The organism is Phycisphaerae bacterium, from assembly GCA_012729815.1.
Taxonomy (GTDB): Bacteria; Planctomycetota; Phycisphaerae; order JAAYCJ01; family JAAYCJ01; genus JAAYCJ01.
Map to the genome: position 1 here is coordinate 1 of JAAYCJ010000334.1, position 41,161 is coordinate 41,161.

Sequence of the window (41,161 nt, forward strand, 5' to 3'; positions counted from 1 at the left end):
GTTTCAATCCACGCTCCCGCGAGGGGAGCGACGAGCGTGCAGAAGTTCGTCGCGCCAACGAACTCTGGTTTCAATCCACGCTCCCGCGAGGGGAGCGACCGCGTCGTCCTCGTCGCACCAAGCCGCTTCGTCGTCGTTTCAATCCACGCTCCCGCGAGGGGAGCGACCCCCGGCCCGGCCAGTCCCAGCACAGCCCCGGCCAGTTTCAATCCACGCTCCCGCGAGGGGAGCGACGTCTCCGCACCCGCCGCTTCATCACCCTCACCCTCGTTTCAATCCACGCTCCCGCGAGGGGAGCGACGGGGTGGCCTCTGGTTCATTCAGGTAACGTGGTCGGTTTCAATCCACGCTCCCGCGAGGGGAGCGACTTTACGATCGACGGCGACAGTACGGGCGACGAACTGTTTCAATCCACGCTCCCGCGAGGGGAGCGACGGTGATGGTATCGCCCTGCCGCGGCTCCACCGTCGTTTCAATCCACGCTCCCGCGAGGGGAGCGACGGACCGACACCATCACTCCCGACGCGGTGCCGACTGTTTCAATCCACGCTCCCGCGAGGGGAGCGACGACGGCGAAGGTGATCGAGTCGCCGGCAACCTTGTGTTTCAATCCACGCTCCCGCGAGGGGAGCGACGTAAGGTCTACCACGTTTAGGAACGTAGGCGCGAGTTTCAATCCACGCTCCCGCGAGGGGAGCGACAAAACGCGGACTTCGCCGGTGGCGTTATGCCGGAAGTTTCAATCCACGCTCCCGCGAGGGGAGCGACTCGATCACCTTCGCCGTCGGCGATCCGGTGTTCTGGTTTCAATCCACGCTCCCGCGAGGGGAGCGACGTCAAGGCCAACAAAGGGTTGATCGTGGGGATCGCGTTTCAATCCACGCTCCCGCGAGGGGAGCGACGCTGGTGAACGAGAATGAGGAACGGCGCCGCCGCGTTTCAATCCACGCTCCCGCGAGGGGAGCGACCCGCAGTTCGAGGCCGCCGGGCGTCAGGATGAGGTTTCAATCCACGCTCCCGCGAGGGGAGCGACCAGGGGAGCGGACGAGTGGCGAAGGGTGAGGGTGATGTTTCAATCCACGCTCCCGCGAGGGGAGCGACCTTCGTGCGACCGGCCCACAGATGAGGGGTTGTCAAGTTTCAATCCACGCTCCCGCGAGGGGAGCGACCGCGTCAATGATGCCGGGCCTGGGTTCGGGGTTCGCGTTTCAATCCACGCTCCCGCGAGGGGAGCGACCCTTCAAGACCGACTGCCATTGATCGCCTGCGCAGTTTCAATCCACGCTCCCGCGAGGGGAGCGACCCCTGCGTCAACCTGACGCCGCTGTCCGCCACATGGGTTTCAATCCACGCTCCCGCGAGGGGAGCGACCCGGATCAGGTGCGGGACGTAGGCAACGCCGTTGTGTTTCAATCCACGCTCCCGCGAGGGGAGCGACGTCTCAACGTCCGATAACCTGACCCGGCCCCGACGGTTTCAATCCACGCTCCCGCGAGGGGAGCGACCCCTTCCAACCGGCTACCGTGCGCTGCGCCTGCGGTTTCAATCCACGCTCCCGCGAGGGGAGCGACCCACGGAGATTCGCAACGCCGCACCCGACGGCCACGTTTCAATCCACGCTCCCGCGAGGGGAGCGACCCCGATGGCCTGGGGCATGGACACTACGACATCTACGTTTCAATCCACGCTCCCGCGAGGGGAGCGACGAAGCAAGCCACGTTGAAATACTGGCTGAAGGTTGAGTTTCAATCCACGCTCCCGCGAGGGGAGCGACGCTGGCCCGACTATGCCCTCTCCCAGCTCTGGGCGGTTTCAATCCACGCTCCCGCGAGGGGAGCGACCGATTGTGGGACGCGGTTACTCCGCCAATCGAGCCGGTTTCAATCCACGCTCCCGCGAGGGGAGCGACCCCGCCACACGACTTCCGTGACCACATCCTCGAACGTTTCAATCCACGCTCCCGCGAGGGGAGCGACCTGCGAAGGTCGAGGTGGTCATGGTGGGATCGAGGTTTCAATCCACGCTCCCGCGAGGGGAGCGACTTTTGAGGGCTTCGAGGGCCAGCCGCGTGCCCCCACGTTTCAATCCACGCTCCCGCGAGGGGAGCGACCTTAGAGACCCCACCGCCCAACTGGAGCCTGAACTGTTTCAATCCACGCTCCCGCGAGGGGAGCGACCGCGTCGTCCTCGTCGCACCAAGCCGCGTCGTCGTCGTTTCAATCCACGCTCCCGCGAGGGGAGCGACCTGACGCCCACGTCCGCCTCGTGGTCGCCGTACAGCGTTTCAATCCACGCTCCCGCGAGGGGAGCGACACCACCCCTCCAGTACATCCGGCAACCACGAGGCGTTTCAATCCACGCTCCCGCGAGGGGAGCGACTGCCATTCGCTGCGGGCGTCCGACCAGGTGACTTGTTTCAATCCACGCTCCCGCGAGGGGAGCGACTGCCGCTTCGGTTTCTACCTCGGTAAAGCCCTGCGGGTTTCAATCCACGCTCCCGCGAGGGGAGCGACCCGCCAGCCGGCGTCAGCCCGGAACTTGACTCCCCAGTTTCAATCCACGCTCCCGCGAGGGGAGCGACTCATGCAACCGGCCCGCAGATGAGGGGTTGTCAACGTTTCAATCCACGCTCCCGCGAGGGGAGCGACATCTGATCGGCGACCGTGTGGCTGAGACGGTGCGTTTCAATCCACGCTCCCGCGAGGGGAGCGACCTTTCGACAATGACCATTGCACTCAGCAACAACTGTTTCAATCCACGCTCCCGCGAGGGGAGCGACCGGGCCGTCGGTGATCCCCCGCCCCATCCAGTAGTCGTTTCAATCCACGCTCCCGCGAGGGGAGCGACCGCACGTGCCCAGACGAGTTGGCCGGCGGCGCACGGGTTTCAATCCACGCTCCCGCGAGGGGAGCGACGATGTGGTCACGGAAATCACGTGGCGGGCGGTCGGTTTCAATCCACGCTCCCGCGAGGGGAGCGACTCAATACGCCCACGACCGCCGCCAGACCGCCACGTTTCAATCCACGCTCCCGCGAGGGGAGCGACCCTCTGACCGTGACCGCTCACCTCTCTCTTTTGAGTTTCAATCCACGCTCCCGCGAGGGGAGCGACGCCTGGTGGCGGGCGTCGATGAGAAACAGCTTGAGTTTCAATCCACGCTCCCGCGAGGGGAGCGACCTCAGCCGTCCCTTGGCCGCCGATGTCGCTGTTTTCGTTTCAATCCACGCTCCCGCGAGGGGAGCGACCTCGATGGCGGCGTTGAAATAATCGAGGTCTGAGGTTTCAATCCACGCTCCCGCGAGGGGAGCGACCCCTTCAAGACCGACTGCCATTGATCGCCTGCGCGGTTTCAATCCACGCTCCCGCGAGGGGAGCGACTACGTGCTTCGGCTGACGAATACCAACGCGATCCGTTTCAATCCACGCTCCCGCGAGGGGAGCGACCGCCGCGATTGTGGGACGCGGTGACGCCACCGATGGTTTCAATCCACGCTCCCGCGAGGGGAGCGACCCGCTGACCGTGACGCCCGCCTTCCGGTCTCTCGTTTCAATCCACGCTCCCGCGAGGGGAGCGACAAGGCAAAGGTACTTGGTACTTGGTACATAAGGCGTTTCAATCCACGCTCCCGCGAGGGGAGCGACTAGGCATGCTAGCATGAGGCGTAGGACATAGGCCGTTTCAATCCACGCTCCCGCGAGGGGAGCGACCTTATGCAAGCCGCCCCTGACCTGTTAGCCGCCTGCGTTTCAATCCACGCTCCCGCGAGGGGAGCGACCCGGGTCCGCCTGCGTGGCCCGCCAGACGTTGGCCAGTTTCAATCCACGCTCCCGCGAGGGGAGCGACGGCGTCGATCCGCCCGGCCATGGCGGTAAAGATCATGTTTCAATCCACGCTCCCGCGAGGGGAGCGACCCAGTAGTCGGCCTCCTTCTCAAACCGCATCGTCGGGTTTCAATCCACGCTCCCGCGAGGGGAGCGACGGCGTTTGCCACATGGCCGTCTGCTGAGTTAGGCCGTTTCAATCCACGCTCCCGCGAGGGGAGCGACATCGGGCCGGTAAACTTCAGCGGGGCGGCGGCCAGGTTTCAATCCACGCTCCCGCGAGGGGAGCGACCGACGGCAACGCGACGTTGCTGGGGACCATTGACGGTTTCAATCCACGCTCCCGCGAGGGGAGCGACAAAGGAGTTATGCGACGATGGGAGCGACCAGGATTGTTTCAATCCACGCTCCCGCGAGGGGAGCGACGGAGATCTCGGCGGACCATGCGGGCATGCTGCGGGGTTTCAATCCACGCTCCCGCGAGGGGAGCGACGGCGTATGCGTTCATGGCTCTCTGGGCGGCTTTGAGTTTCAATCCACGCTCCCGCGAGGGGAGCGACAACAAGCGGGTCGAGACGGTCAAGGAGTTCCGCAAGTTTCAATCCACGCTCCCGCGAGGGGAGCGACGGATGACCCCGTTATGACAGAATGCCAGATCCTCCCGTTTCAATCCACGCTCCCGCGAGGGGAGCGACAAGGATGAAACGTGGATTCTCCATGACAAACTTCAGTTTCAATCCACGCTCCCGCGAGGGGAGCGACGTTGGGTGGCGATCACATTCTCCATCGGTCATGTGTTTCAATCCACGCTCCCGCGAGGGGAGCGACCATGCTTGGCGTACCACGCCTCTCCCAGGATAGCCGTTTCAATCCACGCTCCCGCGAGGGGAGCGACCAAACATCGCTTAGGTTTCCAATCCCATTGGATGGTTTCAATCCACGCTCCCGCGAGGGGAGCGACAATGGACCCGGCAGGATTGTGGCTCAAGTGGATGAGTTTCAATCCACGCTCCCGCGAGGGGAGCGACATCGGAGATTTTGTGCCCGTTGACACGACGAGCCAGTTTCAATCCACGCTCCCGCGAGGGGAGCGACTCGCTCGCCGGTGCCGTGGGTGAAGGGTTCGCCACGGTTTCAATCCACGCTCCCGCGAGGGGAGCGACGTAGTTTTTGGCAATACCGTCGATACCACACGTTGTTTCAATCCACGCTCCCGCGAGGGGAGCGACTGTTCTGGCAAGGCGCGTTTCCTGGTTTGTCGTTGGTTTCAATCCACGCTCCCGCGAGGGGAGCGACGCGCGTGGCTCAATAACGTCGGCGGCGACGAGACGTTTCAATCCACGCTCCCGCGAGGGGAGCGACTCCGGACGGACGGTCGTGTGTCCGTCCGGAACCGTCGTTTCAATCCACGCTCCCGCGAGGGGAGCGACTGGATGACCCCGTTATGACAGAATGCCAGATCATCCCGTTTCAATCCACGCTCCCGCGAGGGGAGCGACCTGGAAGCGGACGCACGGCTTGTAGTTGTAGGCACGTTTCAATCCACGCTCCCGCGAGGGGAGCGACGGCGATGACGCTGCCTTGGAACAACGATGGGTCACGTTTCAATCCACGCTCCCGCGAGGGGAGCGACGCTGATCTGCCGACCTCTGGGATACCCGTAGAATGTTTCAATCCACGCTCCCGCGAGGGGAGCGACCCCTTCTATACATAAAGTGGCAATCCGCCAAGACTTACGGAGGTTATTCCGCGAACGTATTCGCCTTAGCCCTCCGCTTTGCGGCTATTAGTGAGGAGTATAGTCGGTAAACGTAGGGATCGCAATATGATGTGAGTATCGCGAACCCCCCTGGAATCTGGCGGGCGCTTGAGGTTCGCGGAACCCCCTGGCAAAGGGCATGCGACTTGGGTGCAATGCCTTCCGAAGGACTGAATACGGGACGTCAGACAATGAGGGGTCCCTCCGGATCATAGGCGGGCTTGGCGCCGACGTGCTCAAGGCGTTGCCGCCAGTTGGCCCCGAGGTAGTAGAATCGCAGGCTGTCCTTTCTCGGGTCGATTTCGTCGATTAGCCTCTGCTTGAGGGCCGCCCATTGCCCCGGGTCGACCAGGCACTCGAAGACAGAGTATTGAACGCGCTGGCCGTGGCTCTGGCACTCCTTAGCCACACGTCGCAGTCGACGTTGACCTTCAGGAGTCTCGGTGCTAACATCGTAGGTAACGAGAACCAGCATGGCTTGCTCCTCGTGGTCGATATTGAGTTGTCAAAGAACGCATATTATTTCCAGAAGAACGGCGGGTAGCCGTCCAGGTCGCCGCGAAGATGTCTGGCCAGGAGCATGGCCTGAACGTGAGGGAGCAGGCCAACGGCCACCTTTTCGCCGATGAAAGGATGCAGGATTTCTTCCTGCTTTCGTTTCTGGTAGCTGATGAGCAGCTGCTTCCGAGTCTCGTCATCCATAACGACGGCCCCGGATTCAGTCTTGCGAAACCCGGAGTCACGTATCTGCTGCCGGTTGATCAAAGCCAAGGCGAGCCGATCGGCGAGGAAAGGTCGAAACTCCTCCATGACATCCAGGGCCAGTCCCATGCGACCGGGCCGATCGCGATGGAAGAATCCGACGGCAGGGTCCAGGCCGACGCCTTCCAAGGCCGAGGCCACATCGTTTGTCAAAAGAGTGTAAAGGAATGAAAGGAGGGCGTTGACGTTATCGGTGGGTGGTCGGCGGGTCCGCTGGCGGAAGAAGAACGCACCTTTTTGTGCGGTGACCAGATGATCGAACACACCGAAATAACCCTTGGCGGCCTCGCCCTCAATCCCTCTGACGATATCTGGAGGCAGAGAATTTCGTAGTTCCTCGAGCAGTCCGGCCAACCGGCGTGCGGCGTGCCCGATAGCCCCGTTGTTCGGATCGTCTGGCCTATCGCGTATGGCACGGAGCAAGACGTTACGGGCATTCGCGATCTTGGCGGAGACGACGGCCCGGGCCATGGCCGAGGCGGACGTTTCCTTGTCGGCACAACGATATTGTTCCCGGCGAAGCAGGACGTTGCCGGAAACCGGCCCGCAGACCCGGGCGAGAAAGCGTCCGTAGGGACTGAAGAAGGACACGGCCACTTTGTGCCTACCGCAGAGCCTCATGAGGGGCGGGCTCATCCCGACCCGTCCGAAACAGGCAATCCCGCCGAGGGTGTGGAGGGGCACGCGGAGCCGCGTCTCCTTGGCTACCCGAACGATGACGGCCTGACCTTCGTGGCCGAGATAAGCCCCGTCGGTTGTGACGAACAGCGTGTTGAGCAAATGCTTCATGTCACGGGCCCTTTGGTGCCAGCGATGACGTCGTTGATTGAACGAAGAAGATAATCATGGACACTGCGCCCGCGTTGGATCGTCTCTGGCAGACACAGATCAACAAGGGAGCAGTTCTTGCACTTTGGACCGTACACTGGGAGGGGAGTCTTTCCCGCTCGGGTCAGTTCGTGCAGCCGATGAATGGCCGAGAGAGTCTCCCGCCGCAGGTCGGCGTCGAGATTGACGTCCGACCGTCGGCGAGGTTTCCCATAGAAGATAGCACCCCGATTGATTGTGATACTAAGCATTTCTTCGAGGCAGAGAGCTTGGGCGCAGAGCTGGACTTCGTCGCAACGGTCGATCTTAGGGCGACCGCGCTTGTACTCCACCGGCACGGGGTGCCAGAGCCCGCGGGCGCCATCGAGCATCACGCCCGCGGGCTCGTCGGCGGTGCTATCGGGGCTATCGCCCGTGGTCGAAACCCGGTGAAACTCAACCACGTCGAGCTTTCCGATCAGCCCAAGTTCCAGCGATCGGACCATCAGACCTCGAACAACCCGGGTTCCGCATCGCGATTCCGTCTCCATTTCGTGAACCTTCTCGTGCAGTCCCTTGCCCTCGACGGTCAGCCGGTTTTCGGCCCAGAGCTGCTCGAGATGGATCAGCCCCCACTGCCGCTCGCAGAACACCAAGTGCTGCAATGCGGAAATGGGCGATAAGTCTTCTTCGGAAAAGGTCATGACCATAGCAATTTGTGAACAGTTACACCCTTGGGCATCTCCGACTCATCGAGGGTCACCACATAGTCGGTGTAGGCACGGGCAGGCTTGTCCTTGGCCCCGGCCCGCTCGACTTTCAGCCGGCCCAGGAGCAGATGGGCCGGAGCATTGCCCAGGACGTTGTCGTGTTGAAATGCTACGAGTACGCGGGCGGCCATCTTGCCCCTGGCTGCGGACCGGTCGTGGTCGAACATGTTGATCAGGGCCCGCCACAATAGGCCAAGGTCATCCTCATTGAAGCCAGTCTGCCGGGCCAGATGGGCGGAGATGTACCCCTCCGCGCGGTAGAGCCCATAAGGAAGGATGTTCTTCCTGCCCATCGTTCTGTTGTCACCTTCCTGGCTCTTGGCCTCCTTCTCCGTGGCGACCGCCATGCGGGTGATCGTCACCTCCAGCGGCACGACCGGCTCGACACTGCGGGCAAAGTTCATCTGGACCGGGCCGCGCACCTGGCCGCAATTGTTCTCCTTGAGGGCCATCACCGCGCCGAACGTCCGGATGTCGAAGAAGTTTTTGCACATCCAGTCGCGGGCTTTTGCGATCTTGTCGCCGCCTTCGGCCTTCTGTACCTCTTCGGCGGCGTAGGCCTCACCCTGTTTTTCCGTGAGGATGGCCTTCTCCTGGACGTAGATGTCGTAGGGTTTCCGGCGACCGTTGACTATTTCGACAAAGTTGCGGATCTTGCGCTTCAGACACACGTCGGTGACGATCCCGAAGTTCGTTTCCGGGTCAATCCGGGGCAGATTGCCGGCGTCCGGGTCTCCGTTGGGATTGCCGTTCTCGACGTCGAACAGGTACGCAAACTCGTAACGGTTTTCAAGCACACTAGCCATGATTGATGCTCCTTATGATTACTTAGGTTATTGGTTGCTGCTTTTCTTGAAGAAGTCCTGCCGCTGATGGTAATAGCCGATCGCGAACATTCCCTGCTGATCGAGCCCCAGATGTGCTGGGAACTCGCTGATCTCGCAGACGATCTCTCCGATCTGCTTGTCTCGGAACCTGCCGTAGTCGGACTTCTCGATGTGATGTTGGGCGAGTCGCAGAAGCTGGGGAAACACCACACGGGGCGTGGCCGAGGCCGAGCCATAGAACCTGTCCTTGATGGTCGTGTTCGCCCCCGGAATCGCGTCCTGCTGAGTCCTCTCCAGCACGGCAAAGAGTCTGCCAAGTAGATAGGCGACGTTTCGGTTCTCCGTGTCAAGCGACATAGACACCTCCATTCCTTGATTGAGTATCCTTTTCTTTCGAGTGAGGACGGCTTTGATGATGGCCGCCCGTAGATAACTTATGCTTTGTTCCGCACGTATCCGGCCGATCACCGCCGAGAGAAGCTCCTGCGGATAAAGCGTTCCCTTGAGCACCGCCTGCATCACCGTCCCGGCCAGAAGTGGGGCTGGTCCGTCATCCGACTTCCGGTTGCAGGTTTCCCGCAACAGATGCCACATGCCCGGATAGGCCGGATCGCTGTCAAATGACCGAACCAGGGCCAGATCGCGGAAGTGCCGGCCAAGCTGCTCGCTGATGTCCTTGACCGTGCTGACGTGCCAGAAGCGAACGCTCAGGCGCGCCGCGTTCGGCGAGAGCCCGAGAACAAAGAACCGAACGTCCGGCTCGTACTGCGCCGGCCACTTGCCCTCCCGCACCGCCTTCAGGAAGACCGCCAGCTCCTGGTCGTCGCCCGCTGCGTCGCGCGGGTCGAGCACTAGTCCAAAGAAGCCCTCGACCGGCGAGTCGCGTTCGGTCCAGAAGACGGTGGTGGCGTCGCCGATCTGGATGCGATTGGCCGAAGAGGCCAGCAGGTGGTTCAGTGCCTTGGTGTAGGCGGCGGCTTTGGACTCGCAGATCGGGGCGTTGAGGTTCTGTTCCTTACCGTAGGAGCAGAATGCGCGCAGGTTGGAGGACACTAGATTAGCACCACTCGGTTGAGCATTATAGACCCCTTTAATCGCTGGATGAGTTGCGGCGATCGGGCCCTTTTCGCCGCTGATCAGGCAGATACCCTCCTGCCCCTGCTCGCCGGATGCCAGGCTCGCCAGCCACGCCTTCCGGATTTCGGGCCGCTCATGAATGAACTCGCAATCGCCGTCGAGTTGGAAGACGAGGTTGCCCGTGAGCATCTCGGACCAATCGGGCAAGGCTGCGGAATCAGCCGGGTTCCACTGGGCCAGAAACGCCAGTACCGCCTTGGCCCCAGGGTCCGCGGATCGGCCAAGCAGCCTGCGATGCAGATCGGCGAAGGCCTCATGACAGGCGGCGGTCCGCTCGGGTTTGCCCTTCTCATCGGCTCCGAGCACGTAGTTGGTGCTACCCCACATGAAGCTGGCGGCGATATTCACGCTCTTTTTCGGCCCCTGCGGGACGATGGCGATCCGAGGCAGCTTCTTCTTTCCCTTGACCTCTCGCAGGTCCAAGACCTGAGCCAACCGGCCGTTTTCGTCGATGACTAGGGTAAAGTGGACTTTCTCGCTGCTGAAGCCTTCGCCGGCCATCGAGGAATCATCCGCCTCCGCCAGCCTGTCGTAGTACGATGCGAGCGACTGAAGTATCATCCTTCGACCTCCTTTCCCGGAAACGGCGGGACCGCGATCACCCCGTCGACCATCTCCGCCCGGAAAAACCGGGCCTCCATGTCGTTGGCGAAGTCGATGTCGTGGAGCATCCAGCCGAGGTCCTGGCGACCCTCAAGCGGCGACGGCGGAAACTCGCCCTCGACCAACTCAAAGGCGGCCGAGAACTCCCGGCAGCCCAGATACGGCTGGGTAAAGCACTGCCCGTCCCTGGCCCGGCGACTGAACGTATCGAGATGCTTGCCGTCGTTTAGGTCGGCGTCGCCCGTGTACTCGAAGTGGGCCTCAATGCCGTAGCAGACGTCCCGCAGGATCATCGCCGCCCGCTGCTGGCGATCGTCCTCGATGAACTGCGCCAACGGCGAGGCAGGGTTCTTCATCGCGGCGGTGACGTTCTTGAGCGGGATCTTGCCGGCCACCTCGTTCCGCCTGATGTTCATGAAGCGGATCGGGCGGAGCACGTGGATCCGGTCGATGACCCACCGGATCGACGGTTTCCAATAGATCGCCTCCACGACGGCCCGCGCCGCCGACGGGGTCATCACGTCGTAGCTGACCCGTTCGACCTTCATCTCCGGCCGGGTAAAGCAGGCGTAATCGCCCCAGACTTTCAGCTTCACTCCGTAAGGCATAGCAATTCCTTTCACACGTAGAACGTTTCGGGGTCCGCTTGGTGTAGGTCGCTGCCAAGAAGTCCCAGGTTGTCGTCGTAGTAAGGCTTCGTGCCGATCAGGACGGGGAACATGCCGGCCCTAAGCTCGATAGCGCCCGAGGCGAGCAGTCTGTTCCACTCGTTCGGATAGACACTGACTGTATACCTTTGGAGCTTGCGGGCCAGCGAGGCCGGGTGCTTGCAGTAATCCAAGGCCCATATCTGGGAAACGGCTTCTTCGTCATAGGGGATGATGACCGGCTTGGCCTCGTTTTCGATGAAGCGGAAGGCTTCGGCCACGGTCTTGAAGGGGAAGTCGCCTTTTCCACAGCCTTCGTGGAGCATGCGAAGTATCCCCTTCTCGTCAAGGCCATCGCCCTTGACCCAGTAGTAAAGCCGGAAGTACTTCTCGATGGCCTCCAGGGACAGCACATCATCGGGATGTCGTCCAATCACGGACTCGGCGGCCTGCGCCGTCTGACGGAAATGACCGGCTGGGATGCCGTTTTCGGGGGTGAAGACAAACACGTCTCCCTTGTTACGCCGACCTTCCCGGTTGCAGCGTCCTGCCGCCTGGGCGATCGAATCGATGCCGGTCATGGACCGGAAGACCACCGGGAAATCGATGTCCACGCCCGCCTCGATCAGTTGAGTGCTGACCACCCGGCAGGGCCGGCCTTGTTCCAGACATCGGCGAATCTCCGCCAGCCTGCGGCTGCGATGCACTGGACACATCAGGGCGCTCAGATGGTAGAGGCCCTCGACGCCCTGCATGGCTGTATAGAGGTCCCTGGCGTGCCGTCGGGTATTCACCACGCACAAAACCTGCGGATAGGCCTTGAGGCTCTCGGCGAGTTCCGCATCGGGAATCCGCGGCAGGACGGTCACCTGCGTTCGCTTCAGGACCGTCGCCAACCGCTGAGGATCGTCGACAATCTCCCGCACGCCTTCCAGGCCCCGGGCGAAGTCGTGGCGTTTCTGGATTGCCGGCTGGGTTGCGCTGCACAGGACGATCGTCGTCTTGTAGGTGGCGGCCAATTCCTTGAGGGCCTCGATGCAAGGCAGCAGCAGCGGCGGAGGAAGGGTCTGGACCTCATCGAGGATCACCACGCTTTGAGCGATGTTGTGAAGTTTGCGGCACCGACTCGATCGGTTGGCGAAGAGGCTTTCGAAAAACTGCACGTTGGTGGTGACGATGATCGGGGCGTCCCAGTTCTCAGCGGTCAGGCGCGAGCGATGATCCTCCTCGTCCGGCTCAAAATTGCTGTGATGCTCAAGGACGGCGTCCGAACCGAGCATTTCGCGGAAGACCTTGGCGTTTTGCTCGATGATGCTGGTGAAGGGAATCACGTAGATGACCCGCCGCAGACCGTGCCGCAGGGCGTGTTTGAGAGCGAATGCCATGGATGAGAGGGTCTTGCCGCCGCCGGTCGGAACGGTCAGCGAGAATACGCCCATCGGACCGTTCGCCGCTTTGAGGCACTGAGCCAGGATTGCTTCCCGGTGGCTATCGACCGGCGAAGGGCAGACCCGTTTTTGCTCCCGCAGGCGGCTCAAGTTCGCAAAAAAGACGGGTTCCAGTTCGGCCAACTCCTTGTACCCCTGCCTGGCCTCCGACCGCTGACCATCGACGAACGTCTCGGTATCGAGAAAGTCGGCATCCACCAGCGTCGAATAGAGCATGCGAATGAACAGGCTGATCTGCACCCCGGCCCGTTTCGCGTCAGGGACAAACGGCAGTCGCAGCGGCGTTTCAGAAACGGCATTGAGAATCCCACCAGGACAGGCGCTGTAGTCGGGAATCTGCTTTTCAAGCCGACTTCGCAAACAGGAATCGGTGGAGTTGCCGTCGGGCAGTCCTCCGTGATGGCCGGCGATCACATAGGCAAGTGCTTTGCCGAACCCCTTTTCCTGGATTCTCGATGCCGCGTGTTGGGCTCCGGCGGTGGAGTGATCCACTTTCCCAGCCGCCTCGACGTGCGCATCCTCTCCCTGGCTCGCGTTAATCCGCTGCTGAAATTCGTATGAGTACTTACCGATGTCGTGCCACAGGCCAGCGAGCCGCCCCCATTCTCCGGAAGAGAACGCTTCAGCAAAAGGGGCAGATCGGCTCGCCACCCCGTGCAGATGATCCTCAAGCCTCTGCCAGTGATCCAGATTTGAATCATTTTCGCGACTATGAGCGTAGAATTCCATATTTTACGTGCCCTCCGCGGCCATGCTGATCCGAAGGCGATGTGATCTGTACGCGTGGATATGAGGACGTCTGGATCATTTACCTCAGGACCCGTTAGGACCTGAGGTGCGGTCCTGCTATCACCGCATACGGTTCGGACAGTATTTATTAATTATAACCCTTATCTAGCCCAATGCAAAGCCTTTCGCTACGACCGATTCTGGTAGAGAGCTTCAGGTTGCTGGTGACCGAACATCATTCTCCCTTACCCCTCCGCCGGTACGACGGTGGCATGATCCGCAGAGGGGGCCCACTCTCCGCTGGCAAAGTCGGCCGAGCGGTAGTCCCAGCGCCCCTGCTCGACGCAAGAGACCGGAATGACCACCTTGGCCCCGGGGGGCACAAGCACGGAGGTGTTCAGGATGCGGTTCTGCTTGGCCCCCACCAGTTCCTCCCCGTCGAGCAATAGCACCGCCTCAGTGCTGTCGTTGACCACCGCCAGTTCTGGCACATGGCCGCCTTCGCTGACCTCGCTGACCCGCAGCGTCCCGGCCGCCAGGGCTTCCCCGGCCAGCCGGCAGGGAAGCTGCCCAGCCCTGCCTCCGGCTAGCGGCACCAGCGTCAGGTGCTGATGCCCCACCGGTTCCCCGACCTCCAGATCAGCCACGAACGGTTCCAGACGATACGACTTTTCCCGGCTCGCCATCGGATGCCTCCTTCTCAGAAACCCATGACCTTGCCTTGCTGAAGGTATTATGCCACAGGGGTCTGACGGGGCTGGTCATGCCGAATTTCCGTTAGCGCCGGCCAAGGGTCTGACAGGGGTGGTCAGACCCCCAAGATCTGGGGGATGTCTCTACTGAGAAAGGCAGTACTGGGGGCCTGAGCGTAGAACGTTTTTCTGATTCGTTTCAGAGATTGTTTTTGACAGGCCCCGTGGGGCAGGGATCTGGAGATTGGCGGACAGAGGCCGTCAAAGAGACGGACGGCATGTCGAGAACAGCGACAGGCATCCGTACTTGCGGTTGTTGCTGCTTTCAGGTAGTATGCACCCGGCGGCAGTCACCGGCTGCGAGCAGGTACTCCTCTTCGAGAAGGGAAGGCATGGCGAGAAGATTCACCGGATGGATGAACTGGACCAACCGAGGCAGCCTGCCCGGCCTGTCCTACCCGGGCGTCTACGTCCTGGCGATCAGTTCCACCGACCTTGCGGGAGCTTGCTTCTCATGGCGGCCTGAGATCGTCTACATCGGTATGACCAACGCCAAGGGAGGACTCAAGGGCCGGCTTGGCCAGTTCGACAATACGATCAAGGGTAAAGACGGGCACGGCGGGGCCCAGCGTGTCCGCGTCAGACATCCGGACTACGCGAGACTGGTCCGGAGGCTGTACGTTGCGGTCGACGCCTTTCCGTGTGAGGTGGCCTCGGAGAACCCCGGCGACCTTCGGATCATGGGGCAGGTGGCACAGCATGAGTACGAGTGCCTGGCGATGTTTGCGGAGAGGTTCTCCGGGCTTCCGGAGTTCAACGACAAGCGGCGGTCGCCGAAAGGCAGAAGATCGGGGATAGAAACTTGAGCAGCTATAGCGCAGATGCTATCGGTAGCGAAGGCAAACCCCAGCTTTGGTGAGAACATGAAGATCGTAAAGAGCACAAGACATCATAAGATCATCGGCGACTTCGGGGAGGCCCTGGTGTGCAACTGGTTTTCCCGGTCCGGGTTCGAGGTCATTGCGGTGGACCATACCGGCATTGATGTGGTTGCCTTCAACCCCAGCACCAAGCAGCGCCTTGGTGTCCGGTGAAATCAAGGACACGAGGCAAGGGAACCGAAGCCTCCTCCGTGAATATCTTCTCCTATCAGCGAGGGAAGGACGATCGCCAGAGAGTTCTTGAGGCCTGCAAGGCGTTTGCCTGCGATCCCTGGATAGCGATCTACGTCGAGTGCATCGAATGTGCGGATCTCTTTGTGCTGAGCCTGGACCACTACGACCGTGCGTACCGGCATAACACCAACCGGGCTATCGATGACTGGAAGATGGGAGAGAAGCACAGGGCGAGATACGATGCCGACCCTGATGTGAAGCACATTCGCATCGTTTTTATGGCAAACCCCTGGAACTGGGAGCTGACCGGTTCCTCCACTCGACGTTCAACCAAGTCCAGCCGACTCATCCGATCTTAGGGGATTGGTATGTCCGGGCGTGGCGGTTTCAGGTACCGGAGGAGATCGTCACCGTCTGCGCTGGCTTTCCAGCCGCACGATGTTGGGCAGGGCTTTCGTCTCGGTAGGCTCTCGATGCGGCCGTCAGTTCCTCGGCCACCTCGCGGGCCAGGCCCGCAGGGGTCAGGACGACCGCGTGGCGGCCGAAGCCCAGGACCCAGCGTTTGAACTCGACGGTGTTGGCCAGCTCGAACTGGGCAACCAACTGGTTCCCGTCGTCCTCGACGATCCGCTGGCTGGGATGCCAGCGCAGCTCGCGGACGGTCCGGGCCGCCCAGCCGCCACAGCGGACCCGGATCCGCCGGGACGTCCCGGAGGCAAAGATCCCGAAGCTGCCCCGCAGGTGCTCCTCCAGGGAGAAGTCCCCCGGTCGATCGAAGCTCCGACCGGTCAGCTCCAGGCCCTCCAGGCGGCTGATCTTGAGGGTCCGGATATCCCCGTCGGCCTCCAGGAACCCGATGCAGTAGAGGCTGACCCCCAGCACGACCAAACCGTAAGGGCAAAAGTCGCCGGCGATCGGCTCGGGCCGGTCGGCCGGGCGGTAGCGGATCGAGACGATCTTGCCCTCAGCGATCGCCTGGTTGAGGATGCCGATCTGCTTGCCGCAGGCGGTGTAGTCGGGCCGGGCGATCATTTTAACGAGCAGTGTCTCCTTGAGCTCGGCAAAGTGCTCCAGGGCGTCGGCGGGCAGCAGGGCCTGGATCTTCTCCAGCGCGGTCCCCAGGCCCAGGCCAAACGGCGTGCCAGCCAGGGGCGTAAGGAACTGCTGGCCCAGGTAGAGGCTGAGCATCTCGGTGACCGAGAGGATCAGCGGCTCGCGGCCGAAGTCCGCCGGCAGCTTCCAGAACCGCTTGCCGAAGTCCCGCGTCTCGTGACTGATCGGAAACCCGGTTTCCTGCAGGACGGCCAGGTCGCGCAGGACCTGCCGCTTGCTGCAGCCGACCCGGGCCGCCAGCTGGTCGCTGGGGATCCCGAAGCGGTGAGCCTGCAGGACCTTCAGTACATTCCACTGCCGTACCAGCGACTCGCCCCGAGCCATCGGCCGCTCCCGAGAGGTTGGTGAACCCGGTTTGCCACAGGACAGAAGACCATTCTACGTCATGGGGCACCGGAGAGCAACACCTTGGCACGGAATACCACAAGTGGCTGCGGAAGCCCAGAATCTGCAAGGACAGAAACGCCAGGTGATGTTCACCTCGGGGTCGTCAGAGCCCCAATCTTCCGGCATCAGCGATCGCGGTCATAGGCTTGCCACGATCTTCTCCAGCCGCGGATACCGGCGGATGATACCGTCGAACCAACGGCGCTGCCGCGCCCAGTCTAGCTTCTCAAACTGCCAGCAGATATCCCACCACTTTCTGGCCACTGACGTGCGCAGTTCCTTGCGTTGCTCCTCAGTGAAGAACCGGTCGGTCTTGGCCATGGCGTAGGCAACCGGCAGGTTGTTGTACCGCTCGACCATGGCCCGGATGACGGCCTTGAAAAGCCGGTTGAACTCCGGGGGCCGAGAGCGGGGAGGCATGGAAGGCCAGCGTTCGGCGTCCTCTGACTCCACATCGAGGTCCCAAACGCCAGCCTCGGCTTCGCTTTCGACAGCCAGCTCTGCTGCCTCCTCGACGGCCTCTTCCTCATCCCGATATGCCTCAGCACGGCTGCCCATTCGCCAGCCGCGATCCAGGTAGGAGCGAATCCACATCGGTATTTCGGCCATGGGCACCTCATTGGTGATGCACGTCTGGGCCAGGAACAGCTGGCGGTCCACGTCCCAAGTCAACTCGTCGAGCCGCAGACCCGCCGGTCCGGGCGCTTCGTCAATGGACTTGCCACAGAGGGCCACCTCCGGAACCGGCAAGAAGGGCAGATCAAGGGTGCGGGTCAGTGTGATACCTTGCCCGTACTCTACCATTGGTGGCACAAAGTAAAGCACCAGGTCCAGTTCAAGTGTGAACGTCTGCTTCTCCATCATTTTGGTCCTTTGCCGGGTATCCATCGTGGGGCAGAAACAAGGCTGCCATCGCTTGCATAGTAATGGTAGGCCACGCGGCAGCAAGTCCCTTCCGCCTGAGACATTCGGGGGTAGCGCAGTTTCAGGTAGATCCGGCAACGGCAGTCATTCACCTCGGCGGTCGAGACTTCTTGTCACAGAGGCGGGACGCTCGGCACAAGCGAGGGAAACACCCGCGCTCTCGTGCAACCATGGGGAGCCAGGCGCCAAGCTTGAGGGGGAACCCCGAGGCCGTTAGAATGAAACTGGAGGGCAATCCATGGTGATCCGCTTGGCCTGTCCGCTGTGCGATGAGCCGATCGAGGTCGACGTGGCGGAGCTCGATGAGCCGCTGGTCTGTCCGGAGTGCGGAGAGGAGTTCGAGCTTCCCGAGGAGTACCGGGACCGCCTGGAGCGGGAGCGGTACAACGACGATCTGGGCACGATCGACTTCCTGGCCGACGGCCAGATCGACGGGGACTTCTGGCCGTTCTTCTAGCGAGGCCAGGGCGACTTGCAGTCTGGCCCAGTCGACCCCCAACGCCTGGGCGTCCGGGTCCGACCCAGTCCACCCCGACCGTCACCTTTCCGAACTGTTTCCTTCTGTAACCTCTGCCGCGCCTGCACCTCCTCCCAGGACTTGAGGATGACGATCCGCAGGGGCCCGCACGATGGGCCGGCCATCTGCTCCCGGTACGTCAGCCAATCCCGGGTGTCCTCGGGCAACCGGCGTTCCTCGGGCGAGGGCTCATGCGCCTGGAACACGATCACCATGATCGTCCGAGATTCATCCAGACCCAGGGCCTTCTCGGCCCTCCCGATCCGTCCGGCGATACCGTTCATGCCGTATCTCTCCTTGAAAAGGATCCGTTCTTACCCCCGGTCCCGGCGAGCCAACGCCTCCTCAATCGCCGCCAGCCGGCTCTCGAGTTCCCGGCCCCTCTGATACTCAAAGAAGTGCGCAATCAGGTCGTTGCAGACCGCCCGTTTGAGCTTCTCATCCTCCGTCTCCAGTAACCCCGCCAGGGCCTCGACCGCTCGCGTTATGTTCTGCTCGAGAATGTCCAGGGCCGCTTCGGCGACCTGCCGCCGCTGTTCGGCCAGCGCTTGCCGGAACTCAGGGATCTTCATCCATGCGTAGAACGTCTTGCGGCTGACTCGGGCCTGCCGCAGCCCCTCGGTGTACGTCGGGGCCGCGACGATGAAGGGGATCGCCTTGAGTTGCCGTTCGGTCAGACTCGCCATGGCCGGCCCTCCATCATTGTCCACCAATTTGCGCCGCCGTCGCCCGGGCCTTGAGCTCATCGCTGGCGCTGACGACGATAAACCGCATCCCGTTGATCACCGGGTTGTCCAACTGGGCCCGGTAGGTCAGCCACCGCTCGACCGGCTCGGGCGGCTCTGGCTCGGGGTGCCCAAAGTCGTGGTCGAACTTTACCACCCGGACCACCTTGATCTGGACCTTACTCAGCTCTAACTTCCGTTCGATGGCCCCGATCCGCTTGTCCAATGTGCCGCTCATCGAATACCCTCCTTGATATCAAACATCAGCGTCTGTGGAAATCGGCCTCACATCCGTGTGACCTTCAGCCATGCAACCCACCGGCTTCGTCGCGTGGGCGCGGCCGCAAATCCAGACGGCGGGCAGAAGGTGGCCAAGAGTTGTGCAACAAGTTGTGCACAGACCAGTCCGAAAACAGTCTGAAAACAGTCCGGCGCCAGTTCGAACACAGTGACATAAGTCCTTATATGTCAAAATGTAACGCATTGTCGTCACTGGGTTTACGCTCCTCTTGTTCCGTCTTCCCAAGCTGGACGTCGTCGGTTCGAATCCGATCGCCCGCTTTTATCCTAACCCACCTTTGCGTCTGCACTTACGGAAACTCCCGCCGCCAGATCCAGTGGGTGATTTGCCCCAAAATGCCCCTCTGGCGTCATTCCGGCGTCACTTTCGAGTCGGTCGCCGGTTCGAAAGCAGCCCGAGGTGAGTAGGAATCTGGTCGGCCACACCCCTCAACAAGGAAACCTGATCGGGAACCATCATCAGCGGGAAGCGCTCAGAGCTTGACATATTTCGCCAGTGTTTATAGTGTACTATTGTGAACTATTATTGCCCGTATAAACTCTAAGGGTAGAGGTCTCGGGTGGCCAAGTAGATTGCTGCGGATCACGGTGGAGCATACGGCAGAAACTGCCGGTGGCAAGTCGGTAAGAAGGCCCGGAGCGGCCTTGTAACGTGTTGTTCAATCGGAGTTCTGGTAAGGGGAAACAGAGATGAAAAGAACCATCCTCCAGATCGCAGATGCTTGTTGCCGCTCGCACGGTGTCGGCGGGCTTTCGCCTGGTCAACGCCTGACGAAGGCCCTCAGAATCCTTCCACTAACACTCTCGATGTCGCTGTTGGGCTGTTCCATGGCGAGCCAGGAGACCGGCACAACGCTGGCGAACGGCAAGGACAGCGTTGGTTTGGCAATCGTCAAGGCCCGGGGGGCGACGAATGACTATCACATTCAGTTGGCGACCAGCGCGTTGAAAAGAGAGCTGGGCGAACGTGACGTTGGCCTTGCCAGTGACAACCCGATGGCCCTCGCTCCGTCAGAAGCGGCTGACATCGCAGCCATCGTCGCCACCACTGCCGATCAGGAACTGGCCGCTTTGATGATCGTTGATCTGGAAGTGTCCCATCAGATCAAAGCCGTCCGCAAGTCAGGCCTCGGGTTCATACCCCACGTGGGGGTGGGTGTCGGTCCTGTTGGGCTGGGCACATCGGTAGTGCTTCCGAGAGATAAGAACGAATCGAAAAAGCTCTTCTACTGCGTCAACGTCGGTGTCGATCTTTTCGACGGAGAATTGGGCAATCTACTATACTCGACACGAGCGTTTGATCAGAAGCAGACGGAGGATCCGAAAGCCCTCATCGATCATCTGATGGCAACCCTGGCCAAGCGGGTGTGCCGAACCTTGGAGGCACGTCGACTGCCGGCGGGATAGTGGATTGTTCGATCATCGAATCCCAACGGAAAGAGAGGCAGCCGAGGAGCAAAAGACCATTGCCTTTTGGCTGCCCGGTGCTACACTCATGGTGGTGTGACCCCATTCACCGTGGGTCATCTTCGGGCACATGGCGGCCTTGGCATCGCCAGTCGTCTGATGTCCGGCGTTTGCGTCTGTTCTATTTGATGTCGTTCTGAAAGGAGTTTGCGATGAGGATCCTGAGAGGTCTGTTGGCGGTTGTTCTCCTGGCCGTTCTGGTCGTCGGGCTGCCCTCCTGCAAGAGCGAGGGGGAAGGGGAAAAAGCCGGCAAGGCGGTGGATAAGGCACTCAAAGACGCGGGCAAAGCCGCCGAGGACGCCACGAAGTAGTCCAGCTATAACGTGGTTTCCGTGTTCTTCTGTCAGATTTTCTGACGAATCCAAGGGCTGTCGGGCATGCGTCCGACAGCCCTTTTCCATTTCGGCGATGTTGCCCTCCTTCTTCGCCTGCAGGTTGTCCGTCCCGAATGACGAATTGGCAGGGAGGTAGCTTTCCGAGCGACGCATGGCAACCGATTAGTACAGGCGAATCCTCTCCGGCCACGGGGTCTCCATCGAACACCGCCAGGTCTTGTCGATGTACTGATGCGTATAAGCCTGTTCCACCAGATGGAACAGATAGCTGCCCCGCTCCGTCAGCGACCAGCCGTCGTCCGTCCTTCGGACCCAGCCCAAGGTGGTCCCCACGAACAACGCTCCGCCAAAGTCCCCGCCAAGCGACCTGCCAAACAACTCGCCGTAGACGCGCTCCGACACCGCGCCATTGTAGCAGCTCCAGAACAGCCAGTAGAGCCCGCGAGCCCTTGCCCGCATATCCATCCTCAGCGCCGTCGGCACAAACCCCTTCCGTACCGTCTCGACATAGGCGTCTACCGAGAAAACGTTGACCTTAAGAGCGTCCTTCCCCAACGAAACGGCACTCGGACCAAACCCAAGGAAGTTGTCCCTGGTGATGGACGAGTACTGCGGGCTGCCTCGCTTCCCGAACGTCCACACCGAGCTGCGCACGAATCCCGCCTCGTCCGCCGTCTTCAGGAGGCAAGCCAGAAGCCCCTTCTTCCGCCGCCAACCCAGAGGCTTGTGCCGGTTGGAGGCAAACGAAAAATCGATGAACGGATACGTCGAAATCTGGGTGGCCCCTCCTTCGGCGGCGGTCAGAAAGTCGCTGCGCAGGTCTTGTTCCCTCTGTCCCGGAATCCCGAAGATCAGGTCCACGTCCACCGCCTGGAACCGCCCGCCGGCGAAGGCGGACAAAGCGGCGGAAGGGCTCTCGTCGCTTCTTCCCAAGGCTCCGAGCAGTCGGGGCGAAAAGGACTGCACGCCGATGCTGACCATGTCGAACCCCGCATCGCTCAGCATCGTCGGCGTATCGGAGACGACGTCCCTCGGATGGAGTTCGATTCCCGCGTGACCTGCCAGCTTGAAGTGCCCGTCCATGCTCTTCCTGATCCTCGCCAGGTCGCCCGCGAGCAAAGCGGGGCTTCCACCGCCAAAGTACACGCTGGTGATGGCTCGACGTTGCGGGAAGGCTCGTTCCGCGACGATCTGCATTTCGCGCAGAAGCGCATCACAGTACCCCGCGTGCACCGACTCATCATACTGCGTCTTGTAGTATGGACAGAAAGGACAGAGCGACTTGCAGAACGGAACGTGAACGTAGACCCCGAGCCCCGGCACGTCGAGATCGGGCAGGTAGTCGGGCGCCTTCCGCAAAACGAAAGGCTTGAACTGATGTCCAAGCACTATTCGACAGACGTGCGTGAGCATCACAAAGCTTCTCCTGCTTCGCTGCCAAGCCGAGGGAGGTCGTCGCCAACCACGCCGTGCCCTGGCGCAGCGGCACTCCTCCGCCGATACAAAGCCCATTGTACCAGATTCCAGCGCACCGGGACGTGGTTTTCCTTCGAGCAGGCCGAGCCATTCACCGCGGATGATGTAAGGAACAAATCATCGCCATCACCGGAAAAACCACCAACCGAAGAATCAGCTTGCAAAGGACGCAAACAACGGTATGTTCCGGCAACAGCGGCCGGTTTTGAAGCGCCCATGGACCGTATCGTAGGACGCAGCGGGCGAAGCCTGCGTGTCCGTGATGGCGGCGGATACAGAAACAGAGGGATTATCCCATGAAAATCGCACAGCGGGTCATGAAGGAAGCCTGGCAGGACGACGAGTGCTTTCAGGGCATCTGCGACTTTCTCGGCAAATACCGGGACACCGTCGACGAGATTACGCTAATGTCGGGCACCATCGACTACCGCAACTACGAGTCGCTCGAGACGATACGCCACGAGTGCTCCCTTCTGAAGACTCGCATGGACCGGCTGCGCGAGGCCGGCTTTGCGAGCGTGGGGATCAACGTGCTGATCACCCTCGGCCACATCGACGAGACCACCGCCCCTAATGTGGGCCCCTTCCACAAAATCGTCGGCTATCGGGGCGACACCTCAGCCAACTGCTCCTGCCCCACCTACGACGATTTCCTCGAGTTCACCGAAGAAAAATATCGCTGCTACGCCCGCGTGAACCCGGATTTCATCTGGGTGGATGACGATATCAAACTCTTCTGGAATGGTGTCCCGTTCGGCTGCTTCTGCCCCAACTGCCTGGCCCGCTTCAACCGCAAACACGGCTCAGCCTACACGCGGGAAACGCTGGTGGCCGCCATGGAGACCCCGGACAACACGCTCCTTCGCTCCCGATGGGTACAGGACGTCTCCGACCGAATCACCGAACTTCTTGGCCGGATCGGCCGCGCCGTGCGACAGGTAAACCCCGCCCTCCGGCTGGGCTTCATGACCCAGCACCAGGGCTGGAGCACCTACAACGGCATGGACTACGACGCCTGGTTCCGCGCCCTGGGGGCCACCATGGGCCGACCGGGTGAGGGCTACTATTTCGACACGATCCCCGACGATGTGCTGACCAAAGCCCTCTCCACCGCGCGTCAAGCCGGCGAATACCCGAACATGGTCGATGACGCTCAATACGAGCTGGAAAACTTCCCCTACCACACCTGGCAGAAATCAGACCGCATCGTCCTGGCCGAACTGGGGATGGCCTTTGCCCAGGGAATCAACGGCGTGCTGCTCAACAACTGTCACATGCAGCTGGGCCTCGAGGGCCAGGGGCCTCTCTACGACGCCATGCGCGCGGCAAAGCCCAACTGGCAAACGCTCATGGACTATACCGAAGGCTTCGGCGCCGCCGGCTTCTATCCCGCCGTGTCCAGCCGATACGACCAGCGCCGTACGCTGCACGGCGGCGAGAGTTTCTTCCAACACCACACCTGCGGCGCGGAACACAACGTCACGCGATCCTACGCCCTGGCCAAAATGGGCATACCCTTCACCATGGACCGGGCAAACCGCACCGGCGTCATCCTCTCCGGCAACCTGTCCGAGGGGTTTACGGACGCCGAGCTCCTGGAGTTCCTCAAGGGCCCCGTCATCGTGGACGGCGAAGGCGTCGCCGCGCTCGAACGCCGCGGTTTCGACAAGTACATCGGCGTCCGCTGTATCGGCGCCGGCGACCTGGGACTTCTCGAACGGCACAACCTGGACGACCCCGTGAACCGGACCCTCCGCCGGGTGCAGTATCGCGACGCAAAGCCCGCCTGGTTCGGCGGCAAAGCCTGCATCCTGGAGGCCATCAGCGAGCACACCCGCACCGTCAGCGTCATTGAGGATTGCGAGGGACGTCGGCATGGCATAGGCACTTCCTTGGTTGAAAACGAACTGGGCGGCCGCGTCTGCGTCCTGGGCTACTGCGCCTATCTGATGCCCAACGACGTGAACCGTTTCCACCAGCTCTCAGCCATCTGCGACTACCTGACGCAGGGCCGCCAGCCCGCCAAACTCCTGACTCCCGCCAAGGCCGCCCTCTTCGTCCGCGTGAGTCCCGACCGAACAAAGGCCGCCGTCTCCTTCCTCAACATGACGCTCGACGACGTGCACGATATCCGCATCGCCGTGCGGGGTGCCTCCAAAGGCCGCCTCCTGGACAGTCGCGGCGGCGAGGTCGCGCTCGCCGCGGAGAAAAACGCGGACTACGGCATCTTCACCCTGGAAAAGGCCGAACCCTACACCCTCCTGTACCTCCTGACGGAGTAGAAGCCGGCTGAATTTCCCAGACACGACCGACAGCGAAGGGGGGCTGATTATGGTGTCCCGGAATTTCTCATACTATTAATAGTCCTACATACCCCTGTGATCTTGAATAGATACTGAAAAGCAAGACTGTTTTATGTTATAATGTCGATGCGGATTAGTCTGAATTGTATGAGGAGAGATAACTGTGACGGAAAAAGAAAAATCACATGCAGGGATGTTGTATCAGCCTGGTGACCCTGAACTTGTATCAGACCGTGATATTACCATTAAAAAGTTATATGATTACAACAGATTACACCCACTAGACCGTGGTGCACGGCAAATTGCTATACGCGAGTTGTTAGGCAAGACTGGAGATAACTGCGTTGTGGAGCAACCGCTTTTTTGCACGTATGGGTATAATACGACGGTGGGCAATAACTTCTTTCTTAATGTCAACTGTAAGCTCATGGACAGTGGGAAAATCACAATTGGAGACAATGTGTTCATTGCTCCGAATGTCTGCATTATAACGGAAGAACATGCAATGGACGTAGAACAACGGTTGGCAGGACTGGAGTATGCTCACCCAGTAAATATCGGTGACAACGTCTGGATTTGCGCTGGAGCGATTATATTACCGGGCGTAACTATCGGCGCAAATAGTGTCATCGGTGCAGGCAGTGTCGTTACGAAAGACATTTCTCCCAATAGTCTAGCTGTCGGTAATCCCTGCAAGGTAATCCGTACTCTGGTGTAATATCCGCATCGCCGTGCGCGGCGTCTCCAAAGGCCGTCTCCTGGAAAGCCGCGGCCGCCAGGTCGCGCTCGTCGCGAAGAAAGACGGCGACTACGGCATCTTCACCCTGGAAAAGGCCAAACCCTACACCCTCCTGTACCTCCTGACGGAATAGAAGCCGGCGATAAACAGCTCTACCGTCGATCTCACCCAGGCCCGTTCACGACGTTGTGAACGGGGCTACGAACCGCGTCTTCTTTGCCTCCCGCCTGGTGGAACATCCCAGCCCATCGCGGCGTGGGTGTACCTGCGGTACTGCTGAGGGGGATGATCCCATCACCGTCTTGAACGCCCGTAACAAACCTACGAGTCTCTGACCGACATGAATTTCAAGATTGCCCCGTTCGTCGAAGGCGTTAAACTGGTGCCGGCAAAACGGTGATGGATAGATCAAGCTGTTAGTTAAAGGGTATCGTCCATGATCCAATACAGTAATGTCTTGTTCTTCGGCAACAGCATCACCAGGCACGCACCGGCCCCGGAGCTCGGCTGGCACGGCGATTGGGGAATGGCGGCCAGCGCCGAGGAAAACGACTACGTGCACGTGCTGATGCGAAAACTCCGGGAGGCAAAGCCTGATCTCTCGTTTGCGGCGCGAACCATCGCCGACTTTGAACGCAAATTCTGGGAGTACGACCTGGAGCGGCTCGCGGACGCCCGCGCGTGTCCCGCCGATCTGACGATCTTCCGGATCGGCGAAAACGTGGACGCGAAAGAAGCGGACACCCGCGGCTTCGGCCGACACTTCCTGCGGCTGATGGAATACATAGGCCCAAACCCGGAGGCGGCGCTCTGTGTCGGCAGCTTCTTCAACCATCCCAGCGCAAATCGCCAGATGAAGGAGGCCGCCGCCGAGTTCGGCTGCGAGTATCTGGACATCAGCCATCTCGACGCTGACGAGTACAAGGCAATCGGTCTGTTCGAGCACGAAGGTGTGGCGGCGCATCCCTGCGACCGCGGGATGAAGGCCATCGCCGAGGCGATCTGGGATGCCCTCAAAAAGAACCGAGCTTAACGGTGATGCACGCCGCTTCGGGCGGGCGGACCCGCAACAACGGTCATGATCTGCAATAGGACGCGATTTCCTGGCGAACGATGTCAGACCATCGTTTGAACCGTTGCGGCTGATTATTGACCGTGTGGGTGTCCTTCAGAACAAACGCGAGGTTCAGGTCGCCGGCGATTTCGAGCGTACGGCGGATGTCCTGCCGGATCGCGTCCTCCTCGAACTGGGAGGCGACGTAGCTGGGGTTTGGCTTTCGGCACAGGACGTAATTTCGGCCGTAGAGCTCGGCGCAGGTCTCCAGATCGGACCACGGCGAGACGGAGATGCAGCGGAGATTTCCGACCTGGCGTATCCACTCAAAGCGTCGTTCGACCGGCTCGCAGCAGCCGTAGTAGGTCAGGCCGAAGAGCTCCATCAGAGGTTTCTGGTACGGCCAGATGAATTCGGCGAACATCTCCGGCGAGACCCCGACCGTCTCCTGCGATTCGCTCAACCCCCAGAGATGCTTCAGCAGTACGGGAGAATCGGACGGCTCATCGGGTGAGGGTAACTCGCTGACGAACCCCAGATTGCCGGAACCGATCCCGTTGGCACCGGCGTTTCGACCGAGCAGTCCCTCGGATTGAAACTGAAGCAGAAGACTTTTCGTGTTGTCGGAGAGGAACTGCATCAGGGCCTTTAAATGATCCGGCTCGTCCACCATCGCCAGCATCAATTCCTCCAGGCCGATCAGGGCAATCGCGGTCATGGTCAGCCCGGTGGTCCAGAGCCCGTATCCCGGCGCCGGGCGAAGCGGGAGGATATCCCCGAAAAGATCGTTCAAATGGTCGATTTCTCGGGCGAGAGCGGCACGGTCGGCGGTAATCGTCTGATGACGGAGGCGTTTAAGGCCTTCGGCGAGATTGGTGATCGGCGGAATGTGCTTAAAGGCCCCGCCCTCAACCCCGGTCGACGCATTCTTAAATTCCACCCCGACGCCCGATGCGCTGTAATACCTGCCGCAGGTATAATAGGGCGAAATCACGCTATCATCGCCGAGACACTCGTACCGATAGATCGTCTGGCGCATCTCGAGTTCCTGCATCCGCGCGTCGGGATCGTCACAGGCCAGTTCGATGGTCCGGTCGATTTCCTTCCAAGATCCTTCGGGACCGACGAAAATCAACGGCCGGTCGCTGCGAAGGTCGTTCAAATCCTTCCATCGCCGGCGGCGCTCCTGCATGATCGGCAACTCGGAAATTTCGCGAATACGGCCCGCCAGGCCCCGTACTATGTCTCGGTCGTGTGATGAAAACATCGGTATCTCCATAAATAAACCATGGTAACCAGTGTATCCGCACAAAATGATTCTTGCGTTCCAAAATGTTCGGTGAAATAATTGAAACATGGCCCGTGACGAAAATTTATATTTCGCATTGAATGAACCGAAGCTTCGGCACTGCCCGCACGTGAAAATGTTCGGATACTGCCGGCTGCGGGGGGCTATGTGGCTCAGGCAGCACCTGGATGCCGGGATCGAGATTTGCCTGTTAGCCAAAGGACGGTTCGATTGGACGATCGAAGGCCGGTCGTATCAGATGCGGTCGAACGACTGCACGTTTACGCTTCCGTGGCAAAAGCATGGCGGAACGCACGGCCTGCTGGACGCGGGGGAATTATACTGGCTCATCATCGGGCCCCGGCGCTTCCGGCGCGACGGAGAACTGAAACTCGGGACCTGGTCACATCTGCCGGGCGAGGTCCAGAAGGACATCGGGCGAACGCTGTGCAACGCAGCCAATCCGTACATCGCCGCGGATGGATGGATTCGCCAGATCTTTCACGAGCTGAACGCGGCCTTCCGGTCGGGCGACACCTCGACGGCCTGGCGGATCAATCGCCTGGTCGACGAATTGCTGTACGCGGTGGCCAGAGGCGCAGCCGCCTCGCAGGTCGTCAGGCGGGACGTCTTGAATCTCGAGCAGGTGCGCCGGCGCGTGATGGAACAGATCGACCGGCGGTGGACCTTGGACGACCTGGTGGCGGTCACGGGATACGGTAAGACGCAGTTGACGTATCTGGTGCGCACGGCGACCGGACTGTCGCCGATGGCCATGGTCCGACGGCTGCGCGTGGATGCGGCCCAGCATTGGCTCAAGACGCCGACCCTGGAGATCACGGAGATCGCCTTACGGTGCGGCTTCCAGTCGAGCCAGCAGTTTGCCACGGTCTTCCGAAAACTCACCGGCCTGAGCCCGTCCGCGTGGCGGCAACAGAGAGAATAACACCCGATGCCGGGAACGCCATAGGATGGCACTGGCCTGAACTCCCGCCACCATCCACATCCATCCCGCCCAGCCGCCAGCCGCGCGTCCGATAAAACCGCCGATCCTGTGCCGCCAAGTCGCAGCCTACCGCACAATCGTTAGGTCTTGATTAAAACGAGTGCTTTTTGTACACTAACAACGGTGGCCGACGATGCCGCAAGGGCTCGAAGACCATCTAAGGGAGACACGAGGAAGGAGAGCGAGGAGAGAGAGATGAGAAATGTCTTGGTTCGGTTTTTGCCCGCCCTTTTCCTGCTTACCCTCTGCGCCCACGCCGCGGTGATCGAACTGCCGGAGGTGATCGAACTGGCGGACTTGAACTCCACAGCGTCCATCGACACAACCGGCGGCCGGGGCATGTTCAACTGGACCGTCAACGGCGTCGACCATCTGCAACAGCAGTGGTTCTGGATGCGGACGGGCCAGCAGCGAGAGTACGCCCTCGATGCCTTTGGCGGACCCGTCGCCGCGGTCGTCTCCGACCGCGATCTCAACGGCCACAACGACATGCTGTTCCTCAGGTACGACCACGGCCTCTACACGGTCGAGGTCTCCTACCTGCTGACCGGCGGCGAGGTCGGCAGCCGCGTCTCGGATATGGCTGAGACGATCAAGATCACAAGCCGGTCCCAGCAGCCCCTGGATCTGCGCTTCTTCCAGTACACCAACCTCAACCTCAGCGGCGCCGCCGGCGACGACACCGTCGAAGTGATCAACGCCAGCGCGGTCCAGCAACAGGATCCCTTCGCCGTCTTCACCGAAACCGTCGTCGCCCCGGATCCGAGCCGCCATGAAGTCAACGCCTGGCCCGCCACCCTCGACAAGCTCGAAGACGACCTCCCCTCAATCCTGGATAACGGCGGCGGACCGCTCACCGGCGACGCCACTTGGGCCTTCCAGTGGGACTTCGTCCTCGGACACTATGGCGATACCTTCCTCATCAGCAAGGACAAGCTTGTCACCACTCCCGAACCCGCCACTCTCGCCGTCCTCGCCTGCGGCGTCCTCCCGCTCATGCGCCGCCGGCGAAGATCCTAAGCGGGTAAGCGGAAAAGCCTTCGGCTTCGCGACTACAGGAAATCCACGCCGCGAGCAGGCCTCGCCGCCTGCCCATGGCGCTCGTTCACCCATCGCTCAGACGATCTTCCGCGCGCCGGAGTACGCCTCTTCCACCTTGAGCGCCGCCGCTGCGTGACCGGGATGCTTCGCCGGATTCCACTGCTTCATCGCGTCGAACACCTCGCCGCGGCGATGATATTCCAGCGTCCCTTTCACCTGATACGCCTTGCCGTCCTTCGTGATGAACAGCAATGACCCCTTGCCGCCGCGAAGGATGTTCCTCCGGGTCTTGTCGAAATAGTTGTCCGCCACCACCAACCGGTCCTCCCCGAACACGCCGACGCACGTGGCGTAAATAGCGTTGGGCACGCCGCCTTCATCCACCGTGGCCAACACCACCGGACCCTCGCGATCCTCCCACGCCTCACGCACCTCGCTTGGCAATGACGCCATCGGCAACTCCTTTCATTCCGTATCGCTTCCATCCGAAAGCAAAAACTGTCCTCGATATCGCCGAAAATCGGCCAGGGTCCCAACGTGGATTGCCGCCAGATTCTCCGGTAAGCCGTCCACCGGCCAGAACCGCACCTGCGACCCTTCAATCCCGTCCGCGACCGGCCGCCCCGTCCACTCGCGAACGACAAAGGCCACCGCAAACGCCTGCACCTGATCGCCGTTGGGATATGAAAACCGCTGCCTTCGGCCCGAGTACAAAGCCATCGGCTCCGCCCGCCGAACCCTCAGGCCCGTCTCCTCCAGCACCTCGCGATCAAGGGCCTCCAACGCGGTCTCATCCAACTCAACGCAGCCGCCCGGCAACCCCCAGCAATCCCCGTCCGTCCGCCTCTGCAAAAGCACCTCGTTCCGATCGTTGACGATGACCGCGCGAACCCCCGGCAGCAGCAGCCGCCGCACGCCCACCAACGCCCGAAGCTCCTGCGCGTACGTCGCCAACGCGTCAATCCTCCAACGCCAACACCGTGCCCACCGGACACGCCGAGCACCCGCCCGGAAACTCCCGCCACAACCACGCCGCCGCCTCAAAACCCGTGCAGTGACACGGCATCAACCGCCGAACGCCAAGCCGCCCAAGCTCCTCAACCGTCCGGGCCATCCGCCTCGCGCCCGCCGACAGCAGGTGCATCCCGCCCATCACCGTGTCGATCGGCCGATCGCCCGTCAACTCCCGGATATAGCGCAGCGTGTTGATCACCCCGGCATGTGCGCAGCCGAGAACCACCACCGTGCCCGACGCCGTCTCAATAAACGCCGACTGATCGTCCACCAGCAAATCGGGATCCGTACACGCCGAATCAGTGAAAAACGCCCCGCCGGTATCCTCGAAATCCGTCACTCTCGGCACCGGTCCGGTCAGACGAAGACCCTCCAACACTTCCGTCGGTCCTTCCGTCCAAACCAGTTCCGCACGTTCACGCAGGTCCGGATCCTCCCGCGACGGCATGCCGATGTCGCGGCCGCTGCCGTCCGGATTCCGCCCGTACTTGCCCGCGAACGCCACCGGATGGGCAAACACCCGCACGCGACCCGCCGCCTTCAGCACGCCAACCAAACCGCCCGTATGGTCGTAATGCCCATGACTCAGAACGATCGCATCGGCCGTCTTCAGCCGAACGCCCAGCTTTCGCGCATTGCCCTCCAGAACATGCCCCTGACCCGTGTCGAACAAAACCCGCTTCGACCCCAACTCGATCCAGAACGACAGACCATGCTCACCCAGCAGGCCGCGGCCGCCCGCCGTGTTCTCCACCAGAACCGTAACGCGACGCTCAGCCACCCGCCTTCACTCCCTGCGCCACACACGCCAATGCCTGACGAATGTCCTTGACCAGCCGTTCCGGCGGATCGATCCCGATCGACAGCCGAACCGTGTTCTTCCGAACCCCGAACGTCGTCCGCCGCTCCGGCGGCAGATACAGCATCGTCGTCAGATACGGAATGCAGATCAGCGACTCCGTCGCCCCCAGACTCACCGCGTGATAAATGTTCTGCAACGCCGCCACGAACCGCTTGGCGTCCTCCTCGTCCTCGCCCACGTCGAACGCCAGCATCCCGCCGAACCCCCGACGCATCTGGCGCGCCGCCACCGCGTGGTTCGCGTGACCCTCCAGCCCGGGATACGACAGCCCCGAAATCTTCGGCTGACCCGCCAGAAACTCCGCCACCGCCTGCGCCGCCCGCGCCATCGCCTCCGCCCGCAGCTCGAACGTCTTGAGCCCGCGATCCAGCAGAAACGCCGAGTACGCGTCCAGCGTCGTCCCGATCGCCTGCCGCGTAAACCACAGCCGGTTGTAGTCCTCCTTCGACCCCGCGATCGCACCCGCCATCAGATCGTTGTGGCCGCCCAGCGCCTTCGTCGCGCTGTGCACCACCAGATCCGCCCCCAACGCCAGCGGATTCTGATGGTACGGCGTCGCGAACGTGTTGTCCACCACCACCATCGCGCCCACCGCCGACGCCGCCTTCCGAACCGCCGCCACGTCGATCACCTTGCACAGCGGATTCGTCGGCGTCTCCAGAAAAATCATCCGCGTGTTCGACCGAAGATGCTCGCCGATCCGCACCGCGTCATCGGCGTCCACCCACGTGATCTCCACCCCCATCCGCTCCAAAATCAGCGACACCTTGTAGTTCGCCCCGTACGTGTCGTGAAAAATCAACAGATGGTCGCCCGCCTTCAGGTACGTCAAATACACCATCGTGCACGCCGCCATCCCGCTCGTGCACACCACGCAGTCCTCCGCCCCCTCCAGCGCGGCGATCTTCCGCTCCACCTCGCGAACCGTCGGATTGTCGTCCCGATGATACGTATACCCGTCGATCTCCCCGTCGGTGATCTGCCGAAGCACCTCGAACGAAAGGTACTCGTAGTTCACCGCGTTCACGATCGGCGTCACCATCGGCCGGTTGCGTACGGAGTCAATGGATCAGGAGCCATATCACGTGTTTCCTTTTTCATCAATACACCCGTCGCCCGCGGGCCCGGCGGCTTCCCTGTCCGCCAACTCCCGCTCCACGCGACGCACCGTCGCCTCCAGATCGTACCGCAACGCCTCACGCGCTTCCACCGTCAACTCGCCGTGCCACAGCAGAACCAGACTCTCCGAGAGTCGCAACGGCTCGGGCCGGTCGGCCTCCATCGGACCATAGCCCGCCAGAAAGTGGCGGCGAGGCCCCAGAACCTGCGCAAAATACGCCCGACGAAGACCCCACGCCTCGCACAGCCTCCGGCATTCAACCTCCAACGCCCGTTTCGTCGTCTCCGAAATCATTTCAAAAATGCAGATCCCTCCGCGATTCACGCTCCATCCGCTCCAGATGCGCCCGAACCTTCGGAGCCAGCGCGGACGCGTTCGCCTCCAGCCATTCCAGGTACCGCGGAATGATCGTCTCCCGCCCGATCCGCCGAACCGGCTCCGTGGCGTAGTCCGCCAGATACTCCTCAAACGTCAGAATCCCGTTGGCGACGCAGAAATTCTTCACCGTCGCGTGCTTCGCCAACGGCATGAAGTTCGCCCCCGTCCGGCCCTCGCGATACCCAGCCGTGCAGAACGACGGCAGATACCCTTCCCGGCACAAATCAAGAATGAAATCGTCCAGGCTGCGGGTGTCCGCCAGCATGAACTGCTGCCGGTCCGGAACGTGCTCGCGATCCATCTCCGCGTAGCCGCCCACCGCGATCCGCGAACCGGCGTCCATCTGCGAAACCCCGCCCTGGCGAATCACCTCCCGCCGCAGCTCCGGCCGCTCCTGCGCCGTCAGAATCGATCCCGTGTACGGGCACATCAGCCGGATGACCGCCACGATCTTGCGAAAATCATCGTCGCTGACCCGGTGGGGCGACCCGGTGGCGATCGGCGTGTTGAGCGCCGGCTCCAGCCGAGGATACGAAATGGTGTGCGGGCCCACCCCGAACGCCTGCTCCAACGCCATCGCGTGATACAACAATCCCAGCAGCTCGAACCGCCAGTCGTACAAACCGAACAAAACCCCCAACGCCACGTCGTCGATGCCCGCCTCCTGCGCGCGGTGCAGCGAGAAAACACGCCAGTCAAACTCCCCCTTCAGCGTCCCGGCCGGATGCAGCTTCCGGTACGTCGGGCGATGGTACGTCTCCTGGAACACCTGGTACGTCCCGATCCCCACCGAACGAACCGCCTTGTACTCCTCCACGAACAACGGCGCCGCGTTCACGTTCGCCCGGCGAATCTCTCCCGGTCCGCTCTTGACCTGATACGCCGCCTCCACCGTGCGGCACATGTACTCGCAGTCGCTCGCCGGATGCTCGCCGTAGACCATGATCAGCCGCTTGTGACCCGCCCGCACCAGCGCCGTCAACTCCGCCCGCAGCTCCGCCATGTCCAGCGTGCGCCTCTGAACGTCCCTGTTGCCGCTGCGGAACCCGCAATACGCGCAGTTGTTGACGCACGGGCTCGATACGTACAACGGGGCAAACAGAACGATACGATTGCCGTACACCGTCCGCTTGATCCAGTCCGCCGTCTCGAAAACCGCCTGCCAGAGCTGCGGATCCTGCACGTTCGCCAGCACGGCCACGTCCTCGGGGCTCAGCAAGGCCCCGCTCGTCGCGTTCTGCCGGGCCTTCGCCAGAATGTCCTCCACCGTCTTCGGCTCGCTTGACCGATGACGAACCAGCAACTCCTCAATCGCGGCCTCGTCGATGAAGTCCTCGTACGACCGCCGATCCTCCCATCGCCGGACCCGCTCAAGCCGCTCTTCCTGCCACGTCCTCTCGCCGGCTTCCAACGTGCTCATCACTGCTCCGTCTCTCCCGCATGCTCCCCTTCCGGAAAAACCATCGCTTCCGCGAATTCCATCTGAAAGTCCATGTCCACCGACAACTCCACGTGACGCGTCCGCCGCGCCAGCTCCTCCGCGTGACGCCGGGCGCTCACCGACAGCAGCACCCAACGCGCTCCCGCCAGCGAAACGTTCCCCACGTAGTGAATCCGCCGATGGTCGATCTCCTGCGGAATCAGCCCGATCCGCTGCGCCTGGTTTCGCCGGATGAAACTCCCGAACCCGCCCGCGATCAGCACCGATTTAAGGTCCGACGCCTTTAATCCCGCCTGACGCAACAAAATCGAAATCCCCGCCCGAATCGCCCCGCAGCCCAACTGCAGCTCGCGAACGTCCCGCTGCGTCAACGTGATCGCCCGGTGGCTCGTCCCGATCTCCGGTTCGGCCAGCACAAACTCCGTCCGCCCGTCACCGTCCTGCTGCACCCGACCGGCCAGCGAGGCCGACAGACCCGCCGGCAGCTCATCCGCCGGCCGCAGACGCCCCTCCGGCGAGACGATCCCCTGACGCAGCAACTCCGCCGCCAGATCGATCAGCCCGCTTCCGCAGACGCCCGTCGGCGCCGCGTTCCCGATCACGCCCAACTGAACGTCGCCGTCCAGCACCACCTTCTCGATCGCACCGCGAGTCCCGCGCATCCCGCAACTGATCCGCGCCCCCTCAAACGCCGGACCCGCCGCCGTCGATGCCGCCAGCAACTGCCCGTCGTGCATCAATACGATCTCGCCGTTCGTGCCGATGTCCACCATCAGCACCGGCCCTTCCTGCGCGTCGATCTGAGTCGCCAGCATGCCCGCCACCGTATCGCCGCCCACGAACCCCCCGATCACCGGAAACACGTACACCGAACCGTGCGGATTGATCGGCACCTCCAGATCGCGCGCCGATAGCAGCAGACCGCGGGCGTACGCCGGTGCGAACGGCACCTCGCCCAACTGCGACGGGTCCACCCCGCACAGCAGGTGCTGCATCGTCGTGTTGCCGGCAAACGCCGCCTCGTAAATGTGCTGCGGATCCACCCCCGACTCCTGGCTCAACGCCTCGATCATCCGGCCCGCCTCCTCGATCACCGCCCGCCGCAACTCGTCCAGGCAGTGATGGCACGAAGCCGAATGCTTGATCCGCGACAGCACGTCATCCCCGAAACTCACCTGCGGATTCATCCGCGACACCGTCGCCACCTCCGCGCCCGATCCCAGATCCAGCAGCGACGCCACCATCGTCGTCGTCCCGATGTCGAACGCGACGCCGAAACACTGCCCCGTCGTATCGCCCGCCTCGAAATCGACCAACTGACCGTCCGAGAGCACCGCCGTACCCTTGAAACCCTGATCGCGAAGCCGCCGCGGCGCCAACCGCAGCATCGCCAGCCCAACCTTGAACGGACCCGTCGCACCCTCGAGCCGAAGCAGGTCCGGCACGTCGTCCTCCAACGTCGGCGGCGTCAGCTCCACGTACACCTTGCGAATCGGAGGAAGAAGCTCCCGCGGCCCGCCCACCGTCGAACTCCCCAGAATCTGATGGTCGCCGCCGAACAGCGACGCCGACGGAACCTCGATCACCATGTCCCCTCGCACCCGATTCTGACACGCCAGCCGCCAACCGCCGTCCAGCTCCTTGGCGGAAAAAACCCGCCGATCCGCCTGCGTCGGCGCCTCCGCCCCGCGTACCACCTGCACGCGGCACTTCCCGCACGTCCCAACCCCGCCGCACGGCGTGTCAACGATCAATCCCGCCCCGGCCGCCGCCTCCAACAAAGTCGTCTCCGGCAAAACCGACACGCTCCGACCCTGCGGCTGAAATGTCACTCTATGCTGACTGCTCGACATCGCTGTTTCCTTCCGACGGCCCGATCGACGGGCACGCGTTTGAAGCCTTCAAAACCAGAACAACCTCGTGGTCATGGGCAACGCCCTTGAACGCGTTGCCGACCGCCGCCAGTACCTCATCCACCCCACCCGCCAGCGTCGTGCTCATCGCGCCCTCACGCACCGTCAAATCGTCCCCCTTCAGCTCGTCCACGAAACGGCGAATCACCCCGCCCACCGCATCGGTGCGAAGGGGATACAGACTCATCTCAGCCTGCACCTTCATCGTCGGACCTCCGCGACAATTAGTGGCCCTTCAAGCCCGTTCCGCGACCGCCGGTCCCGCCCGCAACTGGCCGACGCAACCATCCGAACCCCTCCATACGGCGACAACAGCCGTCGCAACTCCGCCGGAGCAAACAGACGACCGAAAACGTACGGCGACTTCCCCTTCGCCAGCCGACGCCGATTCAACGGCGATAGCCGATTCAATACCCCAACCACCAAACTCCCGCCCGGTCGCACGCATCGGGCCATCTCCCGCACCGCCAACGCCGGATCGCCCACGAACTCCAGTGTGGCCATCGCCGCCGACACGTCGAACGCCCCGTCCTCAAACGGCAGCGCGCACGCGTCACCAACCTCAAACCGACACCCGCCAGCCGATCCTCGCGCCACCGCGATCATCTCCGCCGACACGTCCACGCCAACCACCTCGTAACCCATCGACGCAAAAAACGAACACCAATGCCCGGTTCCGCAGCCGACCTCCAACAGCCGCTGACCGGGCCGCGCCCGCTGCAGCAGATGCCGCACATCCCACTTCTGCACCCGGTCGTACGCTCGACCAGCCGGCGTATCGTACCACCGATCGTATTCGCGCGCCAACACGCCAAAATCGAACAACGTTGAGCAAGACCGAGCCTTCATCTCTGGCATCACGCCTTCTCGCCGACCAGCGCATCCTTCACCGCACTCCACACCGCCCGGATATCGGCGGCGCAGCCGTCCTCCTGGTACTCCACCACCGCCTGCCCGGCGATCTGGGCCTGCGTGACCGCCCGATCGTACCGAACCCAGCCCGCTGACTCAATCCCCCGCTCCCGCGCCGCCCGCTCAATCTCCTCGGCCACCTCCGGGTTCAAATCCCACTTGTTCACGCACACCAACGCCGCAACGCCGAAGTGCCGCGTCAAATCCGCCACCCGATTCATGTCGTGCAAACCGCTCAGCGTCGGCTCCGTCACCACCAGCACCATATCCACCCCGCCGATCGACGCGATCACCGGACATCCGATCCCCGGCGACCCGTCGATGATGATCAAATCCCGCTTCCGCTCCTCCGCCACCTCCCGAGCCTGCTTGCGAACCGTGCTCACCAGCTTGCCCGAATTCTCCTCCGCCACCCCCAGCTTCGCGTGGACCATCGGCCCGAAACGCGTCTCCGATACGTACCACTCGCCGTTGACCGCCGGACCGAAATCGATCGCCTTCGTCGGACAAAACCACGCACAGACCCCGCAGCCCTCGCACGCCACCGGGTCGATCCGATACGTCCGACCGATCACGTCGTTGGCCGGACCGTCAAACTCCACCGCTCCAAACCGGCACAGATCCAGACACTTTCCGCACCCGGCGCACTCCTCCGCGATCACCCGCGCACGCTTCCCGCCCGAAAACGGCTCGCAACGCCGGACCGTCGGCGACAGCACCAAGTGCAGGTCCGCTGCGTCCACGTCGCAGTCCGCCAGAACCGCTCCCTCAGCCAACGCCGCGAACGACGCCACCACCGACGTCTTACCCGTCCCGCCCTTGCCGCTGATCACCACCAGTTCCTTCACCTTCGATTCCATCGGCTCGCTATCCTTCGCACAATGCGTTGTCAAACATCCTGCGCCCGCCTGGACCAACACCTCAGCGGCTACAGAAAACCATCGAAAAACTCCTCGCGACACCAGCACCAGTAACCCCACGCGCTGTCCCGCTGATGCTTCTCGTCCGTCGTGCCCTCCGACGAAACGCCCACGCGACCCAACTCGTCGCACGCCTCGCCGCGACTCAAAAAACGATACGCGCAATGAATCAGCCGAAACCGCTCCGCCGCCCCCTTATCCTGAGGATTCGCGTCCGGATGGTGCGCCAGACTCGCCCGCCGATACGCCTGACGGATCGCCGCCGCGTCGGCCTCCTCCGAAACACCCAGAACGGCACGCGCCTTCCGCTCACGCTCACGCAACCGCTCGATGTCCGCCTGCCAGTCCTTCTCAGCCACGACCGACCGTCCTTTCCTCCAGCCGATCCAGCAAGCCCTCGTACAGCCGCCGGTACTCCGGCAACGCGTCGCACACCATCTCCCCGCGCGAATACGCCTCCGCGATCCGCCGGTCGTCCGGAATCTCAGCCAGGACCTCAATCCCCTCCGCCGCACAGTACACGCTCGTCTGCGCGTCCCCGCTGTCCGACCGGTTGATCACCACCCCGAACGGCCGCTCCAACGCCCGAACCATCTCCACCGCCAGCTTCAAATCCCACAGACCGAACGGCGTCGGCTCCGTCACCAGCACCGCGAAATCCGCGTCCCGAATCGTCTCGATCACCGGACACGACGTCCCCGGCGGCGCGTCGAAAATCACCACCTCCGCCGACGGACCCGCCTGCTTCACCTGCCGAATCAACGGCGGACTCATCGCCTCCCCCACGTTCAGTACGCCGTGCACGAACGCCACCCCGTCCGATCTCCCGATCGCCAACTGACCGATCTCCCGATTCCCCGGACTGATCGCGCCCGCCTTGCACACCAGCCAGCATCCGGCGCAGCCGTGGCACAGCTCCGGAAACACCAGCGGCTTGCCGCCCAAACACACAATCGCGCTGTACTGGCAGATCTTCGCGCACTGCCCGCACGAAGTGCACCGATCCGCCTCCACCTCGGGAATCTGCCGATGCACCAACCGCGTCTCCTCGATCGACGGCTTCAAAAAAACGTGCCCGTTCGGCTCCTCCACATCGCAGTCGATATACGCCGCCGATCGGCCGCGAGACGACACCGTCTTCGCCAGGTTCGTCGCCACCGTCGTCTTGCCCGTCCCGCCTTTTCCGCTCGCAATCGCTATCTTCATCCCTGCCTTCCATTCAACGCGCTACGGCACGCAAATCGCCTCGTTCGGACACTCATCCACGCACACCGCGCAGCCGGTGCACCGCTCGGCGTCCACCGTCGCCAAACCACCCTCGATGCGGATCGCCTCACGCGGGCATGCCTCCACGCAAATGCCGCATCCGCTGCATCGCTCGCCGTCAACCTGAACCGCCATCTGGCGTTCTCTCCTTATAGTATTCTATCCAATCGCCGCTGCGACTTCCCCCGCTCCGTCAAACGCGGGCGGTGACGCGGTCATAGCGGCGAATCCGGCGTCTCCCGACGCAATCCCAGCATGTCCCGGACCTTCTCCACCAGCACCTCGCACGAAACCGGCTTGTCCAGAAACGCATCCACCGGCAGATGCTGCTGGTCGGGAACGAAACGATACGGCGGCTGCTTGACGTCGTGCACCGCACTGAGCATCAGGATCGGCAGGTCGCGCATCTCGAGCTCCTCCCGAATCCGCCGCGCCGCCTCGAAACCCTCGTACTCGCTGGGCATCAAAACGTCCAGAATCACCAGGTCCGCCCCCTCCGACCGAAGCCGCTCCACCCCCTCGTCGGCGTCCGCCGCCTCGCCCACCTCAAATCCCGCCTGCTCCAGCGGAGCCCGGCAGATCGTCCGGCAATCCGAATCGTCGTCGATAATCAGTATTCTCGGCATGGAATCTCCTCTCCGGGACCAAGCCCGTCACGCCATGGCGGCGATCGCCGCCTCCGCTGCGTTCACAAACTGGTACGCGATCGGCGACGCCGTCAACGCCGGGTGCGTCCCCGTCTGGAACATGGCGATGTCCTCAGCCGTCATCCGACGCTGAACGCACGCGCTGATCGTATTGATCACCTCGCCCGCCGCCTTGTCCCCCATCACCTGGCCGCCCAGAATAACCCCCGTCCGCTTCTCGAACACCAGTTTCACCTTCATCGCCTGCATGCCCGGCATCCCGCCGGGATGGCGGTTCGGCGCCTCCGCCGTCCCCACCACGTACCGGTACCCGTGCCGCGCCGCCAGGGCCTCCGTCAACCCCGCCGTCGCGAATGCCGTCTCTCCGATCGCCGTCGACCAGACGCCCACCGTCCCGATATTCTCCCGCCGCGTGCCAAACAGATTCGCCCCCGCGATCCGCGCCTCCGCCGTCGCGATCGACGCCAGCTTCAGCGGCGACGGGCCGCCGCCGAAAAACGAACTCTTCTCCGCGCAATCGCCGCACGCGTAAATCCGCGGGTCGGTCGTCCGCATCGTCCGGTCCACCGCGACCCCGCCCGTCGCGCCCAGCCGAAGCCCAGCGTCCCTCGCCAACCGCACGTCCGCCGTCGCCCCCGCCCCCACGATCACCGCCTGAGCCGGCAGCACCCGCCCGTCCACCAGCTCAACCCCCTCAACCCGATCCTTGCCCACCACCCGCTTGACCTTCACGCTCGTCACCGTCGCGATCCCGCGCTCGTGCAGCAACGCCTCCGCCCGGGTGCAGAACTCCTCGTCGTACGCCAGCATCAGACAGTGCGGCAGCATCTCCACCACCGTCACTTTCGCCTTCAGACTCTTGCGGCACTCATCGGCGAACTCCACCCCGATAAA

Annotated in this window: 40 protein-coding genes and 1 CRISPR repeat array; of the genes, 10 read left to right on the plus strand and 30 right to left on the minus strand. The window is 62.2% G+C overall.

What is annotated here, in order from left to right:
• Positions 1–5,522: a CRISPR direct-repeat array (repeat unit 32 nt; unit sequence GTTTCAATCCACGCTCCCGCGAGGGGAGCGAC).
• Positions 5,523–5,766: 244 nt separating this feature from the next.
• The 8 genes from cas2 to GXY33_21475 all read right to left on the minus strand — a co-directional run bounded on the left by cas2 (position 5,767) and on the right by GXY33_21475 (position 13,998).
• Positions 5,767–6,057: a CRISPR-associated endonuclease Cas2 gene (gene cas2 / locus GXY33_21440; protein NLX07711.1), complete on the minus strand. Its 291-nt coding sequence runs from the start codon at positions 6,055–6,057 to the stop codon at positions 5,767–5,769.
• A 44-nt stretch (positions 6,058–6,101) separates the two neighbouring features.
• Complete coding sequence (cas1c, locus tag GXY33_21445) at positions 6,102–7,133, minus strand: type I-C CRISPR-associated endonuclease Cas1 (protein ID NLX07712.1); 1,032 nt, start codon at positions 7,131–7,133, stop codon at positions 6,102–6,104.
• Positions 7,130–7,855, minus strand: a complete 726-nt coding sequence (gene cas4, locus GXY33_21450) for a CRISPR-associated protein Cas4 (protein ID NLX07713.1) — start codon at positions 7,853–7,855, stop codon at positions 7,130–7,132. Before cas4 ends, cas1c begins: the two co-directional genes overlap by 4 nt.
• Complete coding sequence (gene cas7c, locus GXY33_21455; GenBank protein NLX07714.1) at positions 7,852–8,727, minus strand: type I-C CRISPR-associated protein Cas7/Csd2; 876 nt, start codon at positions 8,725–8,727, stop codon at positions 7,852–7,854. Before cas7c ends, cas4 begins: the two co-directional genes overlap by 4 nt.
• 27 nt (positions 8,728–8,754) lie before the next feature.
• Positions 8,755–10,446, minus strand: coding sequence for a type I-C CRISPR-associated protein Cas8c/Csd1 (gene cas8c / locus GXY33_21460; GenBank protein NLX07715.1), 1,692 nt, complete (start codon positions 10,444–10,446; stop codon positions 8,755–8,757).
• Complete coding sequence (gene cas5c / locus GXY33_21465) at positions 10,443–11,096, minus strand: type I-C CRISPR-associated protein Cas5 (GenBank protein ID NLX07716.1); 654 nt, start codon at positions 11,094–11,096, stop codon at positions 10,443–10,445. Before cas5c ends, cas8c begins: the two co-directional genes overlap by 4 nt.
• A gap of 11 nt (positions 11,097–11,107) precedes the next feature.
• A complete protein-coding gene (cas3, locus tag GXY33_21470; protein ID NLX07717.1) occupies positions 11,108–13,312 on the minus strand; it encodes a CRISPR-associated helicase Cas3' in 2,205 nt (734 codons plus the stop codon).
• Between the two features lie 245 nt (positions 13,313–13,557).
• Complete coding sequence (locus tag GXY33_21475) at positions 13,558–13,998, minus strand: hypothetical protein (GenBank protein ID NLX07718.1); 441 nt, start codon at positions 13,996–13,998, stop codon at positions 13,558–13,560.
• A gap of 398 nt (positions 13,999–14,396) precedes the next feature.
• Here GXY33_21475 and GXY33_21480 point away from each other — a divergent pair, with 398 nt between their 5' ends.
• Both GXY33_21480 and GXY33_21485 read left to right on the plus strand, forming a co-directional pair.
• Positions 14,397–14,870, plus strand: coding sequence for a hypothetical protein (locus GXY33_21480; protein NLX07719.1), 474 nt, complete (start codon positions 14,397–14,399; stop codon positions 14,868–14,870).
• Positions 14,871–14,927: 57 nt separating this feature from the next.
• A complete protein-coding gene (locus GXY33_21485; protein ID NLX07720.1) occupies positions 14,928–15,098 on the plus strand; it encodes a hypothetical protein in 171 nt (56 codons plus the stop codon).
• Positions 15,099–15,506: 408 nt separating this feature from the next.
• On the opposite strand, the gene GXY33_21490 is transcribed toward GXY33_21485, so the two are convergent.
• Together GXY33_21490 and GXY33_21495 are read right to left on the minus strand one after the other, a co-directional pair.
• On the minus strand, positions 15,507–16,556 hold the full coding sequence (locus GXY33_21490) for a transcriptional regulator (GenBank protein ID NLX07721.1): 1,050 nt from the start codon (positions 16,554–16,556) through the stop codon (positions 15,507–15,509).
• Positions 16,557–16,757: 201 nt separating this feature from the next.
• A complete protein-coding gene (locus tag GXY33_21495; protein NLX07722.1) occupies positions 16,758–17,480 on the minus strand; it encodes a hypothetical protein in 723 nt (240 codons plus the stop codon).
• Positions 17,481–17,781: 301 nt separating this feature from the next.
• Between GXY33_21495 and GXY33_21500 the strand changes: the two genes are divergently transcribed.
• Complete coding sequence (locus GXY33_21500) at positions 17,782–18,000, plus strand: hypothetical protein (protein ID NLX07723.1); 219 nt, start codon at positions 17,782–17,784, stop codon at positions 17,998–18,000.
• Here GXY33_21500 and GXY33_21505 read toward each other — a convergent pair.
• Genes GXY33_21505 through GXY33_21515 form a run of 3 tightly spaced genes read right to left on the minus strand, consistent with a single transcriptional unit; the run spans position 17,997 to position 19,023 of the window.
• The gene (locus GXY33_21505) at positions 17,997–18,344 is read right to left on the minus strand and encodes a hypothetical protein (protein ID NLX07724.1); all 348 of its coding nucleotides are present in this window, start codon (positions 18,342–18,344) and stop codon (positions 17,997–17,999) included. The genes GXY33_21500 and GXY33_21505 overlap by 4 nt on opposite strands.
• A 30-nt stretch (positions 18,345–18,374) precedes the next feature.
• Entirely contained in the window at positions 18,375–18,746 is a 372-nt protein-coding gene (locus tag GXY33_21510; GenBank protein NLX07725.1) for a hypothetical protein, read from the minus strand.
• A 13-nt stretch (positions 18,747–18,759) separates the two neighbouring features.
• A complete protein-coding gene (locus GXY33_21515; protein ID NLX07726.1) occupies positions 18,760–19,023 on the minus strand; it encodes a hypothetical protein in 264 nt (87 codons plus the stop codon).
• 752 nt (positions 19,024–19,775) lie between these two features.
• Here GXY33_21515 and GXY33_21520 point away from each other — a divergent pair.
• Together GXY33_21520 and GXY33_21525 are read left to right on the plus strand one after the other, a co-directional pair.
• Positions 19,776–20,492 carry a hypothetical protein gene (locus tag GXY33_21520; protein NLX07727.1) on the plus strand — a complete coding sequence of 239 codons (717 nt, stop codon included), beginning with the start codon at positions 19,776–19,778 and terminating at the stop codon, positions 20,490–20,492.
• A 212-nt stretch (positions 20,493–20,704) separates the two neighbouring features.
• Entirely contained in the window at positions 20,705–20,863 is a 159-nt protein-coding gene (locus GXY33_21525; protein ID NLX07728.1) for a hypothetical protein, read from the plus strand.
• 186 nt (positions 20,864–21,049) lie between these two features.
• On the opposite strand, the gene GXY33_21530 is transcribed toward GXY33_21525, so the two are convergent.
• Positions 21,050–22,303, minus strand: coding sequence for a radical SAM protein (locus GXY33_21530; GenBank protein NLX07729.1), 1,254 nt, complete (start codon positions 22,301–22,303; stop codon positions 21,050–21,052).
• Positions 22,304–22,659: 356 nt separating this feature from the next.
• On the opposite strand from GXY33_21530, the gene GXY33_21535 reads away from it, so the two are divergent.
• The 3 genes from GXY33_21535 to GXY33_21545 all read left to right on the plus strand — a co-directional run bounded on the left by GXY33_21535 (position 22,660) and on the right by GXY33_21545 (position 26,438).
• Entirely contained in the window at positions 22,660–24,645 is a 1,986-nt protein-coding gene (locus GXY33_21535) for a hypothetical protein (protein ID NLX07730.1), read from the plus strand.
• A gap of 184 nt (positions 24,646–24,829) precedes the next feature.
• Complete coding sequence (locus GXY33_21540; GenBank protein NLX07731.1) at positions 24,830–25,384, plus strand: sugar O-acetyltransferase; 555 nt, start codon at positions 24,830–24,832, stop codon at positions 25,382–25,384.
• A gap of 457 nt (positions 25,385–25,841) precedes the next feature.
• On the plus strand, positions 25,842–26,438 hold the full coding sequence (locus tag GXY33_21545) for an SGNH/GDSL hydrolase family protein (GenBank protein NLX07732.1): 597 nt from the start codon (positions 25,842–25,844) through the stop codon (positions 26,436–26,438).
• 43 nt (positions 26,439–26,481) lie between these two features.
• Here the strand turns inward: GXY33_21545 and GXY33_21550 are convergent, their stop codons facing one another.
• Entirely contained in the window at positions 26,482–27,726 is a 1,245-nt protein-coding gene (locus GXY33_21550; GenBank protein ID NLX07733.1) for a hypothetical protein, read from the minus strand.
• A gap of 151 nt (positions 27,727–27,877) precedes the next feature.
• Here GXY33_21550 and GXY33_21555 point away from each other — a divergent pair, with 151 nt between their 5' ends.
• The gene (locus GXY33_21555; GenBank protein ID NLX07734.1) at positions 27,878–28,693 is read left to right on the plus strand and encodes a helix-turn-helix transcriptional regulator; all 816 of its coding nucleotides are present in this window, start codon (positions 27,878–27,880) and stop codon (positions 28,691–28,693) included.
• 255 nt (positions 28,694–28,948) lie between these two features.
• Complete coding sequence (locus GXY33_21560) at positions 28,949–29,773, plus strand: hypothetical protein (protein ID NLX07735.1); 825 nt, start codon at positions 28,949–28,951, stop codon at positions 29,771–29,773.
• Positions 29,774–29,869: 96 nt separating this feature from the next.
• Here the strand turns inward: GXY33_21560 and GXY33_21565 are convergent, their stop codons facing one another.
• The 15 genes from GXY33_21565 to GXY33_21635 form a co-directional block, all read right to left on the minus strand.
• Positions 29,870–30,247, minus strand: a complete 378-nt coding sequence (locus GXY33_21565) for a pyridoxamine 5'-phosphate oxidase family protein (protein ID NLX07736.1) — start codon at positions 30,245–30,247, stop codon at positions 29,870–29,872.
• A gap of 12 nt (positions 30,248–30,259) precedes the next feature.
• Positions 30,260–30,748 (minus strand): NUDIX domain-containing protein, encoded by a 489-nt coding sequence (locus GXY33_21570; protein ID NLX07737.1) that lies wholly within the window; start codon positions 30,746–30,748, stop codon positions 30,260–30,262.
• Positions 30,749–30,752: 4 nt separating this feature from the next.
• Entirely contained in the window at positions 30,753–31,589 is an 837-nt protein-coding gene (locus GXY33_21575) for an MBL fold metallo-hydrolase (GenBank protein NLX07738.1), read from the minus strand.
• A complete protein-coding gene (locus GXY33_21580) occupies positions 31,582–32,712 on the minus strand; it encodes an aminotransferase class I/II-fold pyridoxal phosphate-dependent enzyme (GenBank protein NLX07739.1) in 1,131 nt (376 codons plus the stop codon). The genes GXY33_21575 and GXY33_21580 overlap by 8 nt, the downstream gene beginning before the upstream one ends.
• Before the next feature lie 39 nt (positions 32,713–32,751).
• Positions 32,752–33,084, minus strand: coding sequence for a hypothetical protein (locus tag GXY33_21585; protein ID NLX07740.1), 333 nt, complete (start codon positions 33,082–33,084; stop codon positions 32,752–32,754).
• A gap of 1 nt (position 33,085) precedes the next feature.
• Positions 33,086–34,588, minus strand: a complete 1,503-nt coding sequence (gene hydG / locus GXY33_21590) for a [FeFe] hydrogenase H-cluster radical SAM maturase HydG (GenBank protein ID NLX07741.1) — start codon at positions 34,586–34,588, stop codon at positions 33,086–33,088.
• Positions 34,588–36,462 carry a DUF4445 domain-containing protein gene (locus tag GXY33_21595; protein NLX07742.1) on the minus strand — a complete coding sequence of 625 codons (1,875 nt, stop codon included), beginning with the start codon at positions 36,460–36,462 and terminating at the stop codon, positions 34,588–34,590. Before GXY33_21595 ends, hydG begins: the two co-directional genes overlap by 1 nt.
• On the minus strand, positions 36,443–36,727 hold the full coding sequence (locus tag GXY33_21600) for a hypothetical protein (GenBank protein ID NLX07743.1): 285 nt from the start codon (positions 36,725–36,727) through the stop codon (positions 36,443–36,445). Before GXY33_21600 ends, GXY33_21595 begins: the two co-directional genes overlap by 20 nt.
• On the minus strand, positions 36,724–37,332 hold the full coding sequence (locus tag GXY33_21605; protein NLX07744.1) for a class I SAM-dependent methyltransferase: 609 nt from the start codon (positions 37,330–37,332) through the stop codon (positions 36,724–36,726). Before GXY33_21605 ends, GXY33_21600 begins: the two co-directional genes overlap by 4 nt.
• A 47-nt stretch (positions 37,333–37,379) precedes the next feature.
• A complete protein-coding gene (locus GXY33_21610) occupies positions 37,380–38,282 on the minus strand; it encodes a 4Fe-4S binding protein (protein ID NLX07745.1) in 903 nt (300 codons plus the stop codon).
• 80 nt (positions 38,283–38,362) lie between these two features.
• Positions 38,363–38,677 (minus strand): J domain-containing protein, encoded by a 315-nt coding sequence (locus GXY33_21615; GenBank protein ID NLX07746.1) that lies wholly within the window; start codon positions 38,675–38,677, stop codon positions 38,363–38,365.
• A gap of 28 nt (positions 38,678–38,705) precedes the next feature.
• On the minus strand, positions 38,706–39,560 hold the full coding sequence (locus tag GXY33_21620) for a P-loop NTPase (protein NLX07747.1): 855 nt from the start codon (positions 39,558–39,560) through the stop codon (positions 38,706–38,708).
• A 21-nt stretch (positions 39,561–39,581) separates the two neighbouring features.
• Positions 39,582–39,755: a 4Fe-4S binding protein gene (locus tag GXY33_21625; GenBank protein NLX07748.1), complete on the minus strand. Its 174-nt coding sequence runs from the start codon at positions 39,753–39,755 to the stop codon at positions 39,582–39,584.
• A gap of 80 nt (positions 39,756–39,835) precedes the next feature.
• On the minus strand, positions 39,836–40,246 hold the full coding sequence (locus GXY33_21630) for a response regulator (GenBank protein ID NLX07749.1): 411 nt from the start codon (positions 40,244–40,246) through the stop codon (positions 39,836–39,838).
• 27 nt (positions 40,247–40,273) lie between these two features.
• A partial coding sequence (locus GXY33_21635; protein ID NLX07750.1) for an FAD-dependent oxidoreductase occupies positions 40,274–41,161 on the minus strand: 888 nt, incomplete at its 5' end.

Coding starts and splice junctions, on each gene's coding strand:
- cas2 (NLX07711.1), bottom strand. CDS start 6,057: ATGCTGGTTCTCGTTACCTACGATGTTAGCACCGAGACTCCTGAAGGT.
- cas1c (NLX07712.1), bottom strand. CDS start 7,133: ATGAAGCATTTGCTCAACACGCTGTTCGTCACAACCGACGGGGCTTAT.
- cas4 (NLX07713.1), bottom strand. CDS start 7,855: ATGACCTTTTCCGAAGAAGACTTATCGCCCATTTCCGCATTGCAGCAC.
- cas7c (NLX07714.1), bottom strand. CDS start 8,727: ATGGCTAGTGTGCTTGAAAACCGTTACGAGTTTGCGTACCTGTTCGAC.
- cas8c (NLX07715.1), bottom strand. CDS start 10,446: ATGATACTTCAGTCGCTCGCATCGTACTACGACAGGCTGGCGGAGGCG.
- cas5c (NLX07716.1), bottom strand. CDS start 11,096: ATGCCTTACGGAGTGAAGCTGAAAGTCTGGGGCGATTACGCCTGCTTT.
- cas3 (NLX07717.1), bottom strand. CDS start 13,312: ATGGAATTCTACGCTCATAGTCGCGAAAATGATTCAAATCTGGATCAC.
- GXY33_21475 (NLX07718.1), bottom strand. CDS start 13,998: ATGGCGAGCCGGGAAAAGTCGTATCGTCTGGAACCGTTCGTGGCTGAT.
- GXY33_21480 (NLX07719.1), top strand. CDS start 14,397: ATGGCGAGAAGATTCACCGGATGGATGAACTGGACCAACCGAGGCAGC.
- GXY33_21485 (NLX07720.1), top strand. CDS start 14,928: ATGAAGATCGTAAAGAGCACAAGACATCATAAGATCATCGGCGACTTC.
- GXY33_21490 (NLX07721.1), bottom strand. CDS start 16,556: ATGGCTCGGGGCGAGTCGCTGGTACGGCAGTGGAATGTACTGAAGGTC.
- GXY33_21495 (NLX07722.1), bottom strand. CDS start 17,480: ATGGAGAAGCAGACGTTCACACTTGAACTGGACCTGGTGCTTTACTTT.
- GXY33_21500 (NLX07723.1), top strand. CDS start 17,782: ATGGTGATCCGCTTGGCCTGTCCGCTGTGCGATGAGCCGATCGAGGTC.
- GXY33_21505 (NLX07724.1), bottom strand. CDS start 18,344: ATGAACGGTATCGCCGGACGGATCGGGAGGGCCGAGAAGGCCCTGGGT.
- GXY33_21510 (NLX07725.1), bottom strand. CDS start 18,746: ATGGCGAGTCTGACCGAACGGCAACTCAAGGCGATCCCCTTCATCGTC.
- GXY33_21515 (NLX07726.1), bottom strand. CDS start 19,023: ATGAGCGGCACATTGGACAAGCGGATCGGGGCCATCGAACGGAAGTTA.
- GXY33_21520 (NLX07727.1), top strand. CDS start 19,776: ATGAAAAGAACCATCCTCCAGATCGCAGATGCTTGTTGCCGCTCGCAC.
- GXY33_21525 (NLX07728.1), top strand. CDS start 20,705: ATGAGGATCCTGAGAGGTCTGTTGGCGGTTGTTCTCCTGGCCGTTCTG.
- GXY33_21535 (NLX07730.1), top strand. CDS start 22,660: ATGAAAATCGCACAGCGGGTCATGAAGGAAGCCTGGCAGGACGACGAG.
- GXY33_21545 (NLX07732.1), top strand. CDS start 25,842: ATGATCCAATACAGTAATGTCTTGTTCTTCGGCAACAGCATCACCAGG.
- GXY33_21550 (NLX07733.1), bottom strand. CDS start 27,726: ATGTTTTCATCACACGACCGAGACATAGTACGGGGCCTGGCGGGCCGT.
- GXY33_21560 (NLX07735.1), top strand. CDS start 28,949: ATGAGAAATGTCTTGGTTCGGTTTTTGCCCGCCCTTTTCCTGCTTACC.
- GXY33_21565 (NLX07736.1), bottom strand. CDS start 30,247: ATGGCGTCATTGCCAAGCGAGGTGCGTGAGGCGTGGGAGGATCGCGAG.
- GXY33_21580 (NLX07739.1), bottom strand. CDS start 32,712: ATGGTGACGCCGATCGTGAACGCGGTGAACTACGAGTACCTTTCGTTC.
- GXY33_21585 (NLX07740.1), bottom strand. CDS start 33,084: ATGATTTCGGAGACGACGAAACGGGCGTTGGAGGTTGAATGCCGGAGG.
- hydG (NLX07741.1), bottom strand. CDS start 34,588: ATGAGCACGTTGGAAGCCGGCGAGAGGACGTGGCAGGAAGAGCGGCTT.
- GXY33_21595 (NLX07742.1), bottom strand. CDS start 36,462: ATGTCGAGCAGTCAGCATAGAGTGACATTTCAGCCGCAGGGTCGGAGC.
- GXY33_21600 (NLX07743.1), bottom strand. CDS start 36,727: ATGAAGGTGCAGGCTGAGATGAGTCTGTATCCCCTTCGCACCGATGCG.
- GXY33_21620 (NLX07747.1), bottom strand. CDS start 39,560: ATGAAGATAGCGATTGCGAGCGGAAAAGGCGGGACGGGCAAGACGACG.
- GXY33_21625 (NLX07748.1), bottom strand. CDS start 39,755: ATGGCGGTTCAGGTTGACGGCGAGCGATGCAGCGGATGCGGCATTTGC.
- GXY33_21630 (NLX07749.1), bottom strand. CDS start 40,246: ATGCCGAGAATACTGATTATCGACGACGATTCGGATTGCCGGACGATC.